51 protein-coding genes (2 of these 51 cut by a window edge) are annotated in these 57506 nt (G+C 67.5%); 24 read left to right on the top strand and 27 right to left on the bottom strand.

From position 1 onward, the window contains the following. The 3 genes from AC1DBD_RS03215 to AC1DBD_RS03205 all read right to left on the bottom strand — a co-directional run. A protein-coding gene (locus tag AC1DBD_RS03215; protein ID WP_476981408.1) for an ABC transporter ATP-binding protein crosses the window boundary here: on the bottom strand, window positions 1-296 show its beginning. The gene continues 1546 nt to the left of window position 1, outside the view; 296 of the gene's 1842 nt are visible here — the first part of the coding sequence; its start codon is at window positions 294-296; its stop codon lies beyond the left edge, outside the window. 116 nt (window positions 297-412) lie between these two features. Next, window positions 413-1924 carry an IMP dehydrogenase gene (guaB, locus tag AC1DBD_RS03210; protein ID WP_175321232.1) on the bottom strand — a complete coding sequence of 504 codons (1512 nt, stop codon included), beginning with the start codon at window positions 1922-1924 and terminating at the stop codon, window positions 413-415. Between the two features lie 180 nt (window positions 1925-2104). Then, a complete protein-coding gene (locus AC1DBD_RS03205) occupies window positions 2105-4189 on the bottom strand; it encodes an acyltransferase family protein (protein WP_476981407.1) in 2085 nt (694 codons plus the stop codon). A gap of 146 nt (window positions 4190-4335) precedes the next feature. On the opposite strand from AC1DBD_RS03205, the gene AC1DBD_RS03200 reads away from it, so the two are divergent. After that, window positions 4336-5304 carry a DUF389 domain-containing protein gene (locus AC1DBD_RS03200; RefSeq protein WP_476892145.1) on the top strand — a complete coding sequence of 323 codons (969 nt, stop codon included), beginning with the start codon at window positions 4336-4338 and terminating at the stop codon, window positions 5302-5304. A 45-nt stretch (window positions 5305-5349) separates the two neighbouring features. Here the strand turns inward: AC1DBD_RS03200 and AC1DBD_RS03195 are convergent, their stop codons facing one another. The 4 genes from AC1DBD_RS03195 to AC1DBD_RS03180 all read right to left on the bottom strand — a co-directional run bounded on the left by AC1DBD_RS03195 (window position 5350) and on the right by AC1DBD_RS03180 (window position 10338). Then, window positions 5350-7413 (bottom strand): acyltransferase family protein, encoded by a 2064-nt coding sequence (locus tag AC1DBD_RS03195; protein WP_476981406.1) that lies wholly within the window; start codon window positions 7411-7413, stop codon window positions 5350-5352. Window positions 7414-7603: 190 nt separating this feature from the next. Beyond that, entirely contained in the window at window positions 7604-9214 is a 1611-nt protein-coding gene (groL, locus tag AC1DBD_RS03190; protein WP_175321229.1) for a chaperonin GroEL, read from the bottom strand. A 79-nt stretch (window positions 9215-9293) separates the two neighbouring features. Beyond that, window positions 9294-9590, bottom strand: a complete 297-nt coding sequence (groES, locus tag AC1DBD_RS03185; RefSeq protein WP_028275747.1) for a co-chaperone GroES — start codon at window positions 9588-9590, stop codon at window positions 9294-9296. Between the two features lie 334 nt (window positions 9591-9924). Further along, on the bottom strand, window positions 9925-10338 hold the full coding sequence (locus AC1DBD_RS03180) for a hypothetical protein (protein WP_476981405.1): 414 nt from the start codon (window positions 10336-10338) through the stop codon (window positions 9925-9927). A gap of 56 nt (window positions 10339-10394) precedes the next feature. Between AC1DBD_RS03180 and AC1DBD_RS03175 the strand changes: the two genes are divergently transcribed. Next, complete coding sequence (locus AC1DBD_RS03175) at window positions 10395-11624, top strand: THUMP-like domain-containing protein (RefSeq protein WP_476981404.1); 1230 nt, start codon at window positions 10395-10397, stop codon at window positions 11622-11624. 21 nt (window positions 11625-11645) lie between these two features. On the opposite strand, the gene AC1DBD_RS03170 is transcribed toward AC1DBD_RS03175, so the two are convergent. Continuing rightward, entirely contained in the window at window positions 11646-12479 is an 834-nt protein-coding gene (locus tag AC1DBD_RS03170) for a shikimate 5-dehydrogenase (protein ID WP_476908475.1), read from the bottom strand. Window positions 12480-12834: 355 nt separating this feature from the next. Between AC1DBD_RS03170 and AC1DBD_RS03165 the strand changes: the two genes are divergently transcribed. Then, a complete protein-coding gene (locus AC1DBD_RS03165; RefSeq protein ID WP_476892141.1) occupies window positions 12835-13986 on the top strand; it encodes a glutamate--cysteine ligase in 1152 nt (383 codons plus the stop codon). A 16-nt stretch (window positions 13987-14002) separates the two neighbouring features. On the opposite strand, the gene tsaD is transcribed toward AC1DBD_RS03165, so the two are convergent. The 6 genes from tsaD to AC1DBD_RS03135 form a co-directional block, all read right to left on the bottom strand. Next, window positions 14003-15142 (bottom strand): tRNA (adenosine(37)-N6)-threonylcarbamoyltransferase complex transferase subunit TsaD, encoded by a 1140-nt coding sequence (tsaD, locus tag AC1DBD_RS03160; protein WP_476981403.1) that lies wholly within the window; start codon window positions 15140-15142, stop codon window positions 14003-14005. Next, a complete protein-coding gene (gene rimI, locus AC1DBD_RS03155) occupies window positions 15139-15630 on the bottom strand; it encodes a ribosomal protein S18-alanine N-acetyltransferase (protein WP_476925337.1) in 492 nt (163 codons plus the stop codon). Before rimI ends, tsaD begins: the two co-directional genes overlap by 4 nt. Before the next feature lie 53 nt (window positions 15631-15683). Beyond that, window positions 15684-16355: a tRNA (adenosine(37)-N6)-threonylcarbamoyltransferase complex dimerization subunit type 1 TsaB gene (gene tsaB, locus AC1DBD_RS03150; RefSeq protein ID WP_476981402.1), complete on the bottom strand. Its 672-nt coding sequence runs from the start codon at window positions 16353-16355 to the stop codon at window positions 15684-15686. 2 nt (window positions 16356-16357) lie between these two features. Then, entirely contained in the window at window positions 16358-17008 is a 651-nt protein-coding gene (tsaE, locus tag AC1DBD_RS03145) for a tRNA (adenosine(37)-N6)-threonylcarbamoyltransferase complex ATPase subunit type 1 TsaE (RefSeq protein WP_476981401.1), read from the bottom strand. Further along, entirely contained in the window at window positions 17005-18228 is a 1224-nt protein-coding gene (gene alr, locus AC1DBD_RS03140) for an alanine racemase (RefSeq protein ID WP_476981400.1), read from the bottom strand. The genes tsaE and alr overlap by 4 nt, the downstream gene beginning before the upstream one ends. Before the next feature lie 628 nt (window positions 18229-18856). Further along, complete coding sequence (locus AC1DBD_RS03135; RefSeq protein WP_441417081.1) at window positions 18857-19948, bottom strand: carbohydrate kinase family protein; 1092 nt, start codon at window positions 19946-19948, stop codon at window positions 18857-18859. An 82-nt stretch (window positions 19949-20030) separates the two neighbouring features. On the opposite strand from AC1DBD_RS03135, the gene AC1DBD_RS03130 reads away from it, so the two are divergent. After that, the gene (locus AC1DBD_RS03130; RefSeq protein ID WP_476981399.1) at window positions 20031-21458 is read left to right on the top strand and encodes a family 4 glycosyl hydrolase; all 1428 of its coding nucleotides are present in this window, start codon (window positions 20031-20033) and stop codon (window positions 21456-21458) included. Between the two features lie 41 nt (window positions 21459-21499). On the opposite strand, the gene AC1DBD_RS03125 is transcribed toward AC1DBD_RS03130, so the two are convergent. Both AC1DBD_RS03125 and AC1DBD_RS03120 read right to left on the bottom strand, forming a co-directional pair. Further along, the gene (locus AC1DBD_RS03125) at window positions 21500-23284 is read right to left on the bottom strand and encodes a glycoside hydrolase family 5 protein (RefSeq protein WP_476892135.1); all 1785 of its coding nucleotides are present in this window, start codon (window positions 23282-23284) and stop codon (window positions 21500-21502) included. Between the two features lie 83 nt (window positions 23285-23367). Next, window positions 23368-23904 carry an N-acetyltransferase family protein gene (locus tag AC1DBD_RS03120; protein WP_476981398.1) on the bottom strand — a complete coding sequence of 179 codons (537 nt, stop codon included), beginning with the start codon at window positions 23902-23904 and terminating at the stop codon, window positions 23368-23370. 97 nt (window positions 23905-24001) lie between these two features. On the opposite strand from AC1DBD_RS03120, the gene mshA reads away from it, so the two are divergent. Together mshA and AC1DBD_RS03110 are read left to right on the top strand one after the other, a co-directional pair. Continuing rightward, complete coding sequence (mshA, locus tag AC1DBD_RS03115) at window positions 24002-25267, top strand: D-inositol-3-phosphate glycosyltransferase (RefSeq protein ID WP_476981397.1); 1266 nt, start codon at window positions 24002-24004, stop codon at window positions 25265-25267. A 71-nt stretch (window positions 25268-25338) separates the two neighbouring features. Further along, a complete protein-coding gene (locus AC1DBD_RS03110) occupies window positions 25339-27096 on the top strand; it encodes a formate--tetrahydrofolate ligase (protein ID WP_476981396.1) in 1758 nt (585 codons plus the stop codon). Between the two features lie 85 nt (window positions 27097-27181). On the opposite strand, the gene AC1DBD_RS03105 is transcribed toward AC1DBD_RS03110, so the two are convergent. The 8 genes from AC1DBD_RS03105 to glmS form a co-directional block, all read right to left on the bottom strand. Next, window positions 27182-28267, bottom strand: a complete 1086-nt coding sequence (locus AC1DBD_RS03105; protein WP_476892132.1) for an inositol-3-phosphate synthase — start codon at window positions 28265-28267, stop codon at window positions 27182-27184. Between the two features lie 192 nt (window positions 28268-28459). Then, entirely contained in the window at window positions 28460-29497 is a 1038-nt protein-coding gene (gene mgrA / locus AC1DBD_RS03100; RefSeq protein WP_476908471.1) for an L-glyceraldehyde 3-phosphate reductase, read from the bottom strand. Between the two features lie 15 nt (window positions 29498-29512). Then, window positions 29513-31270: a malto-oligosyltrehalose trehalohydrolase gene (treZ, locus tag AC1DBD_RS03095; RefSeq protein WP_476981395.1), complete on the bottom strand. Its 1758-nt coding sequence runs from the start codon at window positions 31268-31270 to the stop codon at window positions 29513-29515. A gap of 36 nt (window positions 31271-31306) precedes the next feature. Further along, window positions 31307-33643, bottom strand: coding sequence for a malto-oligosyltrehalose synthase (treY, locus tag AC1DBD_RS03090; RefSeq protein ID WP_476981394.1), 2337 nt, complete (start codon window positions 33641-33643; stop codon window positions 31307-31309). Beyond that, window positions 33640-35880, bottom strand: coding sequence for a glycogen debranching protein GlgX (glgX, locus tag AC1DBD_RS03085; RefSeq protein WP_441417071.1), 2241 nt, complete (start codon window positions 35878-35880; stop codon window positions 33640-33642). Before glgX ends, treY begins: the two co-directional genes overlap by 4 nt. Before the next feature lie 91 nt (window positions 35881-35971). Next, the gene (locus tag AC1DBD_RS03080) at window positions 35972-37495 is read right to left on the bottom strand and encodes an NAD(P)H-hydrate epimerase (protein WP_476981393.1); all 1524 of its coding nucleotides are present in this window, start codon (window positions 37493-37495) and stop codon (window positions 35972-35974) included. A 4-nt stretch (window positions 37496-37499) separates the two neighbouring features. Further along, entirely contained in the window at window positions 37500-37847 is a 348-nt protein-coding gene (locus tag AC1DBD_RS03075; protein WP_175321209.1) for a holo-ACP synthase, read from the bottom strand. A 4-nt stretch (window positions 37848-37851) separates the two neighbouring features. Then, a complete protein-coding gene (gene glmS / locus AC1DBD_RS03070) occupies window positions 37852-39744 on the bottom strand; it encodes a glutamine--fructose-6-phosphate transaminase (isomerizing) (protein WP_476981392.1) in 1893 nt (630 codons plus the stop codon). A 121-nt stretch (window positions 39745-39865) separates the two neighbouring features. Here glmS and coaA point away from each other — a divergent pair, with 121 nt between their 5' ends. The 3 genes from coaA to mscL are packed head-to-tail and all read left to right on the top strand — an operon-like array spanning window position 39866 to window position 42176. Continuing rightward, window positions 39866-40831: a type I pantothenate kinase gene (coaA, locus tag AC1DBD_RS03065; protein ID WP_441417068.1), complete on the top strand. Its 966-nt coding sequence runs from the start codon at window positions 39866-39868 to the stop codon at window positions 40829-40831. 5 nt (window positions 40832-40836) lie between these two features. Beyond that, window positions 40837-41757, top strand: coding sequence for a M15 family metallopeptidase (locus tag AC1DBD_RS03060; RefSeq protein WP_476981391.1), 921 nt, complete (start codon window positions 40837-40839; stop codon window positions 41755-41757). Between the two features lie 29 nt (window positions 41758-41786). Next, window positions 41787-42176, top strand: coding sequence for a large conductance mechanosensitive channel protein MscL (gene mscL / locus AC1DBD_RS03055; RefSeq protein WP_441417066.1), 390 nt, complete (start codon window positions 41787-41789; stop codon window positions 42174-42176). Between the two features lie 66 nt (window positions 42177-42242). Here the strand turns inward: mscL and glmM are convergent, their stop codons facing one another. From glmM to rplM, 3 genes are all read right to left on the bottom strand, one after another. Continuing rightward, window positions 42243-43604, bottom strand: a complete 1362-nt coding sequence (glmM, locus tag AC1DBD_RS03050; protein WP_476981390.1) for a phosphoglucosamine mutase — start codon at window positions 43602-43604, stop codon at window positions 42243-42245. A gap of 200 nt (window positions 43605-43804) precedes the next feature. Next, window positions 43805-44314, bottom strand: coding sequence for a 30S ribosomal protein S9 (gene rpsI, locus AC1DBD_RS03045; RefSeq protein ID WP_441417064.1), 510 nt, complete (start codon window positions 44312-44314; stop codon window positions 43805-43807). Between the two features lie 36 nt (window positions 44315-44350). After that, window positions 44351-44794: a 50S ribosomal protein L13 gene (rplM, locus tag AC1DBD_RS03040; protein WP_015937805.1), complete on the bottom strand. Its 444-nt coding sequence runs from the start codon at window positions 44792-44794 to the stop codon at window positions 44351-44353. A 308-nt stretch (window positions 44795-45102) separates the two neighbouring features. Between rplM and AC1DBD_RS03035 the strand changes: the two genes are divergently transcribed. The 15 genes from AC1DBD_RS03035 to AC1DBD_RS02965 form a co-directional block, all read left to right on the top strand. Next, complete coding sequence (locus AC1DBD_RS03035) at window positions 45103-45768, top strand: prepilin peptidase (protein ID WP_476981389.1); 666 nt, start codon at window positions 45103-45105, stop codon at window positions 45766-45768. A gap of 270 nt (window positions 45769-46038) precedes the next feature. Next, window positions 46039-46251: a Flp family type IVb pilin gene (locus AC1DBD_RS03030; RefSeq protein WP_476981388.1), complete on the top strand. Its 213-nt coding sequence runs from the start codon at window positions 46039-46041 to the stop codon at window positions 46249-46251. A gap of 102 nt (window positions 46252-46353) precedes the next feature. Further along, window positions 46354-46761: a TadE/TadG family type IV pilus assembly protein gene (locus AC1DBD_RS03025; protein WP_476981387.1), complete on the top strand. Its 408-nt coding sequence runs from the start codon at window positions 46354-46356 to the stop codon at window positions 46759-46761. Then, complete coding sequence (locus AC1DBD_RS03020) at window positions 46749-47765, top strand: pilus assembly protein TadG-related protein (protein ID WP_476981386.1); 1017 nt, start codon at window positions 46749-46751, stop codon at window positions 47763-47765. The genes AC1DBD_RS03025 and AC1DBD_RS03020 overlap by 13 nt, the downstream gene beginning before the upstream one ends. Before the next feature lie 21 nt (window positions 47766-47786). After that, complete coding sequence (gene cpaB / locus AC1DBD_RS03015; RefSeq protein WP_476981385.1) at window positions 47787-48581, top strand: Flp pilus assembly protein CpaB; 795 nt, start codon at window positions 47787-47789, stop codon at window positions 48579-48581. Next, on the top strand, window positions 48578-49780 hold the full coding sequence (locus tag AC1DBD_RS03010) for a CpaE/TadZ family protein (RefSeq protein WP_476981384.1): 1203 nt from the start codon (window positions 48578-48580) through the stop codon (window positions 49778-49780). Before cpaB (AC1DBD_RS03015) ends, AC1DBD_RS03010 begins: the two co-directional genes overlap by 4 nt. Further along, the gene (locus AC1DBD_RS03005) at window positions 49777-51252 is read left to right on the top strand and encodes a CpaF family protein (RefSeq protein WP_476981383.1); all 1476 of its coding nucleotides are present in this window, start codon (window positions 49777-49779) and stop codon (window positions 51250-51252) included. Before AC1DBD_RS03010 ends, AC1DBD_RS03005 begins: the two co-directional genes overlap by 4 nt. Window positions 51253-51254: 2 nt before the next feature. Next, complete coding sequence (locus AC1DBD_RS03000) at window positions 51255-52202, top strand: type II secretion system F family protein (RefSeq protein WP_476981382.1); 948 nt, start codon at window positions 51255-51257, stop codon at window positions 52200-52202. 17 nt (window positions 52203-52219) lie between these two features. After that, window positions 52220-53104 carry a type II secretion system F family protein gene (locus tag AC1DBD_RS02995; protein ID WP_476981381.1) on the top strand — a complete coding sequence of 295 codons (885 nt, stop codon included), beginning with the start codon at window positions 52220-52222 and terminating at the stop codon, window positions 53102-53104. A gap of 276 nt (window positions 53105-53380) precedes the next feature. Next, window positions 53381-53608, top strand: a complete 228-nt coding sequence (locus AC1DBD_RS02990) for a Flp family type IVb pilin (protein WP_476981380.1) — start codon at window positions 53381-53383, stop codon at window positions 53606-53608. A 105-nt stretch (window positions 53609-53713) separates the two neighbouring features. Next, complete coding sequence (locus AC1DBD_RS02985) at window positions 53714-54088, top strand: TadE/TadG family type IV pilus assembly protein (RefSeq protein WP_476981379.1); 375 nt, start codon at window positions 53714-53716, stop codon at window positions 54086-54088. After that, window positions 54076-55113, top strand: coding sequence for a pilus assembly protein TadG-related protein (locus AC1DBD_RS02980; protein ID WP_476981378.1), 1038 nt, complete (start codon window positions 54076-54078; stop codon window positions 55111-55113). Before AC1DBD_RS02985 ends, AC1DBD_RS02980 begins: the two co-directional genes overlap by 13 nt. Before the next feature lie 43 nt (window positions 55114-55156). Further along, window positions 55157-55933, top strand: coding sequence for a Flp pilus assembly protein CpaB (gene cpaB / locus AC1DBD_RS02975; RefSeq protein WP_476981377.1), 777 nt, complete (start codon window positions 55157-55159; stop codon window positions 55931-55933). Next, window positions 55930-57123, top strand: coding sequence for a CpaE/TadZ family protein (locus AC1DBD_RS02970; RefSeq protein ID WP_441417050.1), 1194 nt, complete (start codon window positions 55930-55932; stop codon window positions 57121-57123). Before cpaB (AC1DBD_RS02975) ends, AC1DBD_RS02970 begins: the two co-directional genes overlap by 4 nt. Window positions 57124-57348: 225 nt before the next feature. Further along, on the top strand, window positions 57349-57506 hold the 5' end (the start) of the coding sequence (locus AC1DBD_RS02965; RefSeq protein ID WP_476981455.1) for a CpaF family protein. It continues 1132 nt past the right edge of the window; the window shows 158 of its 1290 coding nt (coding positions 1-158); its start codon is at window positions 57349-57351; the stop codon falls past the right edge of the window.

The raw sequence follows: 57506 nt of genomic DNA, 5'->3' as shown, positions 1-57506 counted from the left end.
CTGCTGAAGGCTCCCCAGAACAGACCAAGCGCCGCGGTGATGATGACGTAGACGATGGCCTGCTGCCCGGCGGCGGCGTTTCCCGCATAGGCGGCTGCCAGCGCCGTCGTGGTCAGCGCGGCGTAGTAGGTGGTGACGAGGGGCAGCAGCGCCGAGACCAGCGAGCCCACGACTTTCATGACGACGGCGGCGGGCGAGGCGCGGAAGCTGACCCGCAGAACCTGTGCCACGGCCCGGGCGTAGGGCCGCAGCGCCAGTTTCCGCTTCGGCTCGCGTGCGGGCAGGAGTTCGGACATGCCTCCAGCCTAGTTGCGGGCCGCGGCGGCGGAACGCGAAAGGGCCACGGGACGAATCCCGTGGCCCTTCAAGTTGGCGTGGTGGCGGGGGCCGGGTGGGCCCACGGCGCCGGGGACTAGCGCGAACCGTAGTTCGGCGCCTCCACCGTCATCTGGATGTCATGCGGGTGGGATTCCTTCAGCCCGGCCGGGGTGATCCGGACGAACTTGCCACGGGCCTTGAGCTCGGGGACGGTGGGTGCTCCGGTGTAGAACATGGTCTGGCGGAGGCCGCCGACCAGCTGGTAGGCCACGGAGGAGAGCGGGCCGCGGTACGCCACGCGGCCTTCGATGCCCTCCGGGATGAGCTTGTCGTCACCGGAAACGTCGGCCTGGAAGTAGCGGTCCTTGGAGTAGGAGGTGTTCTTGCCGCGGGTCTGCATGGCCCCCAGCGAACCCATCCCCCGGTAGCTCTTGAACTGCTTGCCGTTGACGAAGATCAGGTCGCCCGGGGACTCGTCGCAGCCGGCCAGCAGGGAACCGAGCATGACGGTGTCCGCACCGGCGACCAGGGCCTTGCCGATGTCGCCGGAGTACTGCAGGCCGCCGTCGGCGATCAGCGGCACGCCGGCCGGGATGGCCGCCTTGGCGGACTCGTAGATGGCGGTGATCTGCGGGACGCCGACGCCGGCGACGACGCGGGTGGTGCAGATGGATCCGGGGCCGACGCCGACCTTGATGCCGTCGGCGCCGGCGTCGATCAGGGCCTGGGCGCCTTCGCGGGTGGCCGCCTGGCCGCCGATGATGTCCACGTGCGCTGCCACCGGGTCGGACTTCAGCCGGCGGATCATGTCCAGCACGCCCTGCGAGTGGCCGTTGGCGGTGTCCACGAAGAGGGCGTCCACGCCGGCGTCGATCAGGGCCATGGCCCGCTCCCAGCCGTCACCGAAGAACCCGATGGCGGCACCGACGCGCAGCCGGCCCTCATCGTCCTTGGTGGCCAGCGGGTACTGCTCGGCCTTGGTGAAGTCCTTGGTAGTGATGAGGCCCTTGAGCCGGCCCTGCTCGTCGACGAGCGGGAGCTTCTCGATCTTGTTGGTGGCAAGCTTGTGCGAGGCTTCCTCGCGGCTGATGCCGACGTGACCGGTGACCAGCGGCATCTTGGTCATGACATCGCTGACCAGCCGGATCGGGAAATCCGTCTCCGGCACGAAGCGGGTGTCGCGGTTGGTGACAATGCCCAGCAGCCGCATGCCCTCGTCCACGACCGGCAGGCCGGAGACCCGGTAGTGCGAGCAGATCTCGTCCAACTCGGCCAGCGTGGCCTCGGGGCCGATGGTGAGGGGGTTGGTGATCATGCCGGACTCGCTGCGCTTGACCCGGTCCACCTGGTCGGCCTGGTCGGCGATCGAGAGGTTCCGGTGCACGACGCCAAGGCCGCCCTGGCGGGCCATGGCGATGGCCATCCGCGACTCGGTGACGGTGTCCATCGCGGCGGACAGCAGCGGCGTGTTCACCGTGATGCGCTTCGAGATCCGCGAGGAGGTATCAGCTTCGGAGGGGATGACGTTGGTGTGTCCCGGCAGTAGCAGGACGTCGTCGTAGGTCAGGCCAACAAAGCCGAAAGGGTCGTGTTCGGGCTGGGTCATGAGTGCGCCTCTTACCTTGGGTTTCTGGGTTCACGGGTAGGGGTTGCAGCAGATGACCAGCCCGTCATTACGGGCATGGCCTGTGCAGAAGTGTTGTGTAAATACTAGAACCTTGGCGGCGATCCCCATATTCCGGGACGCGAATGTGAGCAACGGCATCCGACTGGCGGCGCCGGGGCGTCACTTCCAGCCGGTGGCGGCGAGCAGCCGCTTTTCGAACATTGGGATCATGCTCTGGACGTAGGTCTTGGTCAGGTGGTTGTCGTCCTTGTAGACGTACACGTTCCCGACGACGGCGGGGCAGGTCCCGTCGGCGCAGATGAAGTCGCTCATGTCCATCAGGTGCAGGCGGGCAACCTTGCCGCGGTAGTCGTCCAGCGGTGAGGACGCCGCCAGGGATTCCTGCAGCGGGACGTTGCACTCGGCGGCGTCGGGGCCCTTTTTCTGGACGCATTCGGGCATGTTGGTGGTGAACCGCGGGTTGTCGCGGATGCCGACAACCTCGATGCCGGCGTCGGTGAAGGGCTTGATCCCCTCCAGGTACTGCGGCACCTCGGTTTCGAACGGCGCCTCCTTGTGCGTCAGCGACGCGACCGTGAAGACGGCGTCGGGCTTGTGCGACAGGACGTAGTCGGAGCTGGCTTTGTTGAAGGCGTTGCAGTCGGCATCCCGCTCGGGTGACTCTCCCCCGAAGCGGCAGTTTCCCTTGAGCAGGGTGACGACCTCCCAGCCGTGGCTCTTGGCGATGGGGCCCAGCGCGGCCATGTACTGCTGCGCATGCGAGTCGCCGAGCACCACGATTTTCTTGGTGACCTTGTCCGGCCGGCTGTTCTGCAGGCAGCCCTGCAGGAGGGGGTCGCTGGGCACGTTGCCGTCGGTGCAGAGCCCGTCGATGTCGGCCCATTCGTTCTTCATGGCGGCCGGTGCCGGGATGATCTTGGCCTCCGGCGTCGGCTTCCCGGCGTTCTCCGGGGCCAGGGCTGCGGCGCCGGGCGTCAGTTCCTTCGGCTGGGACGCGGCCGCGGCTTCGTCGGCCACAATGTGGCTCTGCCACAAAGTCACCGGGCCGGCCAGCAGGGCCCCGCAGGCGGCGATGACGACGACGGTGCGCCAGGCGCGGCGCTGCGGCCAGTGCCACTCGCGCAGCGGCTTCTCCACGAAGCGGGTGGTGAGCACGGCCAGCACCACGGAGATGGCGACTATCGCGAGCCCCTGCCACAGGTCCGGCGCGCTGACTCCCATCCCGGCCAGGGCCAGCACCAGCAACGGCCAGTGCCAAAGGTAGAGGGCGTAGGAGTTGTCGCCGAGGGCGACGAGCGGCCGCCAGGTCAGGAAACGGTCCACGCCGAACCGGCTGCCGCTCTGCCCCGCCACAATGATGGCGGCGGCAGCCAGCGTCGGCCACAGCGCGATGAATCCGGGGAAGGAACGGTCGACCGTCAGCAGCAGCCCGCAGGAGAGCATCGCCGCCAGTCCCGCCCAGCCCAGCACCAGGCGCAGGATCCTTCCCGGTTTCAGGTACGGCAGGGCCAGCGCCAGCAGCGAGCCCAAAGCGAATTCCCAAAGCCGCGCACGGGTGTCGAAGTAGGCGTAGGCCTGGTTGCTGGCGGTCTGCTCGATCGAGTAAACCAGCGATGCGGCGAAGATGGCGCCGAACGCGAGGGCCAGGAACAGGCGGTAATTCAGCAGTCGTTCGTCCACCCCGGTCCAGCGGCGCAGTCCCTTGTGCAACAGGGCGGCGCCCGCGAACACGAGCGGCCACAACAGGAAGACCTGCCCCTGGATGGACAGCGACCAGAAGTGCTGCAGCGGGCTGGCTCCCGAGTGGTCCTGGGCGTAGTAGTCCACGGCAGAGTCCGCGAGCAGCCAGTTCTGCCGGTACAACAGTGACGCCCAGGCCTGGTCGAGGATGTCCGGCCAGCGGCTCGCCGGCAGGATGGCCCAGGTGCCGGCCAGCACGCCCAGGACCACCACGACGACGGCGGGCAGCAGCCGCTTGAGCAGATGCAGCCAGTGGCTCACCAGGCGGAGCGGCTTACCGCTTTCCACCTTGCGGGCAAAGCTCAGGGTCATCAGGAAGGCCGAGATGAGCAGGAAGATGTCGACGCCACCGGAGACCCGGCCAAGCCACACGTGGTAGGTCACCACCATAAGAACGGCGAGGGCACGCAGGCCCTGCACCTCCGGGCGGTACCCCGATTTTCGGCTCGCGGGAGAACCCGCGGCCGCGTGCTGCGGGCTGGCTATGGTTCGCTCGTTCGTCACGCGGGATCCCTCAGGCTGGCTTCCAAAACATCAATGTTACCGAACCGTAATTTTCATTGCCAACTTCCGGGGCGCCTTCCGCCCGGGATTCCCGGGGCAGGGCTTACCGGCGAGGCTAGGCTGTTACGAGTCGAAGGAGGCCGCGAGTGATCGTGCAGGTGCGGATATGTGTCCCGGAGGAGCTCTCCGGAGCCGTGGTGGAGTGCTGCTCCGGTGAGCTTGGCGTCGCGGAGGTTGCGTTGCACCCCGGCGCCTCGGTGGTGCCGCCGGGCAACGTCATCCTCGTGTTCATGGCACGGGAGTCCGTCGAGTCGCTGATCGAAAAACTCCACGCACTGAACGTCCAGGACGTTGGCTCCATCTCGGTCACCACGCCGGAGCTGGTGCTTTCCGATCGCGCGGACCAGGCGGTCGCTGAGGCGCCCGGCGAAGGCGCGGACGCAATGATCTGGGATGAGGTGTCGCGGCAGACCGGGGAGGATTCCCGGCTGACGTGGAGCTACCTGGCGTTTCTGGTCCTCGCGACGCAGCTGGCCGCGATCGGCATCGTCACCGACTCGACCATCGCGATCGTCGGTGCCATGGCGGTGGGGCCCGAGTTCGGCCCGCTCGCCGCCCTGGCCGTGGCCCTGGTGCGGCGCCAGTGGCGGCTGGGGCGCAGCGCGGCACTGGCACTCGGCGTCGGGTTCCCGGTCGCGATGCTGGCGGCGGCCTTCACGGCCTGGCTCTCCGTACCACTCGGGCTCTTTCCAGCTGACGCCCTGGACCGCGGTTCGGCTGTGGAGTTCATCTATCACCCGGGGCCCTATTCCCTGATTGTCGCCCTGCTGGCAGGGACCGCGGGCATGCTGTCCGTGATCAGCCGGCGCTCGGCGGCCCTCATCGGGGTGTTCATCTCCGTGACCACCGTCCCGGCCGCCGGTTTCGTAGCGGTTTCCCTCGTGCTGGGCGAGTACCAGAAGGCCGCAGGTTCCGCCCTCCAGCTCCTTGTGAACTTGGTCGGGATTATTGTCTCGGCGGTGGCGGTGCTGCTGTTCTACCGGCTAGTCACGAAGCGGCTGCCGCGCGACGCCGCGCGGAAGCTGCGGAGGAACGCCCAGCGCCTGCACCACTGAGCTGCACCGGGCCGGCCCCGGGGAGTCCCCTGCGGGGCCTGCGCGCTACATCCAGCCGGTCGACTCAGCGAGCCGCTGGCCGAACACGGGTGACATCGAGGCCACATACGTGCGGGTCAGGTGGTTGTTGTCCTTGTAGACGAACGTGTTCCCGACCACCCCCGGGCAGGTTTTTCCGTCGCAGATCAGGTCGGTCATGTCAACGAACGACAGTCCTGGCACCCGGCCATGCAACGGAGCCAGAGGGCTCTTCGCGGCGAGCACGTCGCGTTCGGCGCGTTCGCAGTCCGGGCTCTCAATTCCCTTGTTCGCCACGCATTCGGCAATGTTGAAGTTGAAGCGCGGGTTATCGCGGATAGCGACCATCTCGACGTGCTTCCCGGTCCAGAATTTCGCGGTCGCTTCAAGGCCGGGTGACAGCTTTTCCGCCGGGGAAGACACCGCGGCGACGGTGCCCACGGTGATGATGGCGTCCGGCGGATTGTCGGTGACCTCTTCCGTGACGGCAGCGTTGAAGGTGTCACAGGGAATGGACCGCCCCTGGGCGGCAATGGTGTACCGGCAGCCGGCCCGGAGGATGGAATAGACGCGCCAACCGTTCTTCTTGCCGACGGCATCGATAGCGGCCAGCCACTGTTGCGCGTGGGAATCCCCCAGCACGAGGACGGTCTTGGCGGGCTTGTCCGGAGCCGTGTTCTGCGAGCAACTGCTCCTCAGCGAACGGTCCTCGGGTTCAAGGTCGCCGGAGCACCGGTTGCCCAGGCTGGACCAGTCGTTCTTGAGCTGTTCGGGCAGGGGCAGGATCGGGGCGTCGCTGTCCGCCGCGCTGACGAAACCGGGCACCAGGGCCAGGGCGCCGGGGTTGTTCCGCTGTGACTCTGCCATCACAGCCTGTGCTTGGAAGTGCTGCTGAAGCTGCACCGCGGTGAGCGGCACCGCGACCACTGCGAGGCAGAGCGCCACGGCGAGGGCAGCGCGCCGACGTCGGACTTCCGGCCATGCCCAGGATCGCCACGGCTTCTCGACGAATCGGGTGGTCAGGAAGGCGAGCCCCAGTGAGACGGCGATGATGAGGCTGCCCGATAGCCATCCCGCGTGCTCCTTGCCGCTCCAAGCCAGGGCAAGCACCAGGACGGGCCAGTGCCAGAGGTAGAGGGCGTAGGAATTATCTCCGAGCCTTACGAGGGGGCCAGCGCTGAGGATGCGGTCCACTCCCCAGCGGCTGTTGGTCTGCCCTGCCAGGATGACGCAGCTGGCGGCCAGGGTGGGCCAGAGCGCCACGAACCCGGGGAAAGCCCCTTCCACATCCAGGATGAAGCCGCAGCTGACCATGGCCAGGACACCGACCCAGCCGAGGACCACGCGCACCGACTGCGAAAGGAACGACAAGCCCGGCAGGAACAAGGCCAGAAGCGTGCCCAGTGCGAACTCCCAGAGGCGTGCGCCGGTGTCGAAGTAGGCCTGGGACTGGTTGGTGGCCGTGTAGTAGATCGAGAAGGTCAGCGAAGCCAGGAAGATCGCGGCGAAGATGTAGCTGAGCAGCGCCCGGTAGCGCAGGTTGTACCGTCGTGCGAGGAACGCTGCGCCGGCAAAGATGAGCGGCCACAGGATAAACACCTGGCCCTGGATGGACAGCGACCAGAAGTGCTGGAGCGGGCTGGCCAGCGCGTGGTCCCCCGCGTAATAGTCGACGGCCTCGGCCTGCAGGACGCGGTTTTCCACGTAGAACAGCGATGCCCAGCTCTGCGCGACCACATCCGGGAAGCGGGTGCGGGGCAAAAGGAAGTAGCTGGCCGCCAGCGTGGTGACAATGACGACGGCGGCCGCCGGCAGGAGCCGCCGGAACAGGTGCAGCCAATGCTTGATCAGCGCCATCTGCGAACCCCGCTCGAAGCGGCCCACGAACTGCAGCGTCATCAGGAACGCCGAGATCAGCAGGAAGATGTCGACGCCGCCGGACACCCGGCCAAACCAGATGTGGTAGGTGACCACCATGAGCACCGCGAGCGAACGCAGTCCTTGGATTTCCGGCCTGAATTTCGTCCCCCGGGCAGGACGTGGCTCGGCGCTCGTTTCGCGCGGCGAGACGAGCGTTACCGCTCCAGACATACAAAACCCCCGTAGAAACAACGCAAGACAGCCAGAGCAACTATACAACCCGGTTCGGCGTCGGTCCCTTTCGGATGACGCCGGCCACGATGCCCGGACCCCGACGGCATGGCTCCGGGGAACAAAAAGGACCGGACCAGCTGACGCTGGTCCGGTCCCTTCTTTGCACGGAACCTAGTGCGCGGAAACCTTAGTGCTGGTGTCCGGCGTGCTCGTCCTCGTCGGCCGGCTTTTCCACCACGAGGGTTTCGGTGGTGAGAACCAGCGCCGCGATGGAGGCCGCGTTGCGGAGGGCCGCGCGGGTGACCTTGACGGGGTCGATGACACCGGCCGCGATCAGGTCCTCGTATTCGCCGGTCTTGGCGTTGAAGCCCTGATTGACAGCGGATTCGGCCACCTTGGCGACGACGACGTAGCCGTCAAAGCCGGCGTTCTGGGCGATCCAGCGCAGCGGCTGGGTCAAGGCCCGGCGGACGATGCCCACGGCAGCTGCCGCGTCGCCGTCGAGCGCCTGGACAGCCGGATCCTCATCAAGCGCCTTGAGGGCGTGGATGAGGGCGGAGCCGCCGCCGGCCACGATGCCTTCTTCGAGGGCAGCGCGGGTGGAGGACACGGCGTCCTCGATGCGGTGCTTCTTTTCCTTCAGCTCGACCTCGGTGGCAGCGCCAACCTTGATCACGCCGATGCCACCGGCCAGCTTGGCCAGGCGTTCCTGCAGCTTTTCCTTGTCCCAGTCCGAATCGGTGCGGGTCAGCTCGGCGCGCAGCTGGGCAACCCGGGCCGCGACGTCCTCGGCCGAACCGGCGCCGTCAACGATGGTGGTGTTGTCCTTCGTGACGGTGATGCGGCGGGCGGTACCCAGGACCTCAAGGCCCACGGTGTCCAGGCTGAGGCCCAGTTCCGGGGAGACAACCTGCGCGCCGGTGAGGGTCGCGATGTCCTGCAGCATGGCCTTGCGGCGGTCTCCGAAACCGGGAGCCTTGACGGCCACGACGTTCAGGGTGCCGCGGATACGGTTGACGATCAGCGTGGAGAGTGCCTCGCCGTCGACGTCTTCGGCGATGATGAAGAGCGGCTTGGAGCTCTGCAGCGCCTTTTCCAGCAGCGGCAGGAATTCCTGGACCGAGGAGATCTTGCCCTGGTTGATCAGGATAAGGGCGTCTTCGAGGACTGCTTCCTGGCGTTCCGCGTCGGTGACGAAGTACGGGGACAGGTAGCCCTTGTCGAACTGCATGCCCTCGGTGAGGACCAGTTCGGTCTGCGTGGTGGAGGACTCCTCGATGGTGATCACACCATCCTTGCCGACCTTGCCGAAGGCCTCGGCCAGGAGCTCGCCGACCTCGTCGCTCTGTGCGGAGATCGCGGCCACGTTGGCCACCTGGGTGCCCTCGACCGGGCGGGCGTTTTCGAGCAGGCGGGCGGCCACGGCCTCGACGGAGACCTCGATGCCGCGCTTGATCTGGCCCGGGGCGGCGCCGGCGGCAACGTTGCGCAGGCCTTCCTTGACCAGGGCCTGGGCGAGCACGGTGGCGGTGGTGGTCCCGTCGCCGGCGACGTCGTTGGTCTTGGTGGCGACCTCCTTGGCGAGCTGTGCGCCAAGGTTTTCATACGGGTCGTCCAGCTCTACTTCGCGGGCGATGGTCACACCGTCGTTGGTGATCGTGGGGGCGCCCCACTTCTTGTCCAGCACGACGTTGCGGCCGCGCGGGCCGAGCGTCACCTTGACCGTGTTGGCGAGCTTATCGATGCCGGCTTCGAGCGACCGGCGGGCAGCGTCGTTAAACGCAAGCTGCTTTGCCATGGTTTTGTCCTTTCAAGACAGAACCCCGCGCAGCCGTTCGTTCAAAGCGAAGGATCGGCGGCGCGGGGGTCCAAGAGAGTTACTTTACGACGATCGCCAGAACGTCGCGGGCGGAGAGCACGAGGTACTCGGTGCCGCCGGTCTTAACTTCGGTTCCGCCGTACTTGGAGTAGATGACAACGTCGCCAACGGCAACGTCAACGGGAACGCGGTTGCCATTGTCATCAAAGCGGCCGGGGCCTACTGCAACAACTTCGCCTTCCTGCGGCTTCTCCTGTGCGGAGTCCGGGATAACCAGGCCGGAAGCCGTGGTCTGCTCGGCTTCGAGCGGGCGGACAACAATACGATCCTCAAGAGGCTTAATAGAGACCGACACTCGGACCTCTCCTTTTCGTCAGCAAATTTGTGGACTATGAAGCGGTGATCCGTGGCGTACAAACCGTCGTCGCGGTGCCGGCAGTAGCCCGGCGGAACATGCTTCACGTGTTAGCACCCGCCTAGGGAGAGTGCTAATGACGACTCTATGTAAGTAGTTAGCACTCGGTCAAGGTGAGTGCCAGAAGTTCGTCACTGGTGAACGTCCGGCGGGACCGTCCGGAGTGACGGACATGCTCATCGCCAGCTGCCGGCAATGGGCATATCGGCAGTATGTCCGGTGCTGGTGCCGAAGGATGGGCATGTCCCTCGGTCCGCGCCCAGGCTGGGGCGGCCTACTCCCCCGCCAGGTCCTCGTAGTCCCAGTCCTGGCCGTCGTCGTCTTCCTCGATCCGGGCGGAGGCGTTGCGTTCGCGGTACAGCACAAAGCCGCCGGCGAGGGCAGCGACCGCGCCGAGGACGAGGGCGATGATGCCGCCCACCCGGGCTGCGGCATAGGTGTCACGGATCGCGCGCGCCTCATCGGTCGCATCCTTCACGTCTTTGCCGCCGACCGAGTAGACGGTCGCATTGAAGGAGTCCAGTAAGAAGATAATGACGAGCAACGCCACGCACACGACGGCGATCACGACGCCGGCGATCAGCGCCGGCCGGGCGAAGCGGGCCAGTCCCCGGCTGCCCCTGGCCTCCCCGACGGTGTTCTCCCGGGTGCCTGCCGTGCCGAAGTCGTCTGTGTCCCTGCCATCCATGCCGTCCAGCCTATCGGGCGCGCCCGGCGTTCCCCGCCTGAACTACGCTTGATGGCATGGCTGAGACTACGCAGGACCAGATCGCCCCGCTCCTCAATCCGGAGGGCTGGGAGCTGCTGGCCTCGCTGGGACCGTACCGCGAGGAGGAGGCCTTCCGCCTCAACGCCTCGCTCCGGAAGGCCGGTCATTCCCCCGAGCTGGTCTCCGCGGCACTCACCCAGTCCCGCCTGCGGACAAAGGCGGAAGCGAAGTTCGGTGAATTCGCCCGGCAGATGATTTTCACCCGGGCCGGCCTGGAACAGGCCACCCGGCTGACCGTAGCGGCGCGGCACGCGCAGCGCTTCGCCGAGGCCGGGATTGCCCATGTGGCGGATCTGGGCTGCGGACTGGGAGCCGACGCAATGGCCCTGGCCTCGCTGGACATCAAGGTGACCGCCGTGGAACTGGACGAAACCACCGCCGCCTGCGCCACGATGAACCTGATCCCGTTCCGGAACGCCACCGTCGTCCATGCCGATGCCGCCGCCGTCCCGCTCGACGGGATTGACGGCGTCTGGCTGGACCCGGCGCGCCGCACCACCTCAAGTTCCGGGACCAAGCGACTCTGGGATCCGGAGGACTTCTCCCCCCCGCTGTCCTTCGTGGAATCCCTGGCCTCGTCCGGCCGTGCCGTCGGCGTGAAGATGGGCCCGGGCATGCCGCATGCCTCCGTCCCGGAGGACTGCGAGGCGCAGTGGGTCTCGGTGGGCGGCGACGTCACCGAAGTTGCGCTGTGGTTCAACGCGGTCCGCCGGCCCGGAATCCGGCGTGCCGCGCTGGTACTCGGCCCGCAAGGCGCCGCGGAGCTCACCAGCTCGGAGGACTTCGGCGCCGGGCCGGAGGCCCCGCTGGGCCCGGTGGAAGGCTACCTCTACGAGCCCGACGGCGCCGTGATCCGCGCCGGCCTGGTCGCCGACGTCGCGCTCCAGCTGGGCGGTCATCTGCTGGACGAACACATCGCCTATATCTGCGCGCCGGAACTGCACGATACCCCGTATGCCCGCGCGTACAAGGTCCTTGAGGTGATGCCGTTCAACGTCAAGGCGCTCAAGTCCTGGGTCAAGGACAACGGCGTGGGCGTCCTTGACATCAAGAAGCGCGGCACCTCGGTCACGCCGGAGGAACTGCGCAAGCAACTGCTCCCCGGCGGCGGCAGGAACGCCAAGAATGCGGCCAAGAAGACGGCCACCCTGGTCCTCACCAGGATCGGGGAGGAGCGGGTGGCCATCTCGGTGGAACCGGCCTAGGGCCGGCCTTGCGGGGCGGGGCTACTGGGCCCGCATGAACTCCTCGGCGGCACGGACCTGTTCGTCGCTGGGCCGGATGCCCGTGTAGAGCACGAACTGTTCGAGGGCCTGGATGGTGGCGACCTCGGCGCCGGTGATCACCTGCTTGCCGGCCGCACGCGCGGCTTTGATCAGCGGCGTTTCGGCGGGCAGCGCCACAACATCGAACACCACCTTCGCGGCCGCCACGGCTTCCGGCGGGAAGGACAGGGCGCCGGACTCGGGGCCGCCAGCCATGCCGACGGGCGTCACGTTGATCAGCAGGTCGGCTGTGCCCTCTGCGGAATCCGGGGCCGGGAGTACTGCACGCCATTCGAATCCGTAGAGCCCGGCGAGCGCCCGGCCGGCCGCCTCGTTGCGGGCGATGATCGTGACGTGCCGGAATCCGGCGTCGCGCAGTGCCGCCGCAGTGGCCTTCGCCATTCCACCGGCGCCCAGCAGCCACACCGTGTAGTCCGTGGGGACGGCGTTGCGTTCCAGCAGCTGCTCGATCGCCGTGTAGTCGGTGTTGTAGGCCGTGAGCTTACCGCCGTCGTTGACGATCGTGTTGACCGAGTCGATGGCTTTCGCGGACGGGTCCATGACATCCACGAGGGCGATGACGTCTTCCTTGAATGGCATGGACACGGCGCAGCCGCGGATGCCCAGGCCCCGCACGCCGGCGATGGCCTGGGCCAGGTCGGTGGGGGCGAAGGCCTTGTAGATCCAGTTCAGGCCCAGCTGTTCGTACAGGTGGTTGTGGAAGCGGGTCCCGTTGTTGCTCGGCCGGGCCGAGAGCGAGATGCACAGGGTCATGTCTTTATTCAGGATGGGCACAGCACCATTAAACGCCACGAAACGCCACGGCAACGGCTCAGCGGCAGCCGGAACCAGGCCCTTGCCGCCCGACGGGGGCGGTGCAGCCTGTGGATACCAGGGCGAGCCCTGGCAGAACCGCCGCGGCTGCCGGGAACAGGCTTCTTCTGTGAAAACTCTCACGCATCAGCTGTAACTTGACCACCAGTTGGATGCTACCCCTGCACTAGACTTTGAACACCGCTGCCTGGCCACTGCATGCCGCAACCGGGCTGCACCAGCGGCCAATGAACACCAGCGGCCAATGAACACCGGCGGCGAACACACACTGGCAGGTGACAAACACCGGCGGGCAACAAAACAGCGAAGGGACCACATGAAGATTGATTTCGCTTCATCCAGGCAATCAACTCTTGGTGTGGAATGGGAGCTCGCGCTCGTCAACGCCGAAACCGGTGAGCTGGCCTCGGTGGCCAGCGAGGTGCTCCGCGGCGTTTCCGCCCGGCATCCCGAGCTGAACGAGGATGACGAACACCCGCACATCAAACAGGAGCTGCTGCTCAACACGGTGGAGCTCGTCACGGGCATCTGCACCACCGTGGCGGAAGCGAAGGCGGACCTGAACAGTTCCCTCGCCGCGGTGCGCGAGGTCACCGACCCGATGGGCGTCGAAGTCTTCTGCGCCGGCAGCCACCCCTTCAGCCCGCCGCAGCTCCAGCCCGTCACCGACAAGGCGCGCTACGCCAAGCTGATCGACCGCACCCAGTGGTGGGGCCGCCAGATGGTCATCTACGGCGTCCACGTGCACGTGGGCCTCGACAGCCGCGACAAGGTACTTCCTGTACTCGACGGGCTCGTCAATTACTTCCCGCACTTCCAGGCGCTGTCCGCCTCCAGCCCGTTCTGGGGCGGCGAGGACACCGGCTACGCCTCGCAACGCGCGCTGATGTTCCAGCAGCTGCCGACGGCGGGACTGCCGTTCCAGTTCTCCAGCTGGGAAGAATACGAGTCCTACGTCCAGGACATGTTCACCACCGGGGTGATCGACACCCTCTCCGAGATCCGCTGGGACATCCGGCCGGTACCCAACCTCGGCACCATCGAGATGCGCATCTGCGACGGCCTGGCCACGCTTGAGGAGGTGGGGGCCATCGCCGCCCTGACCCAGTGCCTCGTGGACGAGTTCTCCACCATCCTGGACAACGGCGGCACCATCCCGACCATGCCGCCCTGGCATGTCCAGGAAAACAAGTGGCGCGCGGCCCGCTACGGTCTGGACGCAATTATCATCCTCGACGCCGACGGCAACGAGCAGCTCGTCACCGAGCACCTGCGGGAGACGCTGGCCCGGCTCGAGCCCGTGGCTGCCAAGCTCGGCTGCAGCGCGGAGCTGGCCGACGTCGAGAAGATTATCGAGCGCGGGGCCGGCTACCAGCGGCAGCGCCGCGTCGCCGCGGAGCACGGCGGGGACCTGCGCGCCGTCGTCCTGGATCTGGTCGAGCAGATGCGCAAGGGGCCCGAAGCCTAGATTCCTGGGCCGTCTCCTAGGCGGATACGCTCGTCACCGGCATCGACGAGTCCGGCGCGAAGCCGAGCCCGCTCGGCACTATTCCGGACATCACCAGCTGCGCCCCGAGCGCGGCCACCATGGCCCCGTTGTCCGTGCACAGCGAGAGCGGCGGGACGGTCAGCCGGATTCCGGCCGCCGTGCAGCGCTGCTCCGTGAGCTGGCGCAACCGCGAGTTCGCCGCCACTCCCCCGCCCAGCAGCAGTTCGGTGATGCCGTTTTCGCGGCAGGCGAGCACCGCCTTGGAGGTGATCACGTCCACCACGGCCTCCTGGAAGGCGGCCGCGATGTCCGCCACCGGCACCGCTTCGCCGCGCGCCTCGAACTGCTCCACGCAGCGGGCGACGGCGGTCTTGAGTCCGCTGAAGGACCAGTCGTAGCGGTGCGGGCCGGGTTCCTCCGCGGTCCCCATGTACTTGGGCTGGGTAAGACCACGGGGGAAACGGATCGCCTTCGCATTGCCGGTGCGTGCCAGCTTGTCGATGGCCGGCCCGCCCGGGTAGCCGAGCCCCAGCAGCCGGGCCACCTTGTCGTACGCCTCGCCGGCGGCGTCGTCGATCGTGGAGCCCAGCAGCTCGACGTCGTCAGTGATGCTGCGGATCCGGAGGATCTCGGTGTGGCCGCCGGAGACCAGGAGCGCGCCGAGGTTCTCCGGCAGGGCGGCCCCGGAGCCGGCCGCCTGCCCGCTGTCGTCCGAGCCGCCGTCGTCCGGCGCGCCGCCGCCGGGCTCGAGCAGTCCGACGCCCACATGCGCCACGAGGTGGTTGATCGCGTACAGCGGCTTGCCGGTGGCGACGGCGAGGGCCTTGGCTGCGCAGACGCCCACCATCAGGGCTCCGGCCAGTCCCGGGCCGGAGGTGACAGCGATGGCGTCGATATCGTCCAGCGTCACTTCCGCTGCGGCGAGCGCTTCCCGGAGGGTGGGGACGAAGGCGTCGAGGTGCGCGCGGGAGGCGATCTCGGGGATGACCCCGCCGAAGCGCACGTGCTCCTCCATGGAGGACGAGACGGTGTTGGCGAGCAGGCGGGTGCCGCGGACGATGCCGACGCCGGTCTCGTCGCAGGAGGACTCGATCCCAAGCACCAGGGGGGCGGAGCTGCGTGGGTGGTGGTTCATTCTTGGCCTGTTCCCCTTGGCTGTATGTGGTCCGTGGTGTTGCCGGGCGCTGGCTGTTCCGTCGCGTGCAGCTCGAGGCGCATGATGAGCGCGTCGACGCCGTCGCGGTAGTAGCGCGGCCGGACATGGATCTGCTCGAAGCCGAAGCGCCGGTAGAGCTGCTGGGCGCGGGGGTTGTCCGCGCGCACCTCCAGCAGCACATCGGCCGCATGCCGCCGCCGGCTTTCCCGGATGAGCTCGGTCAGCAGCGCCGAACCGATGCCACGGCCCTCCTGTTCGGGCACAACCGCGATGGTCTGCACGTCCGCGATGGGTTCGATGCACATCAGCCCCGCGTACCCGACGATTGAGCCGCCGGACTCGGCAACGATGTAGCGTCGGGTCTCGGTCTGGGCGAGCTCGTCGACAAACATCTGCAGGGGCCAGGCGTCCACCGGGAACAGCCGGCGCTCCAGCTCGTGCACCGCGGGGATGTCCGCGGAGGCCATGTCCCTGAGGCTCACACCTGCCGGGGACGGTCCGCGCGGCGTATCCGGGGCGTTCACAGGGCGCGCTTCCGCGGGCCCGGGACCTGCGCGTCCGATTCCCGCAGGTACAACGGGGTGGTGTCCAGGAGCGGCTCGCCGGCGGCGAGTCGCGCCAGCGCGAACTGGCCCAGCGAAAGCGCCTCGGGCTGCCGCGCGGCGAACTCGGGGACGGCATTGAGGACGTCCGGGTACAGGCCTGCGCCCGCGCCGTAGACCGGAAGGTCCGGCAGATCGGCGGCGAAGCCCACATGCGGCCCGTCCAGCAGCTGCGGCAGCTGGCTCCCGGCCAGCGCGTAGCGGGCCCAGTAGACCTCCTTGCGCCGCGCGTCGGTGGCCACAATGAACTCCGGGGCCGCTTCCGTGGACTCCGCTACCTCCAGGGCAATGGCATCCAGGCTCATGAGCCCGTAGAGGGGCTTTTGCCAGACGAAAGCCAGGCTGCGGGCGGTGACGATGCCGGAGCGGAGGCCCGTGAATGGACCCGGTCCCACCCCGGTGACAATGACGTCGACGTCGGCGCCGCTGAGACCCGCGGCGGCGAGCAGCTGCTTGATGCCCGGGGCCAACACCTCGGCATGGCTGCGGGTGTCCGCGGTGGCGAAGCTGCCGACGACAGATTCCAGGGAATCATCGGAAACGAGCGCCGCGCTGGCAACGGCCGAGGTATCGATGGCGAGGATCAGCATCTTCAGTCCGTTTCCGTGGTCGCGGGCAGGTCAGGGATTCCGGCAAGGGCGGCGGGCGGTTCGGCCCAGCGCGGCCCAAAGCCGCGGAAGACCACGGTCCTGGGCTCGTCGGCGTCGTCGGTGTCGAAATCCAGCACGTCGGTGCCGCTGGGCTGGGCGGGGCCGGACGGGGCTGTGCCGCTGGGCTGGGCGGGGCCGCTGGGCTGGGCTGTGCCGCTGGGCTGGGCGCCACCCAGCCGGCGTTGCAGCTCAACCTCCAGCCGGCTCTCGCTCAGGTGCTCCACCCGGCCGCGGCCCCACTCCACGACGGTCACTGCACTGTCCATGGTGTTTTCCAGGTCGATGTCGTCGATTTCGGAAGCAGAGGCGAGCCGGTACGCGTCGACGTGGACCAGGTCCGGGCCGCCGGGACGGGGTCCGTCCGGAAGGTTAGGGTGGATCCGCACCAGCACGAACGTGGGAGAGATGATTCCGGCGCGGACGCCAAGGCCCTCGCCGAGCCCCTGCGTGAAGGTGGTCTTCCCGGCGCCAAGCTCGCCGCTGAGCACTAGCAGGTCGCCCGCCTGCAACTCGGCGCCAAGGCCAGCCGCGAGGGCATGTGTCTGCTCCGCGGTCCCCACTTCCAGGGTCCGCTGCCAGGCCGGGTGGCTCACTGCGCGGCCCCGTCGCCCGGTGCGGGCTCTTCGTTGATGTAGCGGCGCGGCACCCGCGGGCTGATGCGGGTGACGATCTCGTAGTTGTTGGTGCCGGCTGCCCTGGCCCAGTCCTCGGCGGTGGGACCGCCGTCGGCACCGTCTCCGAACATCACGGCTTCGGCACCCAGCAGGCTGGGACCGCCGGCGGAGACGTGGAGCGGGCCGAGGTCGATCACCATCTGGTCCATCGCGATGCGGCCCACCACGGGGTAGCTGATTCCGGCCACCCGGATCGGACCTCCGGTGGCGACGCGCGGAACGCCGTCGGCGTATCCCAGCGGGACGAGGCCCAGCGTGCTGGCGCCCCCGGTGCGGTAGTTCAGTCCGTAGGAGACACCCTGGCCGGCGGGCACGTCCTTGCAGTGCGAGACGACCGTGCGCACCGTCATTGCCGGGCGCAGCCCGACCTCCGCGGAAGTCTGGCCCTCGAACGGTGAGAGCCCGTAGATGCCGAGGCCCACCCGGACGAGGTCGAAGTGCGTGTCCGGGCGGGACAGGGTCGCCGGGGTGTTCGCGAGGTGGCGGACCTCGGGATCGACGCCGGCGTCCTGGGCCATCGCCAGGACATCGCGGAAGGCGGCAAGTTGATCGTCGGTTTCGGGGCGCTCGGGTTCGTCGGCCACGGCAAGGTGGGAGAAGATGCCCACCACCCGCAGCAGGCCCTGGTCCTGGTAGTCCATCGCTTCGCCGAGCAGGGTGTCCCAGGACTCCAGGGTGGCGCCGTTGCGGCCGAGCCCGGTGTCCACCTTCAGGTGAATCCTGGCTGGGCGTTCCTGCTCGCGGGCTGCGGTTACGATCCGGCCCAGCTCCCAGCCGGAGCAGCCGATGTCGATCCCGGCAGCGACGGCGGCGGCAAAGTTGCTCTCGGGGGTGTGCAGCCAAGCCAGCAGGGGGGCCTCGATCCCGGCGGCGCGCAGGGCAAGCGCCTCGGAGATATGTGCGACGCCTAGCCAACTGGCCCCGGCGCTGAGCGCGGCGCGGGCCACCGGGATGGCCCCGTGGCCGTAGGCGTCGGCCTTGACGACGGCCATCACCTTCGCCGGCGAAGCCACCTTGGCCAGCCGCCGGACGTTGTGCCGTATCGCCTCGAGGTCGATGACGGCCGAGCGCTCCTCGACGTGGTCCGGACCTGCTTCCGCCACCGGCCGGAAATCACCTGTTGCTGCTGGGTATATCACTTTACGATTCTACGGGTGGCCGCAGATCCTGCTGAATTCCGCTGGCGCCCCGCACTTTGGGACATGCCCATCCTTGGCTTCGGGGCATGCCCACTCCTCGCAGCCACGACTGGGCATATGCGGAATATGTCCAGTCCACGGCCCGGGCGCGGGGCATGTCCCTCGGGGCCCGCAGTCCGAGGCATCCCGAACCATTCACGGATCCATTCCTTGCTTCGGGACATGCCCACTCCTCGCAGCTACGAGTGGGCATATGCGGACTATGTCCAGTCCACGGCCCGGGCGCGGGGCATGTCCCATGTCCCGCACCCCGCGGCGCCCCCGAACCATTCACGGGTCCATCCCTGGCCTCCGGACATGCCCAATCTTCGCAGCCACGAGTGGGCATATGCGGACTATGTCCAGTCCACGGCCCGGGCGCGGGGCATGTCCCTCGGCCCGCAGCCCGCGGCGCCCCCGAACCATTCACGGATCCATCCCTGGCTTTGGGACATGCCCACTCCTCGCAGCCACGACTGGGCATATGCGGAATATGTCCAGTCCACGGCCCGTACGCAGGGCATGTCCCTCGGCCCGCAGTCCTCGGCCGGGCCCGCACCCGCTCCCCAGCCGCCCGCCACCCCAAGGGCTAGGCGTCGGAGAGGTGCGCAATCGTCGCCGTCGCCCGCCGCTGCGCCTCCGGCGGCACGTCGCGGACGATTTCTTCCAGGAAACGGTAGCGGCGCAGCCATTGACTGCCCTGCCGCTCCTTGCGGGCATTGGCCCGCTGCCACCAGTCGGCGAGGTCGCCCCAGCCGGGAGCGGCCAGCGAGCCGCCCACCTGCTGCACGGCCAGGGCCGCGCACAGGTTGGCGAACCGGAGCCGGTCCCCCAGCGGCCAGCCGGCCAGGCAGCCGACGATGAACGCAGCCCCGAAGCAGTCCCCGGCCCCGGTGGGGTCGAAGGCCGCCACGGGCAGCGACGGCACCCACTCCTCCTCACCGGTCTCGGAGTCCACCGCCATGGATCCCTGCGGCCCTAGGGTCACCACGGCCACTGGGACCCTGTCCGCGAGCGCGTAGAGCGCGGCCCACGGGTTGTCCTTGCCGGTGAACGCCATGGCCTCCTGCTGGTTCGGCATGAAGGCGTGGAAGTATTTCAGGTTGTCCAGTCGCGCCTGCGCCCACGTCCCGGTGGGATCCCAGCCGACGTCGCCGAAGAGACGGACACCGGCCCGGTGAGCGTCGACGGCCCACGGTTCCAGCTCCTCGCCTAGCTCGGCGACGGCGGCGAGCGCGGGCGGCGGGCAGCCGATCAGTTCGCTTGAGGTTACCGGCGCCGGGTGGCCGTGGGTCACCATGGACCGGTCCTTCTCGACACTCAGCGACACGGTGACCGGCGAGTGCCAGCCGGGAACGCGCCGCGACAGCGACAGGTCCACGTGTTCCTGCCGGTCGAGGATCTTCCAGTTGTAGTCGCCGTAGCCGTCGTCGCCAAACGCTGCGGCCAGCCCGGTCCTCAGCCCCAGCCGTGCCGCGGCGATGGCCTGGTTCGCCACCCCGCCGGGACAGCTGCCCATCCCGTCGCTCCAGATTTCCGTGCCGGGCCGGGGTGCGTGCGGCAGCCCGGTGAAGATGATGTCCTGGAATACGGTGCCGGTCAGGAGCACGTCGAAGCTTCCCGCCGCCGGGGTACGGACGGCGGCGAGCGGGTCGAAGCGCGGCGCTGGAATCGCGTCCATACACGGCACACTACGCCGTCCAGGTAACCGGCGAAAGACGACGTTCCGGGCCCATCAGCGCGGCGCGGAATAGACTGCAGCCATGCGGCTCATGATTGCTGGCGGCGGCGGATTCCGGGTGCCGCTGGTCTACCGGGCGCTCTCCGCCGGTCCCTTTGCCGGGCTGGTCCGGGAGCTGGTGCTGTACGACGTCGACGCCGGCCGGCTGGCCGCCATCAAAGCGGTGCTGGCCGCCCTGCCGGGCAGGGAACCGGGCAGGGAACAAGGCGGCGGGCCGCCGGTCCGCACCACCACGTCGCTGGCCGAGGCCCTGTCCGGCACAGACATGGTCTTCGCCGCCATCCGGCCCGGCGGCACAGCCGGCCGCACGGCAGACGAGCGCGTGGCGCAAGAGCTGGGCGTGTTGGGCCAGGAGACCACCGGCGCCGGCGGCATCTCCTACGCCCTGCGCACCATCCCGCCGATGTTGGCCCTGGCGCAGGCGATAAAACGCCTCTGCCCCGGGGCGTGGCTGGTCAACTTCACGAATCCGGCTGGCATGGTGACCGAGGCCCTGGTCCCGGTGCTGGGCCGCCGGGTGGTGGGTATCTGCGATTCGGCCGGCGGACTGGTGCACCGCGCGGCGCGGGCCGCCGGCGTCGTGCTGCCCGAGGGCAGGCTCGACGGCGTCGGCTACTACGGGCTCAACCACCTGGGCTGGCTGTACCGGCTGGAGTCCGGCGGCAGGGATGTCCTCCCCGCCCTGCTCGCCGACGCCGGGACCCTGGCAGGTTTCGAGGAGGGCCGGCTCTTCCCCCAACCCTTTCTGGCCGGCCTCGGCTGCCTGCCGAACGAGTACCTGTTCTACTACTACGAGACCGCCCGCGCCCTGGCCGCCATGCGGGCCGCTGCCCAGACCCGCGGCGAGTCCATCCACCGGCAGCAGTCCGAGCTGTATCCGCGGCTCGCGTCCGCCGGTGCGGAGGCCTACGGGCTCTGGGATGCCGCCCGCCGGTCCCGCGAGGAGGGCTACCTGGCCGAGGCCCGAACCGCTGGCGAGCACCGGGACGAGGAGGACTTGGCCGGCGGAGGCTATGAGCGCGTCGCGCTGGCGGTGATGCGCGCCCTCTCCGGTGGCGGCGGGACCGAACTGGTGCTGAATACCCCCAACGCGCTACCCGGCCCGGACGGTGCACGGACTGCCGCGATCCCGGGGCTGCCGGCGGACGCCGTCGTGGAGGTCCCCTGCCGGGTGGACGCCGACGGAGTGGTGCCGCTCCCACAGGAACGCCCGTCGGAAGCGCAGCTCGCGCTGATGCTGCGGATCAAGGAGGTGGAACGGCTCGTGGTCCAGGCCACCGGGCCGGGACCCGGCAGCCTGCGGCGTGGGGCCGCCCTCGCCGCGTTCGCCCGGCATCCGCTGGTCGACTCGGACGAGCTCGCGGCGAAGCTGCTCGCCGGTTACGAGGCCGCGTTCCCGGGCCTGTTGCAGCTCTGGCGCAGCGACGTCCGCAGTTCCGGTGACTCCTAGCCGAGTCCGGCACTCAACGCGGGCCACTCAGCGCAGTCCGCTCAACGCAGTCCGCGGGCGAGGGTCTCCTGTAGCGCCTTGTTGGGTTCGCCCGGCTGGCCGGTGCCGCTGAGGTAGAGCCCCATCTGGGTCCCGTGGTATTCCCAGTACGCGAAGCTGAGCTCGTTCTCCGCCAGGAGATCAAGCATGTCGGTGACCCACTGGCTGCCGCCCTTGCCCTCCATCTCAAATGCTTGCCGGACCAGTCCGAACTCCATGACCGACATCGGCACGTTGTTATCGATGCCGAACTTGAGTCGCTTCCCCAACTCATGTGCCAAATAGCCTTTGTCGCGTGCCAGGAAGCCGTTTCCGGGTGTTCCGGGCGACTGTGCGTAGACGTCGAGCTGGAGCCCGATCCGGGGTGCCGAACCGGCCGAGGCCGCAATGCTCTGCCCCCGCATGTGGCCCTGGATGCGGTACTTGTTACCCGGCACGACCTTGAACAGGTGGGCGTCGTTGCTCCACCCTGCGATTGCCGTGGCGTCGACGGCATTGCTGATGGAGAGGCTGCCGCTGTCCTGGTGCCCGGTCTTCTCCCGCGCGAACTTCGGCGGCGCCGCCGTGTCCCCGTACTGCCATTGATGCCAGTCCAACGTCGAGTCGCGGTCCAGGGGATCGTTGATGACTTGCCGGAGTTCGGTCCCGTCGGGGCCGTATTCGGTCACCCTGATTGCATCGAAGCCGGCCGTTCCGCGCATGCCGCCCTGCGCAGTGACCATGGGTGCAGCCGCCACCGCGCTGCTGTCCTCGATAGTTACGATGCCGCTGTCATACGCCGCCCAGCCTGAGGTGCCGGGCGGCAAGGACTTGGTTGCGATGCGGCTTTCCGGCAGCAGGACCCGCTGACCGGTCGGGAGAATGGTGTCGGGGTCGGGATAGCGGCCGCCGTCCTGAACCGGGCCCTCGACCCAGGACGCATACTGGTGGGTGTATTTGATGGGCTCGTAGAAGTGGAAGTCGTAAACCACGTTGTCGTCATCAACAAGGAAATGCTGGTCGACCCCGGAGATGCCGTAGCTGCCGTTGACCCCATAGATCCCGCCCACAACCAGAAGGTGGTTCTGGTCCTCGGACCGGACTGCGGCGACCAACTGCCCGGCCAGCACTTTCCATTGTTCCCCGGTCGCGTCAGTCGTCACCGGCTCATTGAGCAGGTCGTAGGCTGCGATGGCTGGTTCATCCTTGTAGCGGGCTGCGATATCGCGCCACAGGTCCGCGTTCTGCTGCTGCAACCGGGGGTTGGACCAGATGTCGAAACTGACGGCGTCGCTGGTGGGGTCCAGCCAGAATCCGCCGATCGGGGTGTGCAGATCCAGGATCAGGCGCATCCCGTGTTCCCGCGCCCAGGCCACGTTCTGGTCCAGCCACTGCCAGAAGACCTGCGGGGAGTCGACATACCAGTCCCCGTCGAAGGCGAAGCGGATGCTGTTGAAGCCAATTTCTTTCGCCCGGGCGAAGTCGTCCCCCGCATGGTGCTGCGAATTAGGAAGCTCGGCCCCGTTCAGGTTTCGATGGTAGAAGTTGGAGAAATTCACCGCTTTCAGCCGGGTGGGCTCGCCGTTGAGGACGAGGCCGCGGCCCGAGGCGGTGACGAAGCCCGGCGAATTCTCCGCCGAGGAGCTTCTGTCGTTGTTCCGGGCCAGCGTGCACCCGGCCATGACCAGCAACGGAACCACCAGCAGCAGGACGGCCGGAACCCACCCAGGCAAGCGGCGCCGTCGTGCACCCCGTTCAGGGCTGCGCCGTTCCTGGTGCGGCAGTTGCGGATCGCCACTTCCGGGCATTCAGGCCTCCCTCGCTCGGCCCCCAGAGGGCCAGCCTATTCGGGCCGGCAGAAAATGTCTTGGGTTGAATCCGGCGAAGGCAGCTATAGCTTGCGGTACATCACGTGCAGTCCCACGTAGCCCAGCTGCGGGTGCCGGAAGGCTTCCGGGATGGTGGCGAGGATCTCGAAGCCCATGGCTTGCCAGGCGGCGACGGCCCGGACGTTGCTTTCCACCACGGCGTTGAACTGCATGGCGCGGAAGCCCGCGGCGCGGGCGGCGTCCAGCGAGTAGGCGCACAACGCCCGGGCCACTCCCCGGCCGCCGTAACCGGCGCGGACCATGTAGCCGGCGTTGGCGACGTGGCTGCCGCCGCCACCCTGGTTCGCGTGCAGTTCGCCGGTGCCCAGTACGACGCCGTCGAACCGGCCAGTTCCGACGGCGACGAAGGTCCTGCCCGGGACGGTTTTGAACCACTTGGCGCGGGCCTGGTCCTCCGTGGTGTCGCGGTCCCAGGTAAACGTCTCCCCGGCACGGATCACAGGCTCCAGGATCTCCCAGATGGCGGCCCAGTCCTGCGCGGTGGCCTCGCGGATCTCCCACGACGCCGTGGCCGGCCGGTCTTTTGCGTTTGCGCTCACAGCCGCCACGCTAGCAGCAGGCAGCCGCCCGCGAACCGGCCCGGCGTTCAGGAGTAATGTTTTACCGAATCCACGTCACGCGAAGGGAAGGAAGAGGATGCCGCTGGTCCGCCGTGTCGCCTTCCTCTCCCTGCACACCTCGCCGATGGAGCAGCCCGGGTCCGGGGACGCCGGCGGCATGAACGTGTACATCCGGGCCCTCGCCGCCGCCCTCGCGGAGACCGGCGTCGAGGTGGAGATTTTCACGCGGTCCAACGCGGCCGGCCAGGCCGCCGTCGAACACCCCACCCCGGGAGTCTGCGTGCACAACGTGCTCGCCGGGCCGCCGCGGAAACTTCCCAAGGAGGAACTGCCGGCGCTGCTGCACAGCATGGTGGCCGAAATCGACCGGATCAAGCAGCTGCAGCCGCATGGCCGCTACGACGTCATTCATTCGCACTACTGGGTTTCCGGCGTCGCGGGCCTCGAACTCTCGGAGCTGTGGGGGGTGCCGCTGGTGCACACCATGCACACCATGGCCAAGGTCAAGAACCTGCTGCTGGAATCCGGCGAGCAGCCCGAGCCGCGCCGGCGCGAGGATGGTGAACACCGGATCGTCGACGGCGCGACCCGGCTGATCGCCAACACCGGCGCCGAGGCCGCCGAGCTGGTTTCGCATTACGCCGCCGACCCCGACCGGATCGACGTGGCGCCCCCGGGCGTGGACCTCTCCGTCTTCACGCCCGCCTTCCGGAGCCGTGCCCGCAGCCAGCACGGGGTCCCGCCGGGCCGCTTCCACCTGCTCTTCGCCGGGCGGATCCAGCGGCTCAAGGGCCCGCAGATCCTGATCAAGGCGGCCGCGCTGCTGCGTGCGCGCCGCCCGGACATCGACCTGCAGCTGACCATCCTCGGTGCGGTGAGCGGTGCGAAGGACTTCGACCTCAAGGCCCTGATCACCGCCGCCGGGATGGACGACGTCGTCACGCACCATCCGCCGGTCAGCGCGCCCAAGCTGGCAGGCTGGTACCGTTCGGCCGACGTCGTGGTGATGCCTTCTTACAGCGAGTCGTTCGGCCTCGTCGCGCTGGAGGCCCAGGCCTGCGGAACACCCGTGGTCGCCACGAAGGTGGGCGGGTTGTCGCGGGCGATCTTCGACGGCCGGACCGGGCTGCTGGTGGAAGGGCACAAGGCCGCGGACTGGGCCGATGCCCTGGAGGCACTGCACGACGACCCGGCCACCCGGGAGGACATGGGCCGCGCGGCGTCGGTGCACGCCCAGGGCTTCGGCTGGCAGCGCACCGCCACGATTACGCTGGAGAGCTACCAGTCCGCATTGCTCCAGTATTTTGGAACACGGAGCATCCCGGTGGGCCACACGCCCTGAGGGAACCACACCGGGCGCCTGGCCGGAACCGCCGGCCGGAGCGACCCGAAGCCACGAGCTGAAGGGCAACGATGTCTGAGAACACCACGGAAACCGCAGCAGCTACCGATGCGCCGGCCGGGACGGCGGCACCGGGTTCGCCGGCCGCAGCGCCGGTCCTGAGCGACCTGGAGATTGCGCAGCGGGCCACCATGCGGCCGATCGAGGACGTGGCTGCCGCGGCCGGGATCAACCCGGAGGCGCTGGAATTCTACGGCCGCTACAAGGCGAAGATCGATCCGGCCAAGCTGGCCCGGGACGGTGCGCACGCGCCGGGCAAGGTGGTGCTGGTCTCGGCGATGTCCCCCACGCCGGCCGGCGAGGGGAAATCCACCACCACCGTGGGCCTCGCCGACTCCCTGGCCCGCGCCGGGCACCGGGTGATGATCGCCCTGCGCGAGCCTTCGCTGGGTCCGATCCTGGGCATGAAGGGCGGCGCGACCGGCGGCGGCTACTCCCAGGTCCTGCCGATGGACGAGATCAACCTGCACTTCACCGGCGACTTCCACGCGATCACCTCGGCGAACAACGCCCTGATGGCTCTGGTGGACAACCACATCTACCAGGGCAACGCGCTGAACATCGATCCGCGCCGGATGACGTTCAAGCGGGTGCTGGACATGAACGACCGGGCGCTGCGCGAGGTCGTGATCGGCCTGGGCGGTCCCACCCAGGGCGTGCCGCGGCAGGACGGCTTCGACATCACGGTCGCCTCGGAGATCATGGCCGTGTTCTGCCTGGCCACGGACCTGGACGACCTGCGCGCCCGGCTGGGCCGGATCACCTTCGGCTACACCTACGACCGCGAGCCGGTCACGGTCGCGGACCTCGGCGTCCAGGGTGCCCTGACCATGCTGCTCAAGGACGCGATCAAACCGAACCTGGTGCAGACCATCGCGGGCACCCCGGCCCTGGTGCACGGCGGGCCCTTCGCCAACATCGCGCACGGCTGCAACTCGCTGATCGCCACCCAGACGGCGCGTTCCCTGGCCGACGTCGTCATCACCGAGGCCGGCTTCGGCGCCGACCTGGGTGCCGAGAAGTACATGGACATCAAGGCGAGGATGGCCGACGTCGCCCCGTCCGCCGTCGTGGTGGTGGCCACCATCCGCGCGCTCAAGATGCACGGCGGCGTCGCCAAGGACCAGCTCAAGGAGCCCAACGTCGAGGCGCTGGCCGCCGGCGTCGCCAACCTGCAGCGGCACGTGCGCAACGTGGAGAAGTTCGGCATCACCCCGGTGGTGGCGATCAACAAGTTCGGCACCGACAGCCGGGAGGAGCTCGACTGGCTGCTGGACTGGTGCGCCGCGGAGGGTGTTCAGGCGGCCGTGGCCGACGTCTGGGGCCGCGGCGGAGGGGGCGACGGCGGCGACGAGCTTGCCGCGAAGGTTGCCGCCGCCATCGACGCCCCGCACGGCTTCCGCCACCTGTACCCGCTGGCGATGTCGGTGGAGGACAAGATCCGCACCATCGTGCAGGAAATCTACGGGGCCGACGGCGTCGACTTCTCCGTCCCGGCGCTCAAGCGGCTCGCGGAGATCGACAAGAACGGCTGGTCCGGGATGCCGGTCTGCATGGCGAAGACGCAGTACTCCTTCAGCGACGACGCCACCAAGCTCGGCGCCCCGAAGGGCTTCACCGTCCACGTCCGGGACCTGATCCCCAAGACCGGCGCGGGCTTCATCGTGGCGCTCACGGGTGCGGTGATGACCATGCCCGGACTGCCCAAGGTCCCGGCGGCCATGCGGATGGACGTGGACGCCAACGGCAACCCCGTCGGCCTGTTTTAAACAGCAACGCGGGGTCACTTACGGCCCATCCCCAGGGGGATGATGGGCTGTAGGTGACCCCGCGTTGCGGTGTACGGTGCGGGGCTTAGCGCTCCAGGTCGCCGCGGATGAAGGCCTCGACCTTTTCGCGGGCGAGGTCGTCGTTGAACTGCTCCGGCGGGGACTTCATGAAGTAGCTCGACGCCGAGAGCAGCGGGCCGCCGATGCCGCGGTCCAGGCCGATCTTGGCGGCGCGGACGGCGTCGATGATCACGCCGGCGGAGTTGGGCGAGTCCCAGACCTCCAGCTTGTATTCGAGCGAGACCGGGGCGTCACCGAAGTTGCGGCCCTCGAGGCGTACGAAGGCCCACTTGCGGTCATCGAGCCACTGGACATAGTCCGACGGGCCGATGTGCACGTCCTTGGCGGCGAGCTCGGCTTCCACGTTGGACGTGACGGCCTGGGTCTTGGAGATCTTCTTGGACTCGAGGCGGTCGCGCTCCAGCATGTTCTTGAAGTCCATGTTGCCGCCGACGTTCAGCTGGTACGTGCGGTCCAGGGTGACGCCGCGGTCTTCGAAGAGCTTGGCCATAACGCGGTGCGTGATGGTGGCACCGATCTGGCTCTTGATGTCGTCGCCCACGATCGGCACGCCGGCGGCGGTGAACTTGTCCGCCCACTCCTTGGTCCCGGCGATGAACACCGGCAGCGCGTTGACGAAGGCCACGCCGGCGTCGATCGCGCACTGGGCGTAGTACTCGGCGGCTTCCTGGGATCCGACCGGCAGGTAGCAGACCATCACGTCGACCTTGGCGTCCTTGAGGGCCTGGACGACGTCGACCGGCTCCTCCGGGGACTGCTCAATGGTCTCGAGGTAGTACTTGCCCAGGCCGTCGAGGGTCGGGCCGCGCTGAACGGTGACGCCGGTCGGCGGGACGTCGGCGATCTTGATGGTGTTGTTTTCGCTGGCGAGGATGGCGGCGGAGAGGTCCTGGCCCACCTTCTTGCCGTCGACATCGAATGCTGCGACGAACTGCACGTCGTTGACGTGGTACTTGCCGAACTGCACGTGCATCAGACCCGGAATCGTGGCCTGGGGGTCGGCATCCTTGTAGTACTGGACACCCTGGACCAGCGAAGTGGCACAGTTACCCACGCCGACGATTGCAACACGAATCGGATTTGAAGACACGAAACTCCCTTTGAGAACAAACTTCACGTGCCCGGCGCGGCCATACTCTGATGTACGACGGCGGCAAACGGGCACAACGCCATGCGGCACTCTTGCATTCTAGTCAACGGCGCCGGGACTCAAGTTGTTCCCGGCCACGGCACCGAATCTGTTACGTCAGCCGGCGGCGCCGCGGAACGGCGCCCCCGGGGCTTATTTCTGGGCCCAGAGGTTGATGTCGGACTCGACGGCGAACTCGTCGATCGCGTCCAGCTCGTCGGCCGTGAAGTCCAGGTTGTTGATCGCGGCCAGGGTGTCCTCCAGCTGCCGGACGCTGGATGCGCCGACCAGGGCGGACGTCACCGAGGTGCCCTTACCCTGCTCGCGCAGGATCCAGGCGATCGCCAGCTGCGCGAGGGTCTGGCCCCGGCCCTCGGCAATCCGGTTGAGCCCGCGCACGCGGTCCAGCTTCTCCCCGGTGATCATCGCCTCGTCCAGGGACTTGTCCTGCGCCGCACGGGAATCCTTGGGGACGCCGTTGAGGTAGCGGTCGGTAAGCATGCCCTGCGCCAGCGGCGAGAAAGCGATGGCCCCTGCACCCACCTGCTCCAGCGCCTCGTAGAGGCTGGGGCTGCCGTTCTCGGTCCAGCGGTTGAGCATCGAGTAGCTGGGCTGGTGGATCAGCAGCGGGGTGCCGAGTTCCTTCAGGATCCGGGCCGCCTCGAGCGTCTGCTCCGGAGTGTAGGACGAAATGCCGGCATAGAGCGCCTTGCCGGAGCGCACGGCCTGGTCCAGGGCGCCCATGGTCTCTTCCAGCGGCGTCTCGGGGTCCGGGCGGTGGCTGTAGAAGATATCCACGTAATCCAGGCCCATCCGGCCCAGCGACTGGTCCAGGCTGGCCAGCAGGTACTTCCGCGAGCCCCAGTTGCCGTAGGGCCCCGGCCACATGTCGTAGCCGGCCTTGCTGGAGATGATGAGTTCGTCGCGGTACGGCTTGAAGTCGTCCTTAAAGTGGCGGCCGAAGTTGGTCTCGGCGCTGCCGTAGGGCGGGCCATAGTTGTTGGCGAGGTCGAAGTGGGTGACACCCAGGTCGAAGGCGCGGCGCAGGATGGCCCGCTGCACTTCGAAGGGCTTGTCATCGCCGAAGTTGTGCCAGAGGCCCAGGGAAATGGCCGGCAGTTTCAGTCCGCTGCGTCCCACCCGGCGGTAGGGCATCGTCTCGTATCGGTTCTCTGCTGCAACATATGTCATGACTATTATCCTGTCCTAGTTTGAGACGACGGCGGCACTGTGGCCGGGCAGTTCCACGCGGCCGGCGGACAGCGCGACGCCGTCCTCGGTGGCCAGCAGCAGCGAGCCGCCGTCCACGGCTACCTGGCGGGGTTCGATGGAGAAGTTCATCGCGACCTCCACGCTGCCGCGGCGCAGGCGCAGCCAGCCCTCGTCCTCGCTGAACGCCACTGCGGTGTCCTCGAACCCGAGCCCGGCCAGCTCCGGGGTCGCACGGCGCAGCGCGATAAGTTTCCGGTACAGCTCCAGCAGCCGCGCGTGCTCCCCGGACTCGGCTTCGGACCAGTCCAGCTTGGAGCGGGTGAACGTGGCCGGGTCCTGCGGGTCGGGCACGACGGCGGGGTCCCAGCCCATCCGTTCGAACTCCTTGATCCGGCCCTCCGCCGTGGCCTTGCCCAGCTCGGGCTCCGGGTGCGAGGTGAAGAACTGCCAGGGCGTCGTGGCACCGTATTCCTCACCCATGAACAGCATCGGGGTGAAGGGCGAGGCTAGGGTCGCGACCGCTGCGAGCGCCAGCTGCCCGTAGCCGAGGCTCTGGGAGAGCCGGTCGCCGGTAGCCCGGTTGCCGATCTGGTCGTGGTTCTGGCTGCAGACCACGAGGGCGGCCGGGTGCACGAGGGCGGTGTTGATGGGCCGGCCGTGGTGCCGCTCCCGGAAGCTGGAGTAGCTGCCGTCGTGGAAGAACCCGTCCACCAGGACCTTGGCGAGGGCCGCGACCGAATCGAAGTCGCTGTAGTAGCCGGTGGTCTCGCCGCTGACGTTGACGTGGACAGCGTGGTGGAAGTCATCGCTCCACTGCCCAGCCAGGCCGTAGCCGTTTACCTCCCGCGGGTAGAGCAGCCGCGGGTTGTTCAGGTCCGACTCGGCGATCATCGTCGCAGGGCGTCCGGTTTCGGCGGAGACCTCATCGGCGAGCGCCCCGAACTCCTCCAGCAGGTGGACCGCCCGCTCGTCCTTGAAGGCGTGCACGGCATCGAGCCGCAAGCCGTCCACGTGGTAGTCGCGCAGCCACATGGCTGCGTTGTCGAGGATGTAGCGGCGGACGACGTCGGAGCCGGGGCCGTCCAGGTTGACCGAGTCGCCCCAGGTGTTGCCCTCCCCGGACTTGAGGTACGGCCCGAACCGGGGCAGGTAGTTGCCGCTGGGGCCGAGGTGGTTGTAGACGACGTCCTGGATGACGCCCAGGCCGGCGGCGTGGGCGGCGTCGACGAAGCGCTGGTAGGCGGCCGGGCCGCCGTAGCCCTCGTGCACGGCGTACCAGAGGACCCCGTCGTAGCCCCAGTTGTGGGTGCCGTTGAACCCGTTGACCGGCAGCAGTTCGACGAAGTCGATGCCGAGGTCGGCGAGATAGCCGAGCTTGCCGATCGCGGCGTCCAGCGTCCCCTCGGGCGTGAACGTGCCCAGGTGCAGCTCGTAGATCACGCCGCCCTGCAGGCCGCGGCCCTTCCACTGCCCGTCTGCCCATTCGTGGCTGCCGGCGTCGAAGGTCCGCGAGAGTGCATGCACTCCCCCGGGCTGGCGGCGTGAGCGCGGATCCGGCAGCGGGGTGGAATCCCCGTCGAGCAGGTAGCCGTAGTCGACGTCGCCGGAGGCCGGTGCCTCCGGCGCGCTCCACCAGCCGGCGGACCCGGACCGGACCATCGGGTAGTGCCGGCCGTCGGCGAGCAGCGTGACGTCCTGCGCTTCCGGTGCCCAGAGGTCGAAGCGTGCGGTTCCGTGTGCGGGCAGAGTCATTGCCGTTCCCCTAAGTTGGTTCGTCAGTTCGTGCGTTCAGGCGCCCGGCACCAGCAGGGCCACCGGGTAGTCGCGGAGGATCTCCGCCACGTCCGTCGTGCCCGGCCCGAAGGACCTGCCGCTGAGCTGGTCCGTCATGGCGACGGTGAGGCCGATGGCGGTGTCCTGCCAGCCTCCGCGTTGTTCGAGGCCGCGGGGCAGCCTTGTGGCCAGGGCGAGGGCCCCGGGCGTGCCGGCGCCGCGGTCGAAGGCGACCAGGTGTTCGGCGGCGGCTCCGGTGGCAGCCACCGGGGCGTAGCCGGCGAACAGCTCCGGCCGGTCCCGGCGCAGCCGCAGCGCCCGCGAGGTCACGAGCAGCTTCGCCGCATCCTCCCGGTACGACGCCGGCCGCTCACCGGCGTCGATCGCTTTGAGGGCGGCGCGCCGCGCCCCGAAGTCGAACGGCCGCCGGTTATCAGGGTCGGTCAGCGACCGGTCCCAGAACTCGGTGCCCTGGTAGACGTCCGGCACGCCCGGCATGGTGAGCTGGACCAGTTTGGCGGAGAGCGCGTTGGCGGAGCCGTAGGGTTCCAGCAGGCCCACCAGCGAATCGAGTTCGGCGCGCACCTGGGCGTTGTCGAACGCCGCGTCGACGGCGGCTGCAAGTTTCGCTTCGAAGTCCGGGTCCGGGTCCAGCCAGTTCGTCGAATTGCCGGCCTCTCGGGCCGCCTTCTGGGCGTAGGACTGGAGGCGCTCCCGGTCCGCGGGCCACACCCCGGCCACGGCCTGCCACAGCAGGTTGGCCAGCGGGCCGTCGGGCAGGGGCGCCAGCTCCTGCAGCCGGCGCAGCGAGGCCGTCCATTCCGGGGCCAGCTCCGCAAGCACGGAGATCCGGGCCCGGGTGTCCTCGCTGCGCTTTGTGTCGTGGGTGCTGAGCGTGGTCATCGACAGCGGCTGGCCCGCCTGGCGGCGTGCCATCCGGGCGTGGAACTCGTCGGCGGACAGCGCGAACTCGGTGGGGTCCGCGCCGACCTCGGTGAGGGTGCCGAGCCGGGTGTAGCGGAAGAACGCGGTGTCCTCCACACCCTTGGCCATCACCATGCCGGAGGTCTGCTGGAAGCGGCGGCCCAGCTCGTCGTCGGGCCCGGGGCCGGCCTGCAGCAGCAGCGGGAGCAGCGCCTGCACCACGGGTTCGAGCTCGGGACGCCGCCGGGCGGCGAGTTCGCATGCCTCGCGCAGCACGCCCTCGCCCTCGGGCAGGTAGCTGCGGTAGACCGGGAAGGCCGCGGTGATCTCGGACAGCGCATCGACGGCGGCCTCCGGGCTGAGGCCGGCGGACGCCGGTACCAGCCGGGCGAGCCGCCGCATCTCCGAGTGCAGGATGCCGTCGGTGATCCGGCGCTTGGTGCCGCGGATCATGTCCTCATAGTCGGCGGGCGTGCCGCCGCGCAGCGAGGTGTCCAGGGCGTCGAGGCCCGCCTGGCCGGCGGGGTCGACGAAGAGCCGGTCCACGTCCGCGAGGGCGTCGTACCCGGTGGTCCCCTCGCACTCGAAGCCGGCCGGAAGCTCTTCACCGGGCTCCAGGATTTTCTCGATCAGCAGGTAGGCCCCGCCGGTCACTTCGCGCAACCGGCGGAGGTAGCCTGCCGGATCCGCGAGGCCGTCCGGGTGGTCGATGCGCAAGCCGTCAACGAGGCCCTCCCGGAACCAGCGGACAACCTCCTCGTGCGCCTCATCGAAGACCTCCGGGACCTCAACCTTGATCCCGGCGAGGGTGTTGACCGCGAAGAACCGGCGGTAGTTCAGATCGGTGTCCGCACGGCGCCAGCCCACCAGCTCGTAGTGCTGCCGGTCATGGACCGCGCGCGGGTCGTCGGCGGTGGAGTCACCTGCGGTATAACTGCCCTCGGCCAGCGGGAAACGGTGGTCGTAGTAGCGCAGTTCGCCGTCACGGATCTCGAGCGCGTCCACGTCCGCGTCCTCGCCCAGCACCGGGATCCGGATCCGGCCGCCGCCGAAGTCCCAGTCGACATCGAACGCCTGGGCGTAGCGCGACTGCTGGCCTTCCTTGAGCAGCGACCACCACCACGGGTTCTGGACCGGGGTGGCGACGCCGACGTGGTTGGGCACGATGTCCACCAACACACCCATGCCGGCTTCCCGCGCCGCGCGGGACACCGCTGCCAGCCCCTCCGGCCCGCCGCGGTCCGGGTCGATCGCGGCGGGGTCGGTGACGTCGTAGCCGTGGTCCGAGCCCTGCTCTGCCGTCAGGATCGGAGACAGGTAGATCCAGTCGACCCCAAGGGACTTCAGGTAGGGCACGGTGTCGGCGGCATCCTGCAGGGTGAAGCCCGGCCGGATCTGGAGCCGGTAGGTCGAGACGGGGGTCCTCATGAAGCAGTGGCCTTCGCTTCGCTGGCTTCGGCGGCCTTGGTCTGGGCTTCCGCCATCTCCTCCTGGGCGTCCTCGTGCTCGGCCATGGAGGCCAGGGAGGCGGCTGCGGAGTGATCGACCTCGATCTCGGGGCCCGAGTAGGCGCGCAGCACGGCCATCGACTTGGCCGCCAGCGTCAGGGTCGACCCTGCCTTGAGCGGCTCGTCCGTATCGGCCTGGTCCGCGGTGTCCACGAGGATCTCCCAGAAGGGCGAGTACTCGTCGTTGGGCAGCACGAAGTCCACGCTGTCGTCGTGGGCGTTGAAGGCCATCAGGAAGCTGTCGTCGGTGATCCGGCGGCCCCGGGAGTCCTGTTCCTGGATGCCGTGGCCGTTGTAGAACACGCCGATGGTCCGGCCGAAGCCGCTGTCCCAGTCCTCCGGCAGCATTCCGGTGCCGTCGGTCTTCAGCCAAACGATGTCCGGCAGTTTCTCGCCCTCACCACGAACGACCGGGCGGCCGTCGAAGAAGCGGCTGCGGCGGAACGTCGGGTGGTCGTGGCGGATCTTGTTGACGAACGCCGTGAACTCCACGAGGGGCTGGTCCATGGCTTCCCAGTGCACCCAGCTCAGTTCGGAGTCCTGGCAGTAGGTGTTGTTGTTGCCCTGCTGGGTGCGGCCCAGTTCGTCGCCGTGCAGCAGCATCGGCACGCCCTGGGAGAGCAGCAGCGTCGCAATGAAGTTCCGCTGCTGGCGGGCGCGGAGGGTCAACACCGTGTCGTTGTCGGAGTCGCCCTCTTCGCCGCAGTTCCAGGAGCGGTTGTGCGATTCGCCGTCGTTGTTGCCCTCGCCGTTGGCCTCGTTGTGCTTCTCGTTGTAGGAGACCAGGTCGCGCATGGTGAAGCCGTCGTGCGCGGTGACGAAGTTGATCGAGGCCACCGGGCGCCGTGCCGAACTCTCGTACAGGTCCGCGGAGCCGGTCAGGCGGGAGGCGAATTCGCCCAGGGTGGACGGTTCGCCGCGCCAGAAGTCCCGGACGGTGTCGCGGTACTTGCCGTTCCATTCGGTCCACTGCGGCGGGAAGTTGCCCACCTGGTAACCGCCGGGGCCGACGTCCCACGGCTCGGCGATCAGCTTGACCTGGGAGACGATCGGATCCTGCTGGATCAGTTCGAAGAAGGTGGAGAGCTTGTCGACGTCGTAGAACTCGCGGGCCAGCGTGGAGGCGAGGTCGAAGCGGAAGCCGTCGACGTGCATTTCCGTCACCCAGTAGCGCAGCGAGTCCATCAGCAGCTGCAGCGAGTGCGGGTGCCGGACATTGAGCGAGTTGCCGGTGCCGGTGTAGTCCATGTAGTGCTTCAGGTCGCCGTCGACCAGCCGGTAGTACGCCTGGTTGTCGATGCCCTTGAAGGAAAGGGTGGGGCCGAGGTGGTTGCCTTCGGCGGTGTGGTTGTAGACGACGTCGAGGATGACCTCGATGCCGGCCCGGTGCAGCTCGCGGACCATGGCTTTGAATTCCTGGACCTGGTGTCCGACGTCGCCGGAGGAGCTGTAGGTGTTCTGCGGGGCGAAGAAGCCGATGGTGTTGTAGCCCCAGTAGTTGTTGAGGCCCTTCTCCACCAGGGTGCCGTCGTTGACGAACTGGTGGACCGGCATGAGCTCGATCGCCGTGACGCCGAGCTTCTTCAGGTGCTCAATGACGGCCGGGTGGGCCACACCGGCGTAGGTGCCGCGCTGCTCTTCGGGGATTTCCGGGTGCAGCTCGGTCAGGCCTTTAACGTGGGCCTCGTAAATGACCGACTCGTGGTAGGGGACGCGCAGCTGGCGGTCACCGTCCCACTCGAAGTACGGGTTGATGACGACGCCGTGCATGGTGTGCGGTGCCGAATCGGCGTCGTTGCGCGAATCGGGGTCGCCGAATTCGTAGGAGAAGAGCGCCGGGTCCCAGTCGATCTGGCCCTGGATTGCCTTGGCGTACGGGTCCATCAGCAGCTTGTTGGCGTTGAAGCGGTTTCCGCTCGCCGGGTCGTACGGGCCGTGCACCCGGTAGCCGTACTTCTGTCCGGGCTGGATCTGCGGCAGGTAGCAGTGCCAGACGTAGCCGTCCACCTCGGTCAGTTCGATCCGCGTCTCGCTCAGGTCGTCGGCCAGGAGGCAGAGCTCAACCCGCTCCGCTTGTTCGCTGAACAGGGCAAAATTGGTGCCGGTGCCGTCAAAAGTGGCTCCCAGCGGGTAAGCCGTTCCGGGCCAGACTTCCATGTGTACTCCTCGTGCGATGCGGACAATCTCTAGACAGACTACTTGTAAGTAAGGTTACTAATTTACCGGAGGCGCGAGGCGCGCGCTTTTGTTACAGCTTCGCGATAACCTCCGGCAGGGCTTCGGCAATGTCCGACGCCGTCAGCGGCCCGCCGTTCGAGGCAGCTGTTCCGGCACGGCCGTGCAGGCTGGCCGCCATCGCGGCGACGGCGGCCCACCGGTCCGGCCCGTCGAGCCCTAAGGCGCTGAAGGCGCCGGAGCCCTCCGGGAGTTGTGCCAGCAGGGCGCCGAGCACCCCGGCCAGGACGTCGCCGCTGCCGGCGGTGGCCATCCACGGGCTGGCTTCGGCCTGGCTGAAGACCGCCCCCGAGGGGGCCGCCACCAGGGTGGTGGCGCCCTTGAGCAGCACGGTCGCTCCGGTGAGCCCGCTGGCCTGCCGGACGGCGGCGAGCGTTGCGCCCTCGACGGAGGTCCGGCCGGGGCCGGCGCCGTAACGTTCCAGCAGGGCGGCCAGCTCGCCGGCATGCGGGGTCAGCACGGTGTGCGGGGACAGTTCGCGGGGCAGGGCCGGCAGCGCACCGGCGTCGGCCACGGTGGGAAGTCCGGCGGCTGCCGCCTCGCGGACCCGCTCCAGCTGCTCGTGGGCGCCGGCGTCGAGTCCGGATCCGAGCAGCCAGGCCTGGACGTGCGCGTCGGCGACGGACGTGCCGCACACCACTTCGGGGCAGGCCTGGCGGACCAGGTCCGCGACCTCCGGCGGGCCCACGTAGCGGACCATGCCGGCACCCGCGGCCAGGGCGCCGCGGCAGGCGAGGACGGCCGCCCCCGGGTAGCGGGCGGATCCGGCCACGACGCCGAGCACGCCCCGGGAGTATTTGTGCGAGCGGCGGCCGGGCTGCGGGAGCAGCGCGGCCAGGTCCGCGGCCTCGAGGCGCCGCAGCTCCGGATGCACCAGCGCGTCCTCGATGCCGATCGGGATGGTCCGGAGCCGGCCGGTGAAGTCCGCGCCCGGGTCGGCGAGCAGGCCGGCCTTCGCGGCCCCGAAGCTCACGGTGACGTCCGCGGCCAGGACAGGGGCGTGCGCTTCGCCGGTGTCGGCGTCGACGCCGCTGGGGATGTCGCAGGCAACAACCAGCCCGTGGCGGCTGCGCTGCAGGTCTTCGATCAGCGTGCCGGCCGCGCCGCGCAGCCCACCCTGCGCGCCGGTTCCCAGGACCGCGTCAATGACGACGTCGGTGCGGGCGGCGTCGGCAGCCAGGTCCCTGGCGTTGCCGTCGGTGAGGGCGGCGTCCCGGCCGCCGGCGGCGCGGAAGGCCGCCAGCCCGGCCGGATGGGCGTCGCCGGCGGTGAGCACCGCCGTCGTCCGCAGGCCCCGGCGGGCCAGCAGCGCCGCGGCGTAGAGGCCGTCGCCTCCGTTGTTGCCCTTGCCGGCAAGCACGGTGACGCTGGATCCGTAGGGCCGCAGTCCGCGGCGCTGGAGTTCCCGGATGACCGTGTTGGCGAGCCCGTAGGCGGCCCGCTGCATGAGAACAGCGCCCATACCGGGGTCCGCACTCGCCTCAAGGAGTTGCTTCTCGAGGCCTCGAATGTGGGTACCGGTATAGGCGCTGATCATGTGCTTAGCCTTCGGCGATCACCGTGGCGGTGGCGATGCCGCCGTCGTGGCTGATCGAGAGGTGCCAGCGCTTGACGCCTTTCGACTCGGCCACGGCCAGTACCGTGTCCTTGACCTGGACGGTGGGTCCGTTCTGGTCCAGGCCGATCCAGCAGTCCTGCCAGTTCATTCCGGCGGGCGCGCCGAGCACCTTGGCCACGGCCTCCTTGGCCGCGAACCGCGCGGCCAGGGACCGGGTGTTCAGTTCCCGCTCGGCCGGGACAAACAACCTGTCGCGCAACCCGGGGGTGCGCTCAAGCTGCCGGCCGAACCGCTCGATGTCTACGACGTCTACGCCAATGCCAACAATCATGCGGCTATTCTACGGTCACGCTCTTGGCCAGGTTCCGCGGCTGGTCCACGTCGTAGCCCTTGGCGCTGGCGAGTGCCAGCGCGAAGATCTGCAGGGGCACGGTGGACAGCAGCGGGGCCAGGAGGGTCGGGGTCTCCGGGATGTAGATGACGTGTTCGGCGTAGGCCTTCACCGCTTCGTCACCCTCCTCGGCGATCACGATCGTCTTGGCGCCGCGGGCACGGACTTCCTGGATGTTCGAGACGACCTTGGCGTGCAGCGAGTCGCGGCCCCGGGGCGACGGGACGACGACGAAGACCGGCTGGCCTTCCTCGATCAGGGCGATCGGGCCGTGCTTGAGCTCGCCGGCGGCGAAGCCTTCGGCGTGGATGTAGGCGAGCTCCTTGAGCTTGAGCGCACCCTCCATGGCAACCGGGAAGCCGACGTGGCGGCCCAGGAACAGCACGGACTTGGCGTCCACCATGTCGTGGCCGAGTTTCTTGATCGCGTCGGCATTGTCCAGGATCTGCTGGATCTTGGCCGGGATCTTGCCCAGGTCGGCGAGGATGTCCTTGATCTCGCCCTGGAACTTGTTGCCGCGCAGCTGTGCCAGGTACAGGCCCAGCAGGTAGGCGGCCGCAATCTGGGCGAGGAACGCCTTGGTGGAGGCCACCGCGATTTCCGGACCGGCGTGCGTGTACAGCACGGCGTCGGACTCGCGCGGGATGGTGGAGCCGTTGGTGTTGCAAATGGACACCGTCTTGGCGCCCTGTTCCTTGGCGTACCGGACAGCCATCAGCGTGTCCATGGTCTCGCCGGACTGCGAGATGGAAACGATCAGGGTGTTGGCGTCCACGATCGGATCGCGGTAGCGGAACTCGTGCGAGAGCTCGACCTCGGTGGGGATCCGGCACCAGCGTTCGATCGCGTACTTCGCGACCTGGCCGGCGTAGGCGGACGTGCCGCATGCCAGGACGATGATCTTGTCCACGCTCTTCAGCAGTTCCGTGTCGATCCGGAGTTCGTCGAGGGTCAGCTTGCCGTCGACGTCCGACCGGCCCAGCAGGGTCTGCAGCACGGCGTCCGGCTGGTCGTGGATTTCCTTTTCCATGAAGGACGGGAAGCCGCCCTTCTCCGCGGAAGCGGGATCCCAGTTGACGTAGTATTCCTTGCCCTCGGCCGGGGCACCGTAGAAGTCGGTGATCGCGACGGTATCGGCGGTGATGGTGACGATCTGGTCCTGGCCCAGTTCCACGGCGCGGCGGGTGTAGTCGATGAAGCCGGAGACGTCGGAACCGAGGAAGTTCTCGCCGTCGCCCAGGCCCACCACGAGCGGGGAGTTGCGGCGGGCGGCCACGACGACGTCGGGCTGGTCGGCGTGCACGGCGAGCAGCGTGAAGGCGCCCTCGAGGCGCTGGCAGGCAAGTTCCATGGCCTTGGTCAGGCCGCCGTTGGCGTTGTCGCCGCCCAGCTGGTTGCGGTAGATGTCACCGATCAGCGCTGCGGCCACCTCGGTGTCGGTCTCGGAGAGGAAGGTCACGCCTTCGCCCACGAGTTCCTGCTTCAGCTCCGCGAAGTTTTCGATGATGCCGTTGTGGATGAGCGCCAGCTTGCCGCCGTCGGACAGGTGCGGGTGCGCGTTCAGGTCCGTGGGGCCGCCGTGGGTTGCCCAGCGGGTATGCCCGATGCCGGTGAGGGCGTCCGGCAGCGGGTGGGCCTCCAGTTCGGTGATCAGGTTGCTCAGTTTCCCCGACTTCTTGCGGGAAGAAATGGCACCGTCCGCCACGACCGCGATCCCGGCGGAGTCATAGCCGCGGTACTCAAGGCGCCGCAATCCCTCCAGGACAACGTCCAGGGCTTTGTGTTCAGTATTTACCCGGCCAGCCGAGCGGCCTACATATCCAACGATTCCGCACATGGACATAAGCCTAACCGGTTTCCCGGTCGTCCGACGTAGGATGTGCCGGTCCGGGCCCGCCGCTGGCGGCTGGCGGGGTGTCCATTTCGCTCTGGGCGTTGTCAAGGGCAGAATCTCTAAGGTGACTTTGCAACGCAACGAAGCGAACGGCGAGGGCGTCTCCCCGTTCGTTGAGCTGGACCGGCAGACCTGGTCCCGGCTCGCTGCCCAGATGGAGCAGCCCCTCAACGAAGAGGACGTGCTCCGCCTCCGCGGCCTGGGCGACCCCCTGGACATGAAGGAGGTCCGCGAGGTCTACCTTCCGCTGTCCCGGCTGCTGCACCTCTACGTCGAGGCCGCCAACCAGCTCCACGCGGCCACCACGACCTTCCTGGGCGAGAAGACCCAGCGCACCCCCTTCGTGATCGGCGTGGCCGGCTCCGTGGCGGTGGGCAAATCGACCATCGCCCGCGTACTGCGTGAAATGCTGCGGCGCTGGCCCGGCACGCCGAACGTCGAGCTGATCACCACCGACGGGTTCCTCTACCCCCTCGCCGAACTCAAGCGCCGTCAGCTCCTGGAGCGCAAGGGGTTTCCGGAGTCCTACGACCGCCGCGCACTGCTGCGCTTCGTGAGCGAGGTCAAAAGCGGGGCCGAGGAAGTGCGGGCCCCCTGGTACTCGCACGTCACCTACGACATCGTTCCGGGCAAGGAAGTTGTGGTCCGCCGGCCGGACGTGCTGATTGTCGAGGGCCTGAACGTCCTGGCGCCGGCACGCCCGCGGCATGACGGCCGGCAGGGCCTGGCGTTGAGCGACTTCTTCGACTTTTCCATCTACGTGGACGCGAAGACCTCGTATATCGAGGAGTGGTATGTGGACCGGTTCCGCAAGCTGCGTACTACCGCCTTCGCACAGCCCGAATCCTACTTCCACCGCTATGCGACGCTCTCCGATTCGGAGGCCGAGCAGACCGCCCGGGACATCTGGAAGCGCATCAACGAGCCGAACCTGGAAGAAAATGTCCTCCCCACCCGCGGCCGGGCCCAGCTGGTGCTGACTAAGGACGCCGACCACTCCATCCGACGCATGTTGCTGCGCAAGGTCTAGCACAGGTGTGCCACGACAGCGCCGGCACTTCCCCGGGCCCGGTAACCCCGAGCCAGCGGACGCTCGGGCGCCTGCTCGCGGCGGGAACGGCACTGGCTCTCCTTACCGCCGTGGCCGGCTGTAGCCCCGGCAGCAGCCCGGAGCCATCCTCCAGCACGGCTGTGCCAACTGAGCGTTCCTCCGCCGCGGTTTCCGCCTCCGGCTCGCCTACGGCGACGACCACCTCCGCGGGCATGGCCACCGCCACCACACCCCCGGCCGACGCAGCGCCGTCAGCCTCCGCGCCTGCGGCTTCCGGACCGGCCGCGTCCGGGCCGGCCCGGAAGCATTCCCTGACCGATCCTGCGAGCCCGTGGGTGGTGGTGAACAAGCACCGGCCGCTCTCCCCCGCCACGTTCGTTCCGCCCGACCTCGTGCAGCCGGCCGTCAGGCTGGCGGTTTCCGGCGAGGCCGCGCAGCTGAACAGCACGACGGCGGCGGCCGCCGAGCGGATGTTTGCAGCCGCCGCGGCGGACGGCGTGGTCCTGACCCTGGCGAGCGGCTACCGTTCCTACGCGACCCAGACGGCCACCTACAACGGCTACGCGAACGCCCGGGGGCGCGCCGAGGCGGACACGGCTTCCGCGCGGCCCGGTTACTCCGAGCACCAGACGGGCTGGTCCTTTGACATCGGCGACGGCGGAGGGGCCTGCAGCTTCCAGCCCTGCTTCGCGGAACAGCCGGCCGCCGTGTGGGCCAAGGCCAATGCGCACCGCTTCGGCTTCGTGGTCCGCTACCCCTGGATGGCCCACCCGGTCACCGGCTACTTCTACGAGCCGTGGCACCTGCGCTACATCGGCACCGAGGCCGCGGGCGACATGCACAAGCGCGGCGTCGCCACCCTCGAAGAGTATTTCGGCCTGGAAGCCGCGCCAGCCTACCGCTGAGCCTGCCGGGCCCGGGCTACCGTGGGTTCATGCTGACTGGATTCAAGAATTTCATCATGAAGGGCAACGTCGTTGACCTTGCCGTCGCCGTCGTCATGGGGGCCGCCTTCGGCGCCGTCGTGACCTCCATCGTGGAAGGACTCCTCACGCCACTCATCGGCTTGCTTTTCAACGCCAAAGGCATCGAGGAAATGGCCTGGGAGGGGTTCAAGTACGGCTCCGTCATCTCCAGCATCATCTCGTTCGTGCTGATTGCAGCTGCCATCTACTTCGTGGTGATCCTGCCGATGAACCACATGATTGAACGCCGCAACCGCCGGCTGGGCATCAACCCGGACGTCAAGGAGGAATCGGCCGAGGACCCTCAGATCGCCCTGCTCACCGAGATCCGCGACGCCCTGACCCGCACCGCCCGCTAGCTTCCGGACCAACAAAAGGTGGCCCGCTTCCTCACGGAAACGGGCCACCTTCTTGCGTTCTTGGAGTCAGTCGGCGATGAGCGCCAGGGCAAGCTCGGTCCGGACCACCTGGGCCAGGCCTTCGGCGACTTCCTGGGCGGTGTCCTGGTCCGCGGCTTCCACCATCACCCGGACAACGGGTTCGGTCCCGGAAGGACGCAACAGCACGCGTCCGGTGTCACCCAGCCGTGCCTCGGCCCGGGCCACGGCTTCGGCCACGGCCTCGTCACCCTTGACCCGGCTGCGGTCGACGCCCTTGACGTTGATCAGCACCTGCGGGAGCTTGGTCATGACCGTGGCCAGTTCCTTGAGCGGACGGCCGGTCAGCGCGACCTGGGCGGCAAGCTGCAGGCCCGTCAGGACGCCGTCGCCGGTGGTGGCGTAGTCGGCAAAAATAACGTGGCCGGACTGCTCGCCGCCGAGGTTGAAGCCACCTTCGCGCATGCCTTCCAGCACGTAGCGGTCGCCTACGCCGGTCTCACGGAGGCTGATGCCTGCCTCGCGCAGGGCGATCTTGAGTCCGAGGTTGCTCATCACGGTGGCAACCAGGACGTCGTCCTTGAGCTTTCCGGATTCCTTGAGGGCCACGGCAAGGATGGCCATGATCTCGTCGCCGTCCACCTCGTTGCCCTCGTGGTCCACGGCCAGGCAACGGTCGGCGTCGCCGTCGTGGGCGATGCCCAGGTCAGCCCCGTTGTCCAGGACCGCCTGCATCAATGGGCCGAGGTGTGTTGAACCCACCCCGTCGTTGATGTTGAGGCCGTCCGGATCGGCGCCGATCAGTATCACCTCGGCGCCGGCCGTCTTGAAGACCTGCGGTGAGCAACCGCTGGCGGCGCCGTGCGCGCAGTCCAGGACCACCTTTAGGCCGTCCAGGCGGTGCGGGAGGGTGCCCAGGAGGTGCACGATGTAGCGGTCTTCCGCGTCGGAGAACCGCTGGATGCGGCCAACTTCGCCACCGACCGGGCGGTACGGCTCCTTGCTCAGCTGTTCCTCGATCGCGTCCTCGACGTCGTCGGGGAGCTTCTGGCCGCCGCGGGCAAAGAACTTGATGCCGTTGTCCGGGGCCGGGTTGTGGGAGGCGGAGATCATCACGCCGAAGTCGGCGTCGAGGTCGGCGACGAGGTACGCGGCGGCCGGCGTTGGCAGCACGCCGGCGTCGTAGACGTCGATGCCGGAGCTGGAGAGCCCGGCCTCCACGGCGGCCGCGAGGAACTCGCCGCTGGCCCGCGGATCGCGGGCGACGACGGCGCGCGGCCTGTTGCCGTTGGTGTTGCGGTCGTGGCCGAGCACGACGGCGGCGGCCTGCGCCAGCTGCAACGCCAACTCTGCGGTCAGTAGGCCGTTCGCCAGGCCCCGGACACCATCTGTTCCAAATATTCTAGACATCGAGCCCAAGTTTAGTCGATCGCGGGCCCGGGTCCGGTTTCCGACCATTGGATACCCGTTAAACGCCGGAAACCCGCCCCGCAGAATGCGGGACGGGCTTCCAGTTGAGCGTGTTTAGCGCTTGTGGATCCGAGCGCTGAAAAGCGCCGCGGGCCCCAATCTGTGGTCGCGCCAGCGGCCACAGATTGGGAAGGCGCTGTTTAGCGCTTGGAGTACTGCTGAGCCTTGCGTGCCTTCTTGAGACCAGCCTTCTTACGCTCGATGATGCGCGCGTCGCGGCGCAGGTAGCCGGCCTTCTTCAGGGTGGCGCGGTTGTTCTCGGTGTCGATCTCGTTCAGTGAACGGGCGATGCCGAGGCGCAGGGCACCGGCCTGGCCGGAGATGCCGCCACCGTGGATGCGGGCAATAACGTCGTAGGCGCCTTCAAGGTCAAGGATCTTGAAGGGCTCGTTGACGTCCTGCTGGTGCAGCTTGTTCGGGAAGTAGTTCGCCAGCTCGCGACCATTGATGGTCCACTTGCCGGAACCGGGCACGACGCGAACGCGTGCAACGGCTTCCTTGCGACGGCCAACTGCAGCGCCGGCAACAGTCAGTGCCGGACGTTCCTTCTTCGGCGCCGCTGCGTCAGCAGCACCGCTCTCCGAGGTGTAGCTGGTCAGGTTTTCCTCAGCCTCAACGGCTTCGGTGGTCAGTTCTTCGTTCTGAGCCACGATTCTCCTTGATAAAAAGTTGGTTGGTGGCCAGGACTACTGGGCGACCTGGGTGATTTCGAAAGTCTTGGGCTGCTGGGCGGCGTGCGGGTGCTCGGCACCGCGGTAAACCTTCAGCTTGCCCAGCTGCTGTGCAGCGAGGGAGTTCTTCGGGAGCATGCCCTTGATGGCCTTCTCCACGGCGCGGACCGGGTTGGACTCCAGCAGCTCCGCGTAGTTGACGGAGGTCAGGCCGCCCGGGTAACCGGAGTGGCGGTATGCGCGCTTCTGCTCCAGCTTGGCACCGGTGAGGGCGACCTTTTCAGCGTTGATGATGATGACGAAGTCGCCCATGTCCATGTGGGACGCAAAGGTGGCCTTGTGCTTGCCGCGCAGCAGGATTGCGGTCTGGCTGGCGAGACGACCAAGGACAACGTCGGTGGCGTCAATGACGTGCCACTGGCGGTTGATATCGCCGGGCTTCGGGGTGTACGTACGCACGGTGTTTGCCTCGTTCTTGTTCTGGCGTTCTTGTTTTAGGCGTCACGCAAAAGGTGCACCTACTATCTATGCGCTACCGGAACAGAGGTGAGGGCTCCATGTAACCAGTCATCCTGTGGTCTCGAATGTGCACGTTGAGTAGCTATCCTGCAACCGGATTCTCAAGCGGGCACGCATCATCGAGATAGGACACGCACAACGACTACCAAGAATAGCGGAAGCCGGGGTCGTGGGTCAAAATGGGGTGTCCGGTGGCATGCAGCCCTGCGTGCCGTTCAGTTCCGGTACGCCGTGTCCCTGGAGGTCCCGTGCCCGATCCCGCCGTTGCAGGTTCCGCATCGCTGCTGTTCCTCGCGGTAGTCGCCGCCGCCGGACTCAGCCTCGGGCTGCTGGCAGACGTCTTCGTCAGGCGCGCCCTGCCGGAGCTGGGACCCGGCCCCACGCCTGCGCAGCGGACGGCGACGTCGGTTGCCGCCGCGGTGCTTTGCGCCCTCCTGGCCTGGCGGTTCGGCGCCTCTCCGGAATTGCCGGCATTTATGGTTTTGGCGGTTATTGGCGTCCAACTGGCCCGAATTGACGTTATTCATCATTTGCTGCCTAACCGGCTGGTCCTGCCACTCCTGGGAGCCGGCGTTGTGCTGCTCGCAGTGCCTTCGATAGCCCTCGGAGGCTGGGGGCAGCTGGCCCGGGCCTTGGCCGGGGCGGTAATTCTCTTCTTTTTCTACTTCATCTTGGCCCTCATCAGCCCCACAGGCCTCGGAATGGGCGACGTTAAGCTCGCTGCGCCACTCGGCCTGTACTTAGGCCACTTGGGCTGGACCCAACTGTTCTATGGCGGCGCCCTGGGGTTTGTCGCCGGCGGCCTGGTTTCCTTGGTCCTCCTCCTAAAGAACCGCGGAAACAAGCCGAAGGAAGTGGCCTTCGGGCCCTCGATGCTGGCCGCCGCCCTGCTCACCGTCCTGCTCTCCGCGTAGCGCCCTCTCCTGCGCCGCACTTCGGCCAACGCTAAGCCGCCTTATCAAAACAAGTAGTCGGCTCCGTAGCGCCCGGAAGAACTGAGTACACCTCTCTGAGAGCGGTAAGTAAAACGCTCGCTTTCCACCCAAAAAGTCGGGTAGTCGCATGCATTGCAGGGCCGTTAATCGGCGTGCAATTGTTGTGCCAACGGAGCCCCACCAGATAGCAAAAGGGGATTTGCTGGAGCTTCGTAACACTATTCGAAACTCTGGAAAAGGACTTTTACAATGACTGGTCTCATGGTCTCAATGCTCGCGTTTGTCGCCGGCATCAAGGACAAGCTTGAATCCGAAAAGGGCGCAACCGCCACGGAATACTCGCTGCTTATCGCATTCGTCGCCTTCGCCATCATCGGCGGCGCCAGCATCTTCGGTGGTGAACTCAGTGCCTGGTTCGGGCGGCTGGGCGCTGCGGTCGGCGGCTGGCGCGTCGGCCCGTAGTCGATCTCTCGGTCTCAGCAACACCCACTGTGCCGCGTCCGTGTTCCGCGGACGCGGCACAGTCCTTAATCTTTCGGCTGCATCTATCCCTGGGGGGATCCAATGAAGCGCAGCATTTTACCGACGCCCCGGTTCACGGGGCAGGGACGTGAGCGGGGTGCGGCCGCCGTCGAATTCGCCCTCGTTGCTCCCATCCTCCTCGCCCTGGTTGGCGGGATCATCGAATTCTCGTACACCTACAACCTGCAGATCTCCGTCACGCAGGCGGCCCGCGAAGCAGCCCGGACCATGGCGATCTTCAACGACCAGGGGCGTGCGCGGGCGGCCGCCGTGGCCGGCGCGCCAGGGCTGAACCCGGCCGGCTTCACCTACACCTTTACTGGCGCCTGCCCCGCGGGCGGCACCGGCAACGCCCGGGTTGAAGTTGGCTACACGGCCAACTCCCTGACCGGAATTTTCGGTGGCGCTGTCACCCTGCGAGGAACAGGAGCCATGCGATGCCACGGCTGAAAGCTTCCGAGCGCAACAAGGAGCGGGGCGCCACAGGCGTTCTCGTTGCGATGCTGATGCTCGTGCTCATCGGTGCGGGAGCGATGGCCGTTGATGTCGGCCAAATCTACGCGGAGCGGGCGCAGCTCCAGAATGCCGCGGACGCTGGCGCGATGGCCGCTGCTCAGCGTTGCCACCAGGCCGGCGGTTGCACGGTGGCGCAAGCTAGCGCCTGGGCCGCCGAACTCAGTGGCCCCAATTCCAACGACGGAGCCACCACCATCGACTCGGTGGTTGTCGCCCCGGCGCAGGTCACGGTGGCCACCTCCACCCGCAACGGCACCAGCGGCGCGGGATTCCTCACGAAGCTGTTCTCCAACGCACTCAACGCCCCCGCAGTGACAGTCGGCGCCCGCGCCACGGCGGCCTGGGCTCCGCCAGGCGGCGCCACCGCCTTCCCGCTGGCGATCTCCGACTGCCAGTACGACCTCTCCGGTGCAGAGGTAACGGGCGACATCCAGCTGATCAAGTACAAGCCCGGCAGCGGCACGTGCACCTCGACGTCGGGGCACGTCATTCCGGGCGGCTTCGGCTGGCTGGATGAAAGCGGCACCTGCGTCTCGACGACTGATGCGAGCGACGTCGTGGCAACCGACACCGGCGCCAATTTTCCCGCTTCGTGCACCGCGACCGTCACCGCGTGGCGAAACACCATCCTGGCCGGAGGCACGGTCGAGGCGACCGTTCCTGTCTATGACGACGCCGGCGGCACCGGACACGGCGGCTGGTTCCACATCCGCGGCTACGCGACCTTCAACATCATCGGCTGGGCCTTCTCCGGCGGCGGCACGCCCGAGGTCTTCCGGGCGACCATGCCCTGGGTGGGTGACCCGGCCAATGCCTGCACCGGCAGCTGCCGGGGAATCATTGGGCAATTCGTGAAATTTGAATCCATTGATTCCGTCGGCGGGACGGGGGGCACAGCACCGGATCTCGGATCCGTCGTAATTCAGCTAGTCCGATAGGTAATTTCTAAGGGGATAAAAATGAAAACACGCCTGCTGGGGGGCATCGCCGCACTACTTGTGGCAATTATCGGAACCGTATTGCTGGTCTCATATGTTCAGAATGCTGACAAAAGAGCATTAGCAGGTACCGAAACAGAATCAATTTATGTCGTACAAAAGGCCATTCCGGCCGGAACTGCCGCGGACAAGATCGCGGCCATGGTGACAAAGAAGGAAGTGCCGAAGCTGGCGCTGGCCACCGACAGCGTCACGGACCTCGCGTCGCTGGGATCCAAGGTCACCGCAGTCACGCTGGTGCCGGGCGAGCAGCTGCTGTCCAGCCGGATGGTGGAAGAAAACGCCTTCCTCGGCCCGGCGCGGGTTCAGGTGCCGGCAGGGCTCCAGGAGATCACTCTCAAGCTGCCCATTGAGCGGGTCGCCGGCGGCACGCTGAAGGCCGGGGACACTGTGGGCGTCTTCCTTTCGCTGGACCTCACGAGCACGGGGAAGGATGGCGGGAGCGGCGCAAAGGTCAGCAAAACGCAGCAGACCTTCCACAAAGTCCTGGTCACGGCGGCGCAGTATAGCGACGGCGCGGCCACCCAGACCGGCCCCTCAGACACCGCAGCCGGTGCCAGTCAGGTCTCGTCAACGTCGTCCACCAGCAAGTCCTCCGGCGACGGCAGCTACCTCATTACCTTGGCCCGAAACAGCGCAGACGCTGAGCGGATCGTCTTCACCGCCGAGTTCGGCAAGATCTACCTGTCCAAGGAACCCAACGATGCAATCGAATCCGGCAAGGGCACAGTAGACGCGGCAGGGCTGTTCCGATGAGCCGCTTCGTCCTAATCACGCCCAACACCGATTTCGAACGCTTGGTCCGCCTGGCCATCGGCGGCATGCACGGTGAACTGCACGTCTTCAAAGCCGACTACCTGCCCGAAGGTCCCGCGGACATTATGCGCCAAATGGTCGGAGAACCGCCCGAGGTCCTCATCCTTGGCCCCGGCGTTCCCGTGGCTGACTCGCTGAAGTTGGCGGCAGTGGTGGACCTCCAGTACCCGGAAATCAGCGTGGTCCTCGCCGTTACGGCCAATCCGGAAACTGTCGTCCAGGCAATGCGGGCCGGCGTACGTGACCTGCTGGACCCCGGAGCAGACCCGGACACCATTCGGGTCATGCTCGAACGGGCTAGCCTCGCTGCCGCCGGCCGGCGCCGGGGACTTGGGCCACAGACCACCGAGCATGCCGACCACGGCTCCGGGCGCGTCATCGCGGTGATGTCCCCGAAGGGCGGCGTCGGCAAGACGACGGTGGCGACCAATCTCGCAGTGGGTCTGGGGAAGACCGCACCGATGAGTGTGGTGATCGTGGACCTTGACCTCCAGTTCGGAGACGTGGCCAGCGGGCTGCTGCTTGAACCGGAGTTCACCATCACCGACGCGGTGATGGGGGCAGCCAGCCAGGACTCCATGGTGCTCAAGACGTACCTCACGGTTCATCCGGCCGGCATTTACGCACTGTGTGCCCCGAGGACGCCCGTGGAGATGGACCGCATCAGCGCCGTCCACGTCACCCATCTGTTGGAGCAACTGCGGAAGGAGTTCCGGTACGTCGTCGTCGACACCGCGCCGGGTCTGGGCGAACATGTCCTGGCCACGCTGGAACAGGCCACGGACGCCGTGTGGATCTGCGGCATGGACGTGCCCAGCATTCGGGGCATGCGGACAGGGTTCCAGATCCTCGACGAACTGAACCTGGTTCCCGCCCATCGTCACATCGTGCTGAACATGGCCGACCGCCGGGCCGGGCTGTCCCTCAAGGACGTCGAAGCCACCATCGGGGCTCCCGTGGATGTGGTGTTGCCGCGCTCCCGCACCCTTCCGTTCTCCACTAACAAAGGCGTCCCCGTGCTTCAGGATGGCGGTCGGGACGCTGCACTCAAGGGTCTACGCCAGCTGGTAGACCGCTTCAAGCCGGACTGGGAAGCCAGGCCGCACAAGCAACTCCACAGAAGGGCGGTAGTCCAGTGAGCCTCACCGACCGATTCCAGCAACTGCGCGGCGGGACGCTGCCCACCGCGCAGGAAGAAAAGCCCAGTGTCGACGTCTTCGCTTTGCACGCCCAGCCGGCCACCCTGGGCCGGATCCTGGAGGCCAAGACTGCGGCGGAATCGCAGTCCAGCCTCCCGGAGCTCCAGCAGACGGCGTCGCTCGCCAGCGAGGCCCTGAACGCACTCAAAGAACGTGCCAGCCAGGCACTCTTCGAACGGCTCGGCTCCCGGATCACCGATTCCTCAATTGACGAAACGGAGCTTCACCAGTCCGTCAAGGACGAGCTGAAGGCTGTTGTGGACGAGGAGCAAATCCCCCTCACCGCAATCGAACGGCAGCGGCTGATCCGCGAAATCATCGACGACGTGCTCGGCCACGGCCCCATTCAGCGCTACTTGGACGATCCCACGGTGACCGAGGTCATGGTCAACCGCTTCGACCAGATTTACGTGGAACGCCAGGGGCAGCTGCAGCTGACGGATTCCAAGTTCACCTCGGACGACGCCCTGCGGCGGGTCATCGAGAGGATCGTTTCCAATGTGGGACGCCGGATCGACGAATCGTCCCCGCTGGTGGACGCCCGGTTGTCGGACGGGTCCCGCGTCAACGCCATCATCCCGCCGCTGGCCGTCAACGGCCCGGCCCTGACCATCCGGAAGTTCGGCCGTGACCCACTGACCGTTCATGACCTGATCTCGATGGGCAGCCTCTCGCCGGAAATGGCGGAACTTCTGCAGGCCTGCGTGCTGGCCAGGTTGAACATCATTGTTTCGGGCGGCACCGGAACCGGAAAGACGACCCTGCTGAACGTGCTGTCTTCCTTCATTCCGAGTTCGGACCGGATTGTCACGATCGAGGACGCGGTGGAACTGCAGTTGCAGCAGGACCACGTGGTCCGTTTGGAGAGCCGGCCGCAGAACATCGAGGGCAAGGGCGAAATCTCAATCCGCGACCTGGTCCGTAACTCGCTGCGCATGCGACCGGACCGGATTGTGGTCGGTGAAGTCCGCGGCGGGGAGTGCCTCGACATGCTGCAGGCCATGAACACCGGCCACGACGGCTCCATCTCCACGGTCCACGCGAATTCCCCCCGGGACGCGATTGCCCGGCTGGAAACCCTGGTGCTGATGGCAGGTATGGACCTGCCCCTGCGGGCCGTCCGCGAACAGGTGGCTTCGGCAGTGAACCTGATCGTCCACATCTCCCGGCTCCGGGACGGCTCGCGGCGGGTCACGCACATCACCGAGGTCCAGGGCATGGAGGGCGACGTCGTCACCCTCCAGGATGCGTTCATGTTCGACTACTCCGCCGGAATCGATGCCAGCGGCAGGTTCCTCGGCAAGCCCATCCCCACCGGCGTCCGCCCCCGGTTCACCGACCGCTTCGCCGAACTCGGGATTCCGATTTCGGCGGCGGTCTTTGGCGCCGCTGCCCCTGTCAGGGGGCGGTGACAATGCCGGACCAGTCTCCGCTCGTCTTTGTCGCCGGACTCCTGCTGGCATATGCGGCATTGGCGGTCTTGGTCGCCGTCGTCTTCAAGTCCCGGTCGGTGCCCCTGTCCCGGCGCCGCCCGGACGAGGCAACCGTCCATTCCTCCAACCTGACCAAGCTGACGGACCACGCGGTCCACACCCTGAACCAGGGACTGCGCAGCAGCGGTTCGGGTCTGCTCAGCCGGGAGAAGCTCGACAGTGCCGGCCTCAAGAAGCAGCCCGGTGACTACTTGGTCATGGCCGGGGCCGCCAGTTTCGTGGCGGTGGTGGTCGGTTTCCTTCTGGGCGGGCCGCTCCTCGCCATCCTGATGGTGCTGCTGGCTCCGGCGGGGCTCTTCCTCTTCCTCAGTCTTCTGGTCTCGCGGCGGCGAAGGAAATTCGACGAGCAGGTGCCCGACTCGCTGCAAATGCTCGCTGGCGGCCTCCGTGCCGGGCACAGCCTGCTGCGTGCGGTGGACGCGGCCGCCGAGGAGAATGAGGCTCCGATGAAAGAGGAGCTCAGCCGGGTGGTGAACGAGACCCGGATCGGCCGCGACCTTGGCGAATCGCTTTCGGAGGTTGCCCGGCGCACCAATAATGAGGACTTCGCTTCGATTACCCGGGCCATCGAGATCCACCGGGAAGTCGGCGGCGACCTCGCCCAGGTGCTGGACAATGTGGGCGAGACCATCCGCGACCGCAACCAGCTTCGAGGCCAGGTCAAGGCCCTCAGCGCGGAGGGACGGATGTCCGCCATTGTCCTGATGGCGCTTCCGGTGCTGATGTTCACCGGGCTAACGCTGTTCAACCCCCTGTACTCAAGGGTGTTCCTCACCACGATTCCCGGCTTCTTGATGATCCTCGCCGCAGTGGTCCTGCTGTCCGTGGGCGGCTTCTGGCTCAGCCGACTCATTAAACCGAAGTTCTGAGAAGTAGGGAGAGAACAGTGCAAACCATTGCCTACGCAGCCATCCTGGCGGTCATCGCCCCACTTTCGCTCATGACCTGGCTCGTCTTCACCGGAGACCGGGCCGGCCTGCGCAACGTCCAGGCCAACCTCGGCCGGCGGCCGGCGGCCGCCGGTTCCATGCTCTCCTCCGCCGGGCAGCTCGCCACCCTGAGTCAGCGGGTCATGCCAAAGGGCTACGCGGCTTGGTTGGACAAGCAGCTGGCCGGCGCCGGACGACCCAAAGAGTGGCCCTTGGGACGCGTCATTATGGTCAAGCCGCTGCTGGCTCTCGCCGCCGCCGTCTTGGGCGTCCTTATCATCGCCGGGAGCCCCACTTCGGCAAACGTGCTGCTCACGGTGGGTGCATCCGCGCTGGCGTACTTCGTCCCCGACATTCTCGTCCGCAACCACGCGCAAAAGCGTCGCGAGAAGATCAAGCTCGAGCTGCCGGACACGTTGGACCAGATGCTCATCTCGGTCCAGGCGGGGCTCGGCTTTGAAACCGCCATGGCCCGGGCCGGCCAGAACGGCAAGGGACCGCTCGCCGAGGAAGTGATCAGGACCCTGCAGGATATCCAGGTGGGCCGGTCCCGAAAGGACGCCTATCTGGCCATGTCCCAGCGCGTGGATGTGCCGGACCTCCGGTCCTTCGTCCGGGCGGTGGTCCAGGCGGACGCCTACGGGATCGCCATCGCCAACGTGTTGAACTCGCAGGCGAAGGATATGCGGGTCAAAAGGCGCCAGCGGGCGGAGGAGCATGCCATGAAGATGCCGGTCAAGATGCTCTTTCCGCTCATCTTCACGATCCTGCCGACACTCTTCATTGTCCTGCTGGGGCCCACGGTCATGAGCATGATCGAGGTGTTCGCAGCAAACCGATGACCCACGCGGCCAGTCTTCGGGCCGCCCATAGACCGGACCCCCTTGGTACCCAGAGCCAAGGGGGTCCTCCTTTGTGCCCGGGGCCCACTCCCAGGGCCTACGGCCGGTTCCGCAGCCCCCAGCGCAGGATCCGCGCAGGGAAAGTACAGGAATAGGGCAGTTTGGGAAGTCTTGGCACAGGATGTTCCAAACTCCGATTGACGGCGTGTCGGCGCTTGCTAAGTTCCTCTCAGTGCTGGTGCAGGGCCAGCCGCCCAACTCGCTCAGGAGTCACCAATGCGTTCCTACCTCTCCAACATCGCAACCCGCCTTCGCCGCGACCAGCGCGGCGCCACCGCCGTCGAATACGGCATCATGGTTTCGCTCATCGCCGTTGTCATCATCGTCGCCGTCACCCTCCTCGGCGGCACCTTGAACAAGACCTTCCAGGACGTGGGCTGCAAAATGCAGAACAAGTCCTACTCGGAAACGGGCGGCACCGATGGCAAGGGTGGCTGCGCGTAGCAGCGCTCCACAATCCACCAGCCAGGGTTGGGGAAGGCTCCGGCCTTTCCCAACCCTGACTGTGTTCAGGCGCCAGCGACAAGCACTCAAGGAAGGCGGTCCCCCATGTCCAAGACAAAAGAACGGGGCGCCGTCGCGGTGGAGTTTGCCCTCCTGGCCCCGGTGCTGGTCATGATCCTGCTCGGCATCATGGAATTCGGCCGGGCCTATAACGTGCAGATCTCGCTCTCCAGCGCGGCGCGCGAGGGGGTCCGCGTGATGGCCATCAACAACAGCGCCTCCGCCGCCCGCACCGCGGTCAAGAACGCGACGACCAGCCTGCAGCCCGCCCTCGCCGACTCCAACATCACAATCAGCCCCACTCCGTGCACCTCCGGGGCACAGGTCACGGTCAAGATCACTTACACGCTCTCCACCATGACCGGAATCGCCGGGCCGTTCCCGATGGAAGGCAAAGGAGTCATGCTGTGCGGCGGCTAGGCAGTCCGGTCCCAATCGCTGACCGCGAGCGCGGCGGGATCGCCATCATGGTCGCGATCCTCATGGTCAGCCTGCTCGGTTTTGCCGCCCTCGCCGTCGACGTCGGAATGCTGTACGCGGAGCGGACCCAGCTGCGCAACGGCTCCGACGCCGCGGCTCTGGCCGTGGCCCAAAAATGCGCGAAGGACATCAACGATGCCGAATGTTCCGCGACCTCCCCCCTGGCGCGGGCCCTGGCCAACGGCAATGCCGGCGACGGCGCAAGCAACATCAAGTCGCTGCTCCTCGACAAGACCAACCGGACTGTCACTGTTGCCGCCGGCGCCCAGGAGCCCGGTAAGGAGCCGAACCGGGTTTCGCTGTTCTTCGCACGGGCCCTTGGCTACAACTCCGCCGAAGTCTCGGCCACCTCGGCAGTAACCTGGGGCAGCCCGGTGAAGGGGCCGACGGCGTTTCCCGTCGCCTTCTCGATCTGCCAGGTCCGGGGTCACGTCGACGGCACGCTGCAACTGCTGCAGAACCACGGCAGCAACGCGAATCCGGACTGCAACTACGGCCCCTCCGGAGCGGCCGTCGAGGGTGGATTTGGCTGGCTGGTCAGCGACCCGGGAGTGTGCGGCGGACTGATCGACCTTGCATTGAGCGAGAGCGGCAGCGACCCGGGTAACAGCTCGCCGTCTGTCTGCGCCGCCACGCTGAACCGCTGGGCCGCCGACATCACAGCCGGCAAGGACGTCGTTGTCCTGCTCCCGGTTTTTGACCGTGTTACCGGAACGGGCAACGGCGCCGTTTACGGCCTGAAATCCTTCGCCGCTTTCAAGGTCAAGGGCTGGAAATTCAGCGGCAACAGTTCGCTCCCGGACACCTTCCAGAACAGCACCCCCACAGTCCCCTCCTCCGTGGCCTGCGACGGCAACTGTCGCGGCATCATCGGCAGCTTCATCAAGTATGTCTCCCTAGCTGACGGCTTCACGCTTGGCCCGGTCGACGCCAACGGGGCCACGATCGTCCGCCTCACCCAATAGCACTTTGTACCCCGCAATCCCCTAACCGGTTCAGGAGCAGTTTTTGAAGTCACGCTTATTGGCAGGACTGGCCGCCGTCGTGCTGGCCATCGTCGGTGCCATCCTTGTCGTCAGCTACGCCCAGGGAGCCGACACCCGCGCCGTGCAGAACCTGGAGCCGGTCTCAGTCGTGGTGGTGCAAAAGGCCATCCCCGCCGGCACACCGGTGGCGTCACTGTCGGCGTTTGTCAGCAGCCAGGAACTCCCCGGCAAAGCCGTGTCCAAGACTGCGCTGAAGAATCTTGACGGCTTGGCCGGCAAGGTCACCGCCGTCGACCTGTTGCCGGGTGAGCAGCTCGTGGCCGAGCGGCTGGTCGAGCCGGAGGAGCTGAAGACGAGCGGATCCGTGGAAGTTCCAAAGGGGCTGCAGGAGGTGTCTTTCCAGCTTGAACCCCAGCGCGTCGTCGGCGGTCGCATCACGGCCGGGGACCATGTGGGTATCTTCATCAACCTCAAGGAGGGCGGCATCGAGGGAAAGCCTGACCAGCAAACCACGCAACTGACCGTCCACAAGGCCCTCGTGACGGCGGTGCAGCGCGCACCCGTTACCACCCCCACTCCGCAGCCCTCGGCGAGCGGCTCCGCCGCCCCCGCCGAGGACACCTCGCTCCCCGTCGGCTCGATGATTGTGACCGTTGCCGTCAACGACGTGGCCGCCACGAAGATTGTCTACGCCTCGAACTTTACGGACGTGGCGAGCATCTGGCTGAGCCGGGAACCGCTCGACGCAAAGGACAGCGGCCGCCCCGGAATTATTACCCGACCGGAGGTCTACAAGTGAGCCGCTTCGTCCTCATCACTCCCAACGCCGACTTCGATGCGCGCGTCCGCCAGGCGGTCGCGGGCGGGTTGCCCGGCGGCGTCCAGACCTTTGCCTTCATCAATCCCGCCAATCCCGGTGAACTTTTCGCCAACCTCAACCAGGAGCGTCCCGAGGTGCTGATCCTCGGACCCGACGTTCCGATTGAGGACGCCCTGCGGCTCGCCACGGTGTTCGACGTGCAGCTGCCAGAGTTAAGCGTGATCCTGGTGGGCGAGCCCGAACCGGAGTTTGTGCTGCTGGCGATGCGTGCCGGGATCCGGGACATCCTCAGCCCCGCATCTGACCCGGCCCAGATCCGGGTGCTCCTGGAGCGGGCCTGCCAGTCCTACGCCAGCCGGACCCGGGCCACGGCCGTCCAGCAGCCGGATAACAATCCCAAAGGCCTGGTGATCGGAGTCTTCTCCCCCAAGGGAGGAGTCGGCAAGACGACCATTGCCACGAACATCGCCATCGGTCTGGGCCAGGTTGCACCGATGGGCGTCGTCATCGTGGACCTGGACCTGCAGTTCGGCGACGTGGCCTCCGGCCTGTACCTGAATCCGGAACACACCGTCACCGACGCCGTCTCGGCGTCGGCCAGCCAGGACTCGCTGGTCCTCAAGGCGTTCCTCACCGTGCACCCCAGCAGCATCTACGCCCTCTGCGCGCCCCGGACCCCGGTGGAAGCGGACGACATCACGCCCCAGCAGGTCAGCCGGCTGATCGAACAACTCGCGGAGCAGTTCCAGTACGTCGTCGTGGACACCGCCCCCGGCCTGCCCGAGGTGGGCCTGGCCGCCATGGAACAGTGCACCGACGTCGTCTGGGTCAGCGCCATGGACGTGCCCAGCATCCGCGGCCTCCGTTCGGGGCTGGAAATCCTCCGCCGGCTCGACCTGCTTCCGGAAACCCGCCATGTGGTCCTGAACATGGCGGACTCCAAATCCGGGCTCAGCGTCCAGGACGTCGAGGCCACTATCGGCGCGCCCGTGGACGTGAGCATTCCGCGCTCCCAGGCGGTGGCGTACTCCACCAACCGCGGGATCCCGGTCTTGCAGGACGGCCGCAAGGATCCCGCAGTGAAGGGCCTGCGGCAGCTGGTGACGCGCTTTGATCCGGCTTGGCGGGCCACAGCGCAGAAGAAACTGCACCGACGGGTGGTGGTCTAAGTGAAACTCTCCGAACGTCTCTCCGCAGCGGAAGCCGGCCCCCAAACGCAGCCGGCACCGCCGTCGTCGGCCCCGCTAACGACGGCGACCGCCCCGTCGGCCCGGCCACCCCGGCTCTCCGCCCACCTCGAAGCAGCGCGCCCCGAGCCGTCGCGCCTCGCCGCGGCGGCCGCGCCGTCGTTCGCAGAACACCCCGACACGGCCCGCGCCAAGGGGCAGCAACCGGTGGATGCCTTTGCCGCGCTCAAAGAGCGGGCAGCCACCGCCCTGTTTGAGCGGATGGGCACCCGCTTCAACGATTCGGCGGTCAAGGAAGAAGAGCTACGTGCCACCGCGCGCGACGAATTGACCCGCATCATCGACGCCGAACAGGTGCCGCTGTC

The sequence above is a fragment of the Arthrobacter sp. 10T419 genome (genome assembly GCF_056394105.1).
The sequence above is the reverse complement of the archived record's forward strand: the minus strand, read 5'-3'. Positions and strand labels throughout refer to the sequence as shown.

Bases quoted from the DNA above. Each gene is read 5' to 3' on its own strand.
- AC1DBD_RS03130 (WP_476981399.1), top strand. From the start codon at position 20,031: ATGCGGCTCATGATTGCTGGCGGCGGCGGATTCCGGGTGCCGCTGGTC.
- glmM (WP_476981390.1), bottom strand. From the start codon at position 43,604: ATGTCTAGAATATTTGGAACAGATGGTGTCCGGGGCCTGGCGAACGGC.
- AC1DBD_RS03000 (WP_476981382.1), top strand. From the start codon at position 51,255: ATGCCGGACCAGTCTCCGCTCGTCTTTGTCGCCGGACTCCTGCTGGCA.
- glgX (WP_441417071.1), bottom strand. From the start codon at position 35,880: ATGGAAGTCTGGCCCGGAACGGCTTACCCGCTGGGAGCCACTTTTGAC.
- rimI (WP_476925337.1), bottom strand. From the start codon at position 15,630: ATGGCCTCCGCGGACATCCCCGCGGTGCACGAGCTGGAGCGCCGGCTG.
- AC1DBD_RS03110 (WP_476981396.1), top strand. From the start codon at position 25,339: ATGTCTGAGAACACCACGGAAACCGCAGCAGCTACCGATGCGCCGGCC.
- glmS (WP_476981392.1), bottom strand. From the start codon at position 39,744: ATGTGCGGAATCGTTGGATATGTAGGCCGCTCGGCTGGCCGGGTAAAT.
- treZ (WP_476981395.1), bottom strand. From the start codon at position 31,270: ATGACTCTGCCCGCACACGGAACCGCACGCTTCGACCTCTGGGCACCG.
- cpaB (WP_476981385.1), top strand. From the start codon at position 47,787: ATGAAAACACGCCTGCTGGGGGGCATCGCCGCACTACTTGTGGCAATT.
- AC1DBD_RS02990 (WP_476981380.1), top strand. From the start codon at position 53,381: ATGCGTTCCTACCTCTCCAACATCGCAACCCGCCTTCGCCGCGACCAG.
- mscL (WP_441417066.1), top strand. From the start codon at position 41,787: ATGCTGACTGGATTCAAGAATTTCATCATGAAGGGCAACGTCGTTGAC.
- treY (WP_476981394.1), bottom strand. From the start codon at position 33,643: ATGAGGACCCCCGTCTCGACCTACCGGCTCCAGATCCGGCCGGGCTTC.
- tsaD (WP_476981403.1), bottom strand. From the start codon at position 15,142: ATGAACCACCACCCACGCAGCTCCGCCCCCCTGGTGCTTGGGATCGAG.
- AC1DBD_RS03180 (WP_476981405.1), bottom strand. From the start codon at position 10,338: ATGGATGGCAGGGACACAGACGACTTCGGCACGGCAGGCACCCGGGAG.
- AC1DBD_RS02985 (WP_476981379.1), top strand. From the start codon at position 53,714: ATGTCCAAGACAAAAGAACGGGGCGCCGTCGCGGTGGAGTTTGCCCTC.
- guaB (WP_175321232.1), bottom strand. From the start codon at position 1,924: ATGACCCAGCCCGAACACGACCCTTTCGGCTTTGTTGGCCTGACCTAC.
- AC1DBD_RS03030 (WP_476981388.1), top strand. From the start codon at position 46,039: ATGACTGGTCTCATGGTCTCAATGCTCGCGTTTGTCGCCGGCATCAAG.
- AC1DBD_RS03020 (WP_476981386.1), top strand. From the start codon at position 46,749: ATGCCACGGCTGAAAGCTTCCGAGCGCAACAAGGAGCGGGGCGCCACA.
- tsaB (WP_476981402.1), bottom strand. From the start codon at position 16,355: ATGCTGATCCTCGCCATCGATACCTCGGCCGTTGCCAGCGCGGCGCTC.
- AC1DBD_RS03125 (WP_476892135.1), bottom strand. From the start codon at position 23,284: ATGCCCGGAAGTGGCGATCCGCAACTGCCGCACCAGGAACGGCGCAGC.
- AC1DBD_RS03010 (WP_476981384.1), top strand. From the start codon at position 48,578: ATGAGCCGCTTCGTCCTAATCACGCCCAACACCGATTTCGAACGCTTG.
- AC1DBD_RS03025 (WP_476981387.1), top strand. From the start codon at position 46,354: ATGAAGCGCAGCATTTTACCGACGCCCCGGTTCACGGGGCAGGGACGT.
- AC1DBD_RS03195 (WP_476981406.1), bottom strand. From the start codon at position 7,413: ATGTCTGGAGCGGTAACGCTCGTCTCGCCGCGCGAAACGAGCGCCGAG.
- AC1DBD_RS03165 (WP_476892141.1), top strand. From the start codon at position 12,835: ATGAAGATTGATTTCGCTTCATCCAGGCAATCAACTCTTGGTGTGGAA.
- mshA (WP_476981397.1), top strand. From the start codon at position 24,002: ATGCCGCTGGTCCGCCGTGTCGCCTTCCTCTCCCTGCACACCTCGCCG.
- mgrA (WP_476908471.1), bottom strand. From the start codon at position 29,497: ATGACATATGTTGCAGCAGAGAACCGATACGAGACGATGCCCTACCGC.
- AC1DBD_RS03075 (WP_175321209.1), bottom strand. From the start codon at position 37,847: ATGATTGTTGGCATTGGCGTAGACGTCGTAGACATCGAGCGGTTCGGC.
- groL (WP_175321229.1), bottom strand. From the start codon at position 9,214: ATGGCAAAGCAGCTTGCGTTTAACGACGCTGCCCGCCGGTCGCTCGAA.
- AC1DBD_RS03175 (WP_476981404.1), top strand. From the start codon at position 10,395: ATGGCTGAGACTACGCAGGACCAGATCGCCCCGCTCCTCAATCCGGAG.
- AC1DBD_RS03135 (WP_441417081.1), bottom strand. From the start codon at position 19,948: ATGGACGCGATTCCAGCGCCGCGCTTCGACCCGCTCGCCGCCGTCCGT.
- AC1DBD_RS03080 (WP_476981393.1), bottom strand. From the start codon at position 37,495: ATGATCAGCGCCTATACCGGTACCCACATTCGAGGCCTCGAGAAGCAA.